Here is a 56,532-nt window from a genome sequence, read left to right as displayed (position 1 = left end):
CACAACGCCGGTCTCGACTCGATTTTCCTCCGCCGAGAGCACTCCGCTGACGTGACGCTGTCGGTCGAGCCGACCGCAGAGATGCCGAATCTCCGGGCGCTCGTCGAACGGGTGACCGAGTGAAGCTGACTGAGAGAGCCCTACTGGCCGTCTCCCGCAGACGATCGAGTCCGGACTCTACGGACGGTAGGTTCATACTGAGGCTGTTCGGGGTGATCGTATGAACCGACGGTCAGTGCTCGGGACGCTCGCGACGGGCTGTGTGATTTCGCTTGCCGGGTGTTCTGGGTCCAGAGTCGACGGTGAGATAGTTTCGAACGACACACCGCTCACTCTCTCACACGACTACGCAACACAGGGGACGCTTTCGGGCACGCGAATCGTTGTCGATGTGACGGCAACGAACGACGGAAACGAGCCAATCACACCGGACGCTCCGGTTCCGGAAGTCGTGTGTCAGTTTCTAGACGGGGACGGCGAGACGCTCCATCGATCTGGTCTCGAATTACCGAGACAGGTCAGTGCTGGGGAATCGATCGATCTAGAATTTACCCTTGCAATCGATGTCGACGACATCGCTCGTTATACACTCCAGAGTGAGTGGGTTACCGAGTGACTCGGGAGACCCAGTTTGTCTGCACGACTGTCGCCTGCCTTGCCGAGGATGGCGAATACTAGTTCGGTAAGACACCGTGGGAGCGACAGGCGTTGTATGTAGCAACAGTGACTAGCTCTTTCTCGTGAAACTCAAGCCGGGAACAGTTCACTACGATCGAGACGAGTCGACCGCTTTGGACGGGAAATCTCAGAATATACCCGTCCTGTGGCACGACAGGCGCTCGTTCAGGCCACGGGGCCTACTGGTCTGTGTCTTCGTCCCGTTCCAGGTCATCGATCGGCCGGGTGAGCCAGTCCTTTTCTGGCGCTTCGAGCAGGTCGAAGAAGTCGTCTTGCAGTTCGGCGTTCGTCGCGACGAGGTCACCTTCCATCAGGTCGATAAGATCCTCGCTCTGGTCGAAATCTGTCACCAGACCGCCCGCTTCCCGGACGAGCAACACCCCGGAGGCGACGTCCACGGCTTTGAGGTCTTTCACCGAGACCGTATCGAACACCCCATCCGCGACGAAGGCGATATCCGGTGCAGCCGCACCGAGCAGCCGTGTTCCCTGCGAGTAGGCGAAGAGGTATCGCCACAGCCCCAGGTAGTCGAAGTCGTCCGCCGTCTCTTTGACGTAGAACCCGACCCCGTTGAACGAATTATCGATCGTTTCGGTTTCGGTGACCGACATCTCGGTCGGCTCCGAATCTTCTGCGACAAGGTCGTACCCGTCGCTCCGGAATTTGTACGCTCCTTCGTCCTGCACGGCGACCCATACCTCGTCGCGAAGCGAGTAGTACGTCACAGCGGCGTGGAGTTCGTCGAGTTCGCCATCCTCCAGTGTCGCGACGGCGAGATTGACGCCGAAGTGGGGAATCCCTTTCACGAAGTTCGTCGTGCCGTCGAGTGGATCGACGATCCAGAGGTAATCGAAATCCCCTTCGAGGTCGCCACCGGTCTCCTCGCCGAAGATGGCGTGGTTTTCGTCTTCGAAGTCGTCTCCCAGTTCATCTTCGATCGTATCGATGATGAGCTCTTCAGCGATCGTGTCGACCTCTGTAAGAAGGTTCTGCGGGTCTTTCTCCTCGGCTTCTCCGATCCGTCCGAAATAGTTCTGGTGGAGTTGTGCCGCTTTTGCCGTAGCCAAGGTGGCAATACTGAGATACCGGTCTTCGATCGGGAGTTGTGCGTCGAGGTCTTCGATTTCGACCTGCCCCGCTCCAGCCTCTCCGTCACTGAGTTGCCCGAGGACGTTCGTGGTTCCGAAGGCACTGGCGCTGCCGACTGCAACACCCGTCGCCCCAGCCATTTTCAGAAACTGTCGTCGCGCTCTGTCTCTAACACCGTTCTCCGAGGGAGCGTTGGTATCGTCTTTCGACATTGCATTGAAATTACAACAGGGTTTACTCAAATACCTATTCTAATTTATATAATTTTTAATTGTTTAGAGTAGAAAACTACTGTCAGATTTATTTAAATTGAGATAGCCGTAACTGTACTTAGTATATAGTTACTAAAAGGAATTAATAATGCATAAAAGTTCTAAGACGATCAGCAGAGTGCCGAGATTTGAAAGATGTGCCGGGATACGAGCGATAAGTAAAGCAATGGTCGTCGGTCGGTTTTCATGCTGGTGGCTATAAATTCGTGAAAATAGTCGACCCCGCGGAGGTGAGGCGAGCATCGCGAGACGATCCTCGTCAACAGTTCTGTTGACGGCGGGTCGAAATGCTTCAGTTCCGGATGGCTACCAGTATCAAGTGACACCCTGTGTCAATATTACGCCACGTGGCCCACGACTGCATAGAAGGGATCAGTTCCCGGTTGGTCGACCACACGCTCTGTCCGTTCGAAACCGCCAGCGTCGAAATACCGCTCGACGAGTGTCGCGCGCTCGTCCATCGACGCCGTGCGCCAGGCATGGATCGCTTTCGTCGGGAACATCCGGTTCGTGAAACTGACTACGGCGATTCCGTCTGGCGCAAGTATCCTGGCGAACTCGCTGAATATCTCGGCTGGATACTGGAGATACTGTACTGACAGCGCACAGCAGACGGCGTCGACGCTTTCGTCAGCGAGGGGAACTGATTGATCGCTGTTGAAATCCTGGAGAAAGTACTCGTCTAGCCGGTCGTTCGTCGCTAGTTCAGCCTCGTTGAGCCCGTGGCCGACGACCCGCTCGAACGAGAGCGGCGGGAGAAAAGAAACCCAGCTGCTCATCGCATCGAAGACGCGGTCACCCGGCGCAAGGACCGACATGTACAGCTCCGTGAGTCTTGCTATAAACGCATCGTCTGCGTGGGTGACAAATCGTGGACTGTCGTAGAAGATGCTGTCGTCTCCATCGTCGATTTTCTGTCGGTCTCGTTCGGAAAGTACCACACTTTTCCAACGGGTTCGATGATAAAGAACCCGGCGGGGCTGGCACAAAACGGCTTTGTCCGCTCACCCCAATCTGATGGTATGACCGCTGACGGACCGTCTCGGGAGTTTGCCGACCGTCTCGAAACAGCAGTCGGGGAGAGTCTCGCCGGGACTGTCGAGTGGACTCTGTACGAAACCGACGACGGGTACCGACTGTCACTCCCCGACCGACAGGTACTGATTACTTCTCGTGACGGTCCAGCCGACAGTCTCTGCTGGACGAGTGCGCTTCACTCGGATGGGAAAATCGTGAGCAAGTTCGGACCGTACGAAGCGATCGAGGCTCTTCTCGAACAGGTCAAAATCATCGTCACGACCGATGTACAGTACACTGTCTGCTGTGACGGGTGATCTGACCCTCCGGGACAGGGCTGTCGAGGCTAGTCTCTGTCGGCCCCCGAAACGTGGTCGTACTCGGCGGCGACGGGATAGTTCCAGCCTCGGCCGAGTGCCTTCTGTGTAATGCGCAGTGGTGGTGGCGTCTGTCGCCGTTTGAACTCGGCACCGACGACCCGACCCAGTGTCTCGGTGACGAGAGGACGCTCGTACTGGTCCCGGAGTTCCGTTCTGTCCTGGCAGCCTTCGATATACGACTCCAGAAGGGGGTCGAGTGTTTCGTATGGTGGGAGATCGTCGGCATCGGTCTGACCCTCGCTGAGTTCGGCAGTGGGCGCTTTCTCGACAACGGCCGGTGGAATGACCGGGTTCGTCTGCGTGTCAGCGGGCGGGTCGTGGTTGAACGAATCGGCCAGGTCGTAAACGAGTCCCTTGTAACAATCGCCGAGCGGGGCCAGCGCCCCGACAGTGTCACCGTATAACGTACAGTAGCCGACTGCGGCCTCGCTTTTGTTGTCGGGCGTCAGTACCAACGCCCCACGTTCGTTGGCGAGTCCCATCAACACGTCACCGCGAACCCGGGCCTGGACGTTCTCCAGTGCGACCCCGGTCAGCGGTTGTGCATACTCTCTGAGTGCGTCACAGAGTGTCTCGACAGCCGTTCCGACAGGAACCACGTCGAAGGAGATACCGAGGTTCGTCGCGACAGCGCGGGCGTCCTCGATGCTCTGCCGACTGGTGACGGTACTCGGGAGGGAGACGCCGTAGACGTGTTCGGCGCCGAGGGCGTCGGCCGCCAGCGCCGCAGCGACCGAGGAGTCGATGCCACCCGAGAGTCCGATCACCGCCTCGTCGAACCCGGTCTTCGCGAAATAATCACTGATTCCGAGTCGAAGAGCGTTTCGGGCCTGTCGCGTTCGCTCACTTTCGAACCTCGGAACCGAACTGCTCCCCGCTCCGGAAAGGGGAACCTCGACGACGGCCGTCTCGGCTTCGAACCCAGCCAGTCTGTCGAGAATCGAACCGTTAGCAGCGACGAACGAGTGGCCATCGAAGACGAGTTCGTCGTTGCCGCCGACCTGATTCGCGAACACGACTGGACAGTCGGTGCTGCCAGCGTGGGCCAGGAAGCGTTGCTCTCGCCGGGCAGGTTTGTCGAGACTGAACGGACTCGCCGAGAGCGTGAGAACGAGATCGGCACCAGCGCTGGCCGTCTCCAGCAGTGGATTGATCTCGTGGCGACGGGTTCCGGTGACGACGGTGTTGTGCCAGGCATCCTCACAGATCGTCAACCCGACGCCGACACCGTCCACATCCACGACCACCGGTTCGGTACCCGGCCGGAAGTAGCGGTGTTCGTCGAAAACGTCGTAGGTCGGCAGCAGTCGTTTGTGATAGGTCGCGTCCCGACAGCCATCACGGAGCAACACTGCCGAGTTGTGGACAGGCGGTCCCGTGTCGTGCTCCGTACGGAGAGCTGTGCCGACGACCAGTGGCGGGCCGTCTGCAGTCACCTCCGAGAGCGTCTCGAGTGCTGCCTCCTGCGAGTCGAGAAGCCCCCGCCTGTGGAGCAGATCCCTCGGGGGATATCCGACCAGTGAGAGCTCTGGTGCGACGACGATGTCCGGATCTGCTTCGAGAAGTGTATCGTACTCATTGGCGATCCGTGCCGTGTTCCCGCTGCTATCGCCGACGACTGGATCGTGCTGTATAATGCCAATGCTGAGACTCCGTCTCATTTGGGATACCTACTCTTAGGGCCGTACGATTATAAGAACTGATGTAAATAGGCCATATATGGGAACGAATGCGGATTGTTTCTGAGAAAGTGAATGCGTTCGTCTAATCCATAGGGACTTCATGTGGAGGTGATAAATGTCCGCCTCATCAGAGAGAGTCATTTCGCCGAGGAGTGGTGATACTGCCGGCTGTACAAAACTGACAAATTTCGCCACTCCGGGGTGGCGCATATCTTTCCGAATGGACAGCCGGCAGTATGAGATCACCGCTCACAGTCTACCGCTGTCGGTCAGCCAGAGAAGCGAAAACACGACAACCGTGGCGGCGATACCGATGGCAGCCCTGACGTCGACAGAGACCACCGAACACGGCACCACATGGAAGCAAAGTGACGTGAACGGCCACCAACCAGCCTTCGAGGGTGAACGTATATTGCCGTTTACCCAGTAGTAAGTATATGCCGCCAGGGATGGAAGATCAACCAGAGTTATCCAGGAATGGCCAGAGACCCGATATAGAACGTGCAAAAACCTACACCGAAGGGGGCACTGCCATCGAAGTCGACGGGCTCGAACTCGTGTACTCAGACGGTACTGCCGCCATCCAGGGTGTAGATATGACCGTTCCTGAAGGGGAATTTTTCGGCTTCCTCGGGCCAAACGGCGCGGGGAAGACGACGGCGATCAAAGTGTTTGCGACCCTGCTGTCACCGACCAGCGGCACTGTCCGGGTCAACGGCTTCGACGTTCGCTCCGAGTCCCGGAAGATCCGGCAGACGATCGGCTACATGGCCCAGGAGACGAGTATCGATCCCGAACTCACCGCCGAGGAAAACATCAAGTTCGCCTGTGAAGCGTACGGTGTTCCGCGCGGGGAGCGAGCAGAGCGTGTGTCCGAACTGCTCGACCTCGTCGATCTCGTCGACGTCGCAGACAAAGGAGCCGAGGAGTTCTCCGGTGGCATGAAAAAACGCCTCGACGCCGCGACGGCGCTGGTGCACCGCCCGCCACTGGTCTTTCTCGACGAACCGACGACCGGCCTCGATCCGAAGGCTCGCAACCGGCTGTGGGAGTACTTCCGGCGCATCAACGATCTCGGGACGACGATCTTTCTGACCACCCAGTATCTCGAAGAAGCCGACCAGCTCTGTGATCGACTGGCGGTCATTCTCGACGGGCAGATTGTCGCGGAAGGAAGCCCTGCCGATCTCAAACGCGAGGTCGGAGGTGAAGTCCTCGACGTGGAGTTGGAGGGCGGCCCTGAAGTTCGAGCGGAAGCCGCGACGATTGCACGGGAGTTCGACGCATTTTCCGACGCAAAAGTCGTCGAAACAGAGGAAGGCATCAGTGTAACAGCACAGACAGCGCGCCAGTACGGGACAGATCTGATGGTCGCGTTCCGTGATGCAGAGCTAACGGTGACCGGGTTCAATATCCGGACACCGACGCTCGACGACGTCTTCCTCGCTATTACCGGGGAAGAGCTCGAAACAGAGCAGATGGAGACTGACCAGACGGGGGTGTCAGAATGAGCACACCGGGTGCCGACGAGGGCGCAATCAAAACGGAGGATAGCCGCTCGGGGAACTCTTTTTTCGGGGATGCGTGGGTGAACTTCAAACGGTGGAATCTCAAAGCAGTCCGAAACCCGTTCGTTCTGGTCGTCTCACTGGTACAGCCGATCATCTTTCTCGTGCTCTTCACAGAGGTATTCGGAAACGTGGCCGGCGGTGCAGTCAATCAGGGCATCCCTGGCATCAATTACGAGACGTACCTGGTGCCAGCGATCACGATTCAGGTCGCACTCGCCGCAGCAATCACATCCGGTATCGGACTGGTGAACGACATCGAGAACGGGATGTTCGAGAAAGTCCTCGTCACACCGATGAACCGCACTGCCATCTTCGTGGGGAAGACTGCTGCAGAGTTGTTCCGGATCGCTATCCAGATTGCGATCATCCTCGTGCTCGGTCTCTTCCTCGGGGCCGAGATCGTCACCGGCTTCGTCGGTGCGATCGGAATTATCGCCGTTGGAATCCTGTTCTCACTTTGGTTTGTCGCCTTTTCCAACACACTGGCGATTCTCACGAGAGATCAGGAATCGACGATCATCGGCGCGAACCTGTTACAGTTCCCGTTGCTTTTCCTTTCGAGTGCGTTTCTGCCGCTAGCGGCGCTCCCGGGCTGGATTCAGACGTTCGCCCGCATCAACCCCGTGACGTACGGGGTCGATGCCGCACGGTCGCTGATGGTCGATCAGGACGTAATGACAGTGATCGAAGTCTCCTGGTTCGGTGGGACACTCGATGGTGTGGTTCCGGGCGTGATCGTGCTGATCGGACTCGATCTTCTCTTTGGCGGAATTGCAGTATATCTGCTCTCCCGTGCATCGAGTTCAGATGTCAAATAGGAAATTCCGGAGAGGAGCGATCAGGCGAACCACGAACTAGCGGCCTCCAGCTACCACGACAGAGTCTCACAACTACCGCTGGGGTGAACTACCCCTGCCTACTCGCCGACTTCGGCGGCTCCTTGAGGCAGGGGCTTCCTGTTTCAACGACGCGCTTTGGAGACACCTCATCGGATGTTTCCTCACTGTCCCCAGGGAGTGCAGTCTCCACAGGCGTTGATTCGGCCATGCCCTGACCTACTGTCTGCATAGTTGCTTCAACTCCAAGTTTCTCCAACCCCAGACGTTTGATTTCTAAGGCTGCATTGTAGTCCCTGTCAGCTTCGAACCCACATGATGGACAAGAGTGTTCACGCACCCAGAGAGGTTTCTCTGTCTCACACCCACATTGTGAGCAGCGTTTCGTCGTGCCTTCCGGTGGCACGTCGATAACGTAACAGCCGTTTTTCTTCCCGTGGCGTTTGAATGCCTGAATCGTTTGCCGCCACGACATCGACGCGACGTTCCGACTGTTCCCATCATCTTCTGTCATCGCTTTCACGTCCAGGTCTTCGAGGAACACTACGTCATACCGAGTGGTGTATTCGTGGGCGAGTTTCTCCCGGTAGTCTTCACGACGGTTCTGCAACCGGTCGTATGCCTGAGCGAGTTTCTGCCGGGCTTTCTCCCAGTTGTTCGAGCCGTATGCTTTCCGGGAGAGATCCCGGTGTCGGCGTTCGATTCGGTCGCGGTCACACTGCTCGTCAAGTGATTCGAACGAGCGACCGTCTGATAGTGTTTGTTGCGGTAATTTTCGTGACCACGTTACAAATATCGGTGTTTCACGCCATGTAACCGATGTCTTGTTACACTACGGCGGTAAAGACTCGCAACAAACACTATGAGTCGTGAATGAACTTCGTGATGCCGAGATCAATCCCGACTGTATCTGCCGGGTCAATATCCTCGACAGCCGGTTCGTCCGGGTATTCCGGGTCGTACTCGACGACGATGCTTACGGACCAGGCACCGGTTTTCTCTTTCTTCAGGATGACTTGTGTGATGTCTCCGTCCTCGGGGAGTGGGCGGTGATAGTTGAGGTGGAAGTCACCGATTTTAGAGAAGTTCACAATCGCGTGGCCAGTCCGGTCCGTGTTATGATCCACGTCAAAACCGGACTGGTTATACACGATGCTGCGGAACTCTCGCGGTGGTTTCCATTTCAACCGCCCAACGTTGTAGCCTCGGGTTTGGAGTGATTCAAGGACGCTTTCGCTTTGTTTGATGCGTCGGATGGCCATTTGCAGACACTTGGAATACACGTTTTTCCATTCCGACCAGCGTTGTTTCCACCCAGTTACCCCGGTGAGTTTGTTCTGCATCTCCGTATACGATGGCTTGTCGTGATCGGGGCGGGGGCGGTATTCTTGCGTGAGAGCGTGGTTGTACACTTCCCGGCACGTCTGAATATCGTCCCATGCATCCGTGGCTATCTCGGCGTCTTCCGGCGTTGCAGCGTACTTGAACGTCTCCTCAACCACTGTTGATTTGTTAGGTTATTCGTCACTTGAACGTTCGGAAAGTCACGGAGTGTACGGCTGTATCCCCGCCCTACTCGCTCCCTTTGGTCGCTCCTTGAGGACGGGGACTTAGCCTGTAAGAGTTAAATTGGGCAGGCGCTCTATCTACTGCTATTCGAACAATGACAGGGCAGAATTCTGGAATACTTCCAGCGGAGACCCACATCGGCCGGACAGCGCTTCTCGTTTCGAACCTGGACAGCATGACAGATTTTTATCGGACTGTCGTCGGACTCGATGTCGTTCGCGATAGCGGGAGCGAATCTGCACTCGGGGTCGACGACCGACCACTTCTGATACTTCAGAGTGGCCCGGAGGAAGAACCGAACAGCCGCTCCGGGACGGGACTCTTTCACAACGCATTCAGAGTACCCACTCGTGGTGCACTCGGAGACGCGCTGGGTCGGATACGCGAACACTGGCAACTCGACGGTGCATCCGATCACCGGGTCAGTGAAGCGCTCTATTTCACCGATCCGGAGGGGAACGGAATCGAGATCTATCGTGACTTTCCCCGCGAAGAGTGGCCGATGAGCGACGATGGTATGGTCGAGATGACGACCGAGCCACTGGATCTCGAATCCATCGTGGATGCAGCCACGGGGGCGTCCGAGGCACCCCCGGAGACTGATATCGGGCACATTCATCTCGAAGTGTCTTCTCTGGACGCGTTCAGGGAGTTCTACATCGAACAGCTCGGTTTCGAACTGCAGGCGACGATGACCGACGCCCTGTTCGTTTCTGCTGGGGGATACCACCACCATATCGGCGCGAATACGTGGCACAACAGAACGAGCCCACTGGAAGGTCGTGGTCTCTCGTGGTTCGAAGTAGTCTTGCCAGACTCCGACGTGCTGACCGCGGTCGAACAGCGGTTGCAAGCCTCTGACAGCCCAATCTCGAAGACGGAACACACGCTCACAGTGAACGATCCCGATACCAACGAGATCCGGCTCACAGTAGAAACGGAGAGCTAATCAATATTCTTGACACCGCCGAAACAGAAGAGATTGGCCTCCCCTATGGCTGCAAGAACGGTACCTGTGGAACCTGTGTCGGACGACTGCTGGAGGGTGATCTAGAGTTCGAGCGCCCTCAGCGAGCACTGAAGGCTCGACATCGAGCGGATGGCTACGTCCTGACCTGCATCGGAACGCCGGTGACTGACTGTTGGCTTGCGGTCGGAGCACACCACCAGGCCGAGATGATGTCGACACCCTGGAAGTGAACCGAATCAGGTGAGGCGATTTTCGAGAGTCAGGATTCGAAGAATCGGTCGGGTTTCACCCGGGAGAGTCGCATCGCGTTCCCTGTCACGCCGAGGCTCATCCCCATATCCCCGACCACGACCGCCACCGCGACGCTGACGTATCCGAGCGGGACGCCGACGGCGAGCAGTGCCTTTACCGCGAGACTCGCCCAGATGTTCTGTCGAATGACGCCATTCGCTCGGTTGGACATCGCGTAGAGGTACGGGAGTTTCCCGATGTCGTCACCCATCAGCGCAATATCAGCAGTTTCGAGCGCCGTATCAGTTCCTGCAGCACCCATCGCGATGCCGACGTCGGCGGTCGCCAGCGCCGGCGCATCGTTGATCCCATCGCCAACCATCGCGACGTCACCGTACTCCGCCTGCAACGACTCGACAGCGTCAACTTTCTCGTCGGGCAACAGTTCGGCACGGTACTCGTCGACGCCCACGCGCTCGGCGATTGCACGTGCTGTCCCCTCGTTGTCGCCAGTCAGCATCACCACGTGTTCGACCCCAAGATCGTGGAGTCGCTCGACTGCCTGAGCAGCCGTCGGTCGAACCTCGTCAGCAATCGCGACGATACCAACCAGTTCTGTGTCCGTTCCGACGAGAACCACAGTCTTCCCATCGTCTTCGAACCGCGAGATCGCCTCGGAGTCGATGTCGGCACAGTCCTCTCTCTCGCAGCTGTCCGATTCGAACCCCGTAATCAGACCACCGTCAGTTCGAAGATGGGCGTGGGAGAGATCGAAGCCGAGTTCCTCGAAGAGAGCTGGTTTCCCTGCGTAGTAGGTTTCGCCATCGACATCGGCACGGATTCCCTTTCCCGTGAGACTCTCGAATCTGTCGACGGCAGGAATGTCGTCGATCTCCGATCTTTCGGTCCGTTCCAGTATCGCCTCGGCGATTGGATGTTCGCTTCGCTGTTCGAGTGCCGCGGCGTGACGGAGTACGTCCGTTTCACTGGCCCTGCCGAGTGGGACGACATCGGTGACTGCGAGTTTACCCTTGGTGAGCGTGCCAGTCTTGTCGAGTGCGATCGCGTCGACCGCACCCATCGCTTCGAGGTAGTTGCCACCCTTGATGAGGACGCCGTTTTTCGCAGCACTCGTGATTCCCGAGACCACGGAGACTGGGGTACTGATGACGAATGCACACGGGCACGCGATGACGAGCAGCGTCAGCCCACGGATGAACCAGGTCTGCCAGCTCCCGGCGAAAGTGTGGGTGAGACCGGCGACGCCGACAGTCACTGGATCGGTGATGAACAACGGCGGGAGCGCAGCCGTCAGAATCGCCAGCACGACGACGACTGGCGTGTAGTAGCCAGCGAACCGGTCGACAAATTTCTCCTTGTCGGTCTTTTTCTCCTGTGCGCCCTGCACCATCTCGATGATCTGCGAGAGCGTCGACTCCGAGGCCGTCGCATCCGTCTCGAATTCGAGGTAGCCTTCCTCGTTGATGCTCCCGGCGAACACCTCGTCACCAGCAGTTTTGTCGACGGGAACACTCTCACCTGTGATCGGCGACTCGTCGACCGCGCTCGTCCCGTCCACGACTGTCCCGTCAAGCGGGATCTTTTCGCCCGGACGGACGAGGACTGTTTCGCCAACCTCGACGGCCTCCGCTGGTACTGTTACCTCCTCGCCATCACGGCGAACAGTCGCTTCGTCGGGCGAGAGTTCCATCAGTTCGCGCAAAGAGTCCCGTGCCTTGTCCATCGCGTAGTCTTCGAGCAACTCGGCGATACTGAAGAGAACAGCGAGCGTCGCAGCCTCGACGAAATAGCCGATCGCAGTGGCGGCGATGATCGCCGTCCCCATCAGGAGATCGATGTCCAGGCTGAGATTCTTCGCGGAGTAGTAGCCGCCGCGGACGACAGGATAGCCGCTGGTGACGGTTGCGACGATGAAGAGGACGTCCGCAAGGTGGATGGGTAACTCCAGAACAGTCGCCACGATGGGGTTCTGGCCGGTAAGCAGAAACTCGAACAGAAGACCGAGGACCACGAATACCGCACCGATCCAGGTTTTGATGGCTCTCGGACTCGTCCAGATCTCGGTTGGCGGAGCCATCGACACCTCCGTTCCGGTCGATTCTCCCGAACCCCCACCGGCGTTGCTGACTTCGTAGCCCGCGTTCTCGATCGCGCCAACAATCTCGCCTTCTGTCAGTCGACCCCTATCGTAGGTGACTGTCGCTGTACCAGTCGTTGGCTGTAGATTCCTGTCGAACACTCCATCCAGCCGGCCCAGGCTCTTGCCGACCTTCTGCGCACAGGATGGACAGTCCATCTCGGGGACAGTCAGGCGGACGGTCGACTCTCCCGTGCCATCCACGGGCGAACTGCCCGGCGCATCTGTTTCGGTGCTCATTATGTAGAACGAAGGGTGCCAGTTCGATAAGTCTTAATTGGAGCCTCTGCGACGATAGTCGGTATATCTTTACTGGGCCATCCTGTAAAAACGGCATGGGTCGTCCCAGTGTCGGGTTTTTCACTGCGGGACCTCGCTCCAGGGAGCAAGAGCTCGCTGTGGAATGGCTCCAGGAGCGATCCCGGGTCGATTCGGTCAGCGTCAGGTCACTCGAAGATGATCAATTACTGCTGGAGGTTGGAGCAGCCGAGCAACTTCCGGTCGAGATACTGTGGTGGCATCGGGGCGAACCACTTACTGACGAGAACGCGCTGGCGATCGTCGCGACGAAGCTCGACGAATTTCTCGAATCGGGAGGGGATCTGCTGCTGACCGGCACAGCGATGGCAGCGGTTGCCGACCTCTCTATCGAGTCCGTCCCCCCGACAGTTGTTGGTCCAGACCCGGTGATCGAACCGACAGGACTCCTCTGGCGATCCGCGTACGACGACCATCCGATTCCGGCCGAGTTCGAATCACTCCGACTCCCACTCTGTGCCGACGGCGAAATCTACTCGACGCGGTACGAGGAACTGCTCCCAGAGCAGGGCGAAATCCTCGCTTCGACAGTTCGTGGCAACGAGGACTACCCCCACGAAATGACTGCGGTCTCCTGGAGCGAGGATGGCGGGACGGTGCTGGGAATTGGGACCGGTATCGTGTTCGGGGACGTCGGTCCCGAGCAGATAGCTGAAAACCGGAACAGGGTACTCTCGGCAGCGTTTTCAGCACTCGCCGGCGGCTACGACCACCCCAGTCGGCCGATGGATGCAACTGAACTCTCGACGATGCGCACCGAGCGAGTGACAGATCACAACCGCCCAGGCTACCACATTACGCCACCCGGCAACTGGCTGAACGATCCGAACGGACTCATCGCGTGGGACGGTCAGTATCACGTCTTCTATCAGTACAACCCCGGTGGTCCGTTCCACAACGCGATTCACTGGGGACACGTCGTCAGCGACGATCTGGTCACCTGGCGTGACCAACCAGTCGCGCTCACGCCGTCGCCAGACGGACCGGACAGGGACGGCTGCTGGTCGGGCTGTGCGGTCAAGGACGATGGCACTGCTCGCATCGTCTACACCGGTGGCCGGGACCGCGATCAGCTCCCCTGTCTCGCCACGGCAAAGTCGGACTCGCTACGCCAGTGGAACAAATACGAAGAGAACCCGATAATTTCCGAGGTTCCACGCGAACTCGACATTACCGAGACAGAACACTGGGCCGCAGAGTTCCGGGATCACTGCATCTGGCAGGAAGGCGACACCTGGTATCAGCTCATCGGCAGCGGGATTCAGGGCCGGGGTGGCGCAGTGTTACTGTATACAGCCGAAACGCTACAGGACTGGGAGTACGAGGGTACGTTCCTGGTCGAGGATGAGCCCTCCTCTGATGCGATCTGGGAGTGTCCCGAACTGCTCGATCTCGGCGAAAAGCAGTTGCTCCACGTCTCGAACTACGAGGACGTCGTCTATTTCGTCGGCGAGGTTCAGGATGGAAGATTCCAAGTCGACCACCGCGGGGTCCTCGACCACGGTGCGTTTTACGCCCCGCAGTCGATGGATCTCGGCGATCGGTCGGTCACCATTGGCTGGCTGCCGGAAGCCCGCGATGGCAACGCCCAGTGGGATGCTGGCTGGTCGGGCGCGCTCTCGCTCCCGCGAGAGCTGACGCTCGGACCCGACGGGCAACTTCGACAGCACGTCGCTGAGGAAGTGAGGCAGCTCCGGACATCCAAGCTATCCGTTCCAGAGGCAGTGACACTCGATTCCGACTCGCACCGTTTCGAGGTCGGTGGGCCTCAGCTAGAGCTGCAGTTTACGCTGGAACTCGGGGATGCAACTGCCTGTGAACTTGCTGTTCTCGAATCGTCGGACCAATCTGAACGAACGCTAATCAGGTACACGCAGGATGGCGAACTTCTCGTCGACCGGACGACAGCCAGCCACGACGAACAGAGTACGACAGAGACCCAGCGAATGGACGTTCCCCACACCGAGGATGGAGTGTCTATCCGCGCGTTCGTCGATCGCTCTGTCATCGAACTGTATGTGAACGAGCGAGAATGTCTTACGAGTCGTCTCTATCCAACTGATGCCGATGCGTCGGGCCTCTCGTTTATTACCCACGAAGGTGAGGCTAGTATTCGATCGGTTTCAGCCTGGGAACTGAGGGATGGGTTCTGAAGCTTAGCGATAATACTCTGATCGACCCGATGAATCGTCTGTCTGAGAGTCGTCTTCGATATTGAGCACGAGATCGGTGGGCGGCCACTCATCTGGCAGGGCAGGCAGTTCGTCCTCGGGTGACGGGAGATGCCAGTGGTCGAGAAGCCCACGGATTCGTGATTTTGTACCTTCGAGAGAGAGTCGTAGCGTCGGACCCAGCGTGCCACCAAACCGCCGTTTTTGTTCGTCCTCCGGTAGATCACCGATATCATCCAGAGAGGCGCCGCCGAACTCGTGATAGTTCAGAAAACTCTGGACGAGGAGTTCGTCACCATGACTGAATGCCATCCACGAATAGGACTGATAGGGGCGGTTCGCAGGGTTCGTGACGACGAGTCCGGAGTCGTTCAACGGGCGGTACTCTCCGTGCAATGAGTCGGCCACGAAGCCATAAAGTGCGTCGAATCCGTCGAGCCCCGGTGCAAACGTATGAACGTGACTGGAACAGAAGAGGTAGTACTGCCCGTGTGAGTGCAGTATGTGGGGGCGTTCGAGTTCCTGATTGACACAGACAGCGTCGAAAAGCGGTGGTTCGAATTCCCACTCCAGCAGATCCCCTGTGGGAGAGTGTGCAATTCCGATACAGCCGTTGAACGCCTGTCGCTGTGGGTCACCGTCACACCGATCACTCCCCTCTGGGACTGGCGTGTTGGCCTCGAAGAGGAGGGATAGCTCACCAGTTTCCGGATCCTGAAACGGCCAGGGGTCCCGAAAGGTGTAGATCATCCCCCGGGACTGGTCCTGTGTTTCGTAGTACTGGCCGTCAGGTTCGAGAAGAATCTCGTGTGACCAGGGGCCAGCGATCTCGATCGACTCCGCAGACGTGGTGACGGTCCCTCCGTGCCCCACCGCGATCCGCTGGCTGTAATCGAGTTCCTCGCCACGTTCGTCACCCGCAGCTGTGTAGAAGACGAATAGCTCACCGTCGTCGTACACAGCAGAGCCAGCCCACTGTCGCTGTCCGAGGGCCGTACCGTCGAACACAGTGCCGCCAAGCTCCCAGTCCCGGCCGTTCCGGGAGTAAAAGTATCGGAGTGTAGCGACATCGTGGCGTTTCCCGGGCAAGAGGTCGGCCGACGAGGTGAGTGAGATCAGTACCTGCCAGCCGTCGATCGTGACAACCTCGCCGTGTCGGTCACGGATCTGCCAGGTGTCCCACTGGTGAACAGCTGCGGCTGGGTCGCTTTCCGGCGGTTCGAACGCAGGTGTCACAGTCTCGACGGTTCTGGTCAGGCGGTCCGCACTTTCGGTCGACCACGTCGGTACCTGAGCGTCCCCCTCCGAACGATCACTGGTCATATTCATCGTACCGTGGCAATCCTTAAATCTTTTACAATGGGTATTGTTATTAAATTCGAGACAGCTACGCCGCCCCTGAAGCCAAGAGACTACGTACCAAATCCAAAATAACATGTCGAGTGAGACCAAGTCTAGTTATAGAAAACAAACGTACGAATGAACAGAAATGAGTTAATCACAATTCTCGAAGATGCAGGTCTCTCTCCGTATCAGGCAGATGCATATGTAACAATCCTGAAAATGGGTGCAGCGCCGGCAACAGAGATTGTCAAAGCGAGCGATGTACCGGACCCCCGGATCTACGACGTGCTCCGTGATCTCGAAAATCTCGGCTACGTCGAGCTCTACGAACAGGACTCACTGCACGCACGCCCACATAGTGTCGACGAGGTACTCGACGATCTCGAATCGCGTGCGAGCCGATTTTCTGAGGCGGCCCAGGAGATCGAACACCGCTGGGAGGAGCCCGCGATGCAGGATAGTACTGTGAGTATCGTCAAGCGGTTCGAGACGGTACTGAACAAAGCAGATACGTTCATCCGGAGCGCACAGAACCAGGTGTTACTATCGGTCGACATCGAGAGTTACGAGCGACTCCGGCCGGCGTTGCAGGTCGCGAAAGAAAACGGTGCAAATGTACATATCTCACTGTCGACGAACAGGGGCGATCACAAGCGGGATCTCCCATCTCCCGAAGAGCTGGTCGACGTTTCGACGGCGGTTCGGTTCCGAAAACTTCCCTCGCCGTTTATGGCAATTGTCGACCGGACGAAAGCCTGTTTCGTCCCACATCCGGACTCGGCCAACCTCTACGGCATTCTGGTCAACGACCGTACGCACACCTACATTTTCCACTGGTTTTTCCTCACGACACAGTGGGATATCTGGGAGTCTCACTACGACGAATCGACCGATACGATCGTCGGAGATTACATAGATATTCGATACTGTATCCAGGCGATCCGCCCCGTACTCGACCGGGGAGACACTGTTCGAGTCCGAATCAGCGGGTTCGATACGAACTCCGGATCCGTGCGGACGATAGAGGGGACCGTATCCGAGATCCTCGTGGTCGGTTCGGAGCACCCACCCACCGATCACATTGCGACGTACGGTGGGCAGATCGGAATGGTCGTCGAAACTGAAACCGGTCCGGTCGAGGTTGGCGGCTGGGGGGCCATGATAGAGGATATCGAAGCACACACCGTCTCGGTGTTGTCCGTCGAAAAGTGAGTCACTGTAATCGCTGTGAACACTCACGGCAGTGCGTTGCATTCGGAACGTTCTGTGCCCCACACTGCTCGCATCGGTTCTCTGGCACATTCGAGAGGTTCCCCAGAAAATCGACTGGTGCTGGCCGGGGTTGTTCGGCGACCCCCTGTGCGGCGAGCGAATCGACGAGCCTGTCGTCTTTCAGAAATTCGAGCAAGTGCAGGAGGCCGAAAAAGAGCACTGTCGGGCCGAGTATCGCAACTGCCGCAACGAGTACTCGGTAGACCAGCAGTTGGGTCGAGATGTCGGCCATGTATAGCATTCGCTTTCGAACGGTTTCAGCGTATCGCAGCCATCACCGAACTTTACTCCTTGGACCCGATCTGTCAGACCAGTTAGTCGAAATCTCCTTGTAGTTGGAAAAGAGTGAGTGTTGCATGGATGAATCGACAACAACAGGTGTTGTACCCGAGGAGCGGTCGTGGTGGAAAGAGGCGGTTTTCTACCAGATTTACCCCCGGAGTTTCAACGATAGCGACGGTGATGGCATCGGGGACATCCAGGGGATCATCGAGAAAGTCCCACATCTAGACGATCTCGGCGTCGATGCCGTCTGGTTGAACCCCGTCTACGAGTCCCCACAGGCGGATATCGGCTACGACATCTCGGATTATCGGGCGATCAACCCCGAGTACGGATCGATGGAAGCGTGGGACGAACTGCTATCGACGCTTCACGACCACGATATCCGGCTGATCATGGATCTCGTCGTCAACCACACCTCCGAAGAGCACAACTGGTTCAAACAGTCACGAACCGAGACCGGCAAATACGCCGATTACTACTACTGGCAATCCTCCGAAAGGGGGTACCCGAACAACTGGGAGTCACACTTCGACACGCCGGCCTGGAGCTTCGACGAAACCCGCGAGGAGTACTATCTCCACCTCTTCGCCTCGGAGCAGCCAGACCTCAACTGGACGAATCCCGACGTCCGCGAGGAGGTGTTCGATATCGTCGACTGGTGGCTCGACCGTGGGATCGACGGCTTTCGGATGGACGTTATCAACGTCATATCGAAAGCTGCGGGCCTGCCGGACGGGGATCCGGACAGCGACCACATTGGAGCGGAGCATTTCGTCAACGGCCCCGAGATGCACGACTATCTCAACGAGCTGAACGAACAGGGGTTCGGATCGTACAGAGACGAGATGGTGGCAGTCGGCGAGTGTGCACAGATCGATCCCGAGACAGCGATCGACGTGACAGGCCGCAAATCCGGCGCGATCGATATCACGATCTATTTCGAGCACATGGAGATGGATCGTGAGGATGGCTGGGAGTACCGGGAGTGGGAGCTCCCCGAACTCAAATCGATCATGTCCAAATGGCAGGATGCTGTCGAAAAGGGGACCTGGATCTGTCTGTACCACAGCAATCACGACCAGCCTCGCGGAATCTCACGTTTCGGGGATCCCGAAGCGTACCGGTACGAATCGGCCACGATGCTCGCTACGTGGTTGCACGGCCACAAGGGCAGCCCATTCGTCTACCAGGGCGAGGAGATCGGCATGAGTAATGTCACGTTCGAATCACCGGACGCCCTCGACGACGTCTGGGCCGAAAATCACTGGGAAAACGAGCAGAAAGCAGGCAAGGAGTTCGAGGAAGTTCGCCCGGATTTCGAACGGTTCGGCAGAGATAACGCCCGAACGCCGGTACAGTGGTCGGACGACGACCACGCTGGCTTCTCCACGGCACGACCGTGGCTGGATGTCGGCGATGATTACGCGTCCCTGTCAGAACCATCATCATCCAGGCGACAAGCGCCATCGCTGTGACATCGACGAACGTTGTTGCGGGATACAACGAGATACCAAACAGCGCTGGAAGTGAGAAAACGGATATCTCGGCATATATCCGCGTGATATCGTGGAGAAACACACCGAACCAGTTTTTTTCCACCCGTGTGAGATGGCCGTACCCGTACCAGGTTCGGCGTTTCCGGCTCTCGGCTGCAGCCGTCTCCCGCCCCGGATGTCTGGTCCGTGGACTCATAGTACTCGTTCGGTATATGCAAAAAAGTATGTTACGCGCTGGTACGGCCAGCGTGGCTACTCGAGGAGCGCTTCGACAGATTCCCGACCGACAGATGCACTCATCGCACCTTCACTCGTCGTCGTTACTGCAGCGGCAGCGTTCCCGAACGCCAGTGTTTCATCGAGTGATCGCCCATCGGCGAGGCCTCGTAACAGTCCAGCAGCGAAGGCGTCGCCAGCGCCGGTGGTGTCGACGACTTCGACGTCGAACCCATCGTGTTCGGCCGTTGCCGGACCCCACGGTGCCTTTCTCGTCGCTTTGCCAACAGCACCGTCGGATCCGAGGGTTAGAATAGCAGTGTGAGGACCCATATCGAGAACTGCGTCGAGGAGTTCGTCGGGCGAGCCCTCGATCCCTGCTTCAGAGAGATCCTCCGGGGTGGCCTTGACGACACTCGCTCGTGCACAGCCCTTTTCGAGTGCCTCGTCGAACCCATCGGGCCACAGTTCCGGGCGCGCGTTCGGATCGAAAAACGTCTGACAGTCGTACTGTCGGGCTCGCGTCGCGAGATCCAGCATCGCTCTGCGGGCGGGCTCGTCAGTAAGACAGACCCCACCGAAGGCAACCCATGACATCTCTTCGAGTATCTCGTCGGGGACTGTTTTGGGTTCGAATCGTGTATCAGCTGTCCCTTCCCGATAAAACGTAAAGCCCCGGTCGGCATCCTCGTCGTGAGCGACGAACGCCAGGGCCGTCTTCGCCACTTCGTCGGTTATCACGAACTTCCCGGGAATCCCGTGTTTTTCGAGCGTCCCTGCGAGATACCGACCGAACGGATCGTCACCAAGGCGTGTCCAAAGCAGTGGCGCAGGCCCGAGCCCGGCGAGTCGGACTGCGACGTTGGCCGGGGCACCCCCCGCTCGTCGCCGAAACTGCTCAACAGTCTCCAGCGGTCCCGGACGGTCCGGAATGAAATCGACCAGGCACTCACCTGCTACGAGGATATCTGACTGCATATAACCGTCTACAGTGTCGATCCGATTAAAATACCCCCAATTGAGCCTGATTACTCGGGTTAGTAAACATATATGCAAGCCCACACCTCTCTGAATCCCTACAATTATTTTCTTTAAATTAGATCCGGAAGATAGCATACCAATAACAATCCCACGATAGCTATTTGATAGGCCATGGGAATAGTCGAATCTCTCGTCGTGTTCGTAGTCAGCTTGCTCATCGGGGCGCTCGGAATATATATCGGTGCACGAGTAGTTACCGGTCGTGACGATTATAGCTATGCTATCGTTACAGCCCTGATTGCATCGATAGTCTGGGTGATTGTCGCGTTTTTTTTCGGCTGGATTCCACTTCTCGGGCCGGTGCTGGCTCTCCTGGCGTACGTGGCGATTATCAACATGCGGTATCCCGGTGACTGGCTGAGAGCTATCGGAATTGCGCTCGTCGCCTGGCTGTCATCGATTGCAGTCCTCTACGTACTCGCAGTTATCGGTGTGACGTCCTTCGACGCTGTCGGAGTTCCTGGCGTCTAACTGTTCTCTTCCAGAGTGGATTCGATCGAGAACTCACTGACTCGAGGCGGTACGGGTGAGTGAACTACCGTTTTGGCCGTAACGAGGGGTCGTTTGGGAGTTCAATTATCGCTCAGTCAGCGCTCAGACCGTCGAAATACAGCTCCGAATCTTCCTCTGGCGATTGGACAGTGAGGTAGGAGACACCGATGGTCAACAAAAGCCCCAGTAACATACAGTATATCGAAATTCCCCATCCGAAATACGTGGCTCTGAACAGTGAGACACCGCCGATTGTCACTTCGGGAAGAAGATTGAACCCGAGATAGCCGATTTGAGAGACCAGTAGCCCAGTGACGATCCCCTGGCGTGTCGTTTGCCGCCAGTAGAGTGCGACGAGGACTGGGAGCGCTAACTGTGCGAATCCACCGAAGGCCAGATCACCGATATCGACGAGGAGTGATCCGACAGTGTCCGCCCCAAACGCACCGATCTCCTCGACCCAGATACTTGCACCGAGTGCCAGAAATGCGAATACAGCGACTCCGATACGTCCGAGGAGATCCTCTCGGTTTTGAGAGATGGAACTGTCGATGATGGGACGATAAATATCTCTCGTGAAGTACGAAGAGCCAGAGAGGAGCATCGAATCGGAAGAGGACATCATCGCGGCGACAGCCCCTGCGATGACGAGTGCTGCGAACCAGCCGGGTGCAAACTCGTTGAGGACCACTGGCAAAATAGATTGTCCAGCGGCGATGTCAGCTTCGAGTCCGAGGCCACGCGCCCAGGTACCGAGCAAGAATGCAGGAACGAACAGGAGTACCACGAGAATGGGCCACAGTGCGAACGAGCGTTTGAGCACGGTTTCCGAAGCTGCCGCGAAGAATCGCTGATTGACCTGTGGAAACATCGCAACTCCGAACGCGATCGAGATCGCAAATGTCAGCATCCGTTGTGGTGTGTACCACTCCCCGCCGAGCGCGAGAAAGCCAGGTGCATCCGTCTCTAGACCGGCATTGATAGTCGAAATGCCGCCGTCCACAGAGGCGAGTACCCACAGCAGCGCGGCCCAGACCATCACCAGCATGAACGCACCCTGGAGCGTGTCGGTCCAGGCGATGCCACGCATCCCCGCCAAGACCACATAGATGACCATGAAGACGGTGATGAGCGTTGCACCGAACCAGAACGGAACGGCGCCATCAGTCAGTGAGATGAGTGCACCGCCGGCCCCGATCTGTTGGAGCATAATGTACGGAAATAACCAGAACAACGATATTCCAGCCACCAGCGCACGTAGTCCCCGTGAGCCGAATCGGTCACCGAGCATCTCACCAAGTGTGAGGTAGCCGTGGCGTTGCCCGAGCAGCCACTGTTTGTATCCGACGAGATACCAGAGGAGTGCGAAAATGACACCGTCCATCAATCCCATTACGAGAATCCACTCCGGTCCGAACGCGTAAGCCGTGTCTGGACCACCAAAGAACGTAAATGCCGAAAGCAACGTCGCGAACACTGTAAAGAGCAACACGACGGTGCCGAACGTTCGACTTGCGAGATAGAAGTCTTCCGCAGTCCGCTCCGTTACTCGATACGCAACCAGTCCAACACCCAACGCGATGAAGAGATACGCGACGATGATCCCGATCTGTAGTGTTGCAGTCATAATTGTCCCCTCTTCATTATTGACCCCCCTGTGTGGCCTCGGCACTGTCGCGATCAGTTATCCAGATTCCCCACGCTCTCGTTGTGAACAGCCAGAACGTAACTGCTGTCACGACCATCCAGCCGATGTGCCACCAGAGCCAGATCGGTAGTCCCAGAACAACACGGTCGATCCCCCACAAGAACCACGGAATCGCAAACACCGTTAGAGCGACCAGTATCACAGTCCAGCCATACTTTTCGACCGTTGGCACTGTCGCGGTCATCTGAGGAAGTTTCAGACTGACAAAATTTAAAGATTTTGTTCAACGATCCACCTAATCGAAGAGAGATGTTCTTCAGTCTGGGGATACCAAGTATCCACAGTATTTCGGAGGTGGAGAGGAAGTAAGTAAGAATTATACGTTAGTACTAAGTACTAACATTCGTGTGAACACCATCAAAAGTTCGGGCACAGAAGGGTTAGCTTTGCAGATAACGCGTTCTGCTCGGTCAGCAAATCTCGTCGAAGAAGATTCTGATGGGACACCGACCTACAGGGCGGATGTTCTCGTCTACGCATTCGATCACCTGCTTGTTGTGGTTGATGCAGACAGAGTACAGACTGAAAATCGAGCAGAGTTAGTAGCCGGGGCTGCGCGGGATTCGGATAGCATTTACAGAGCCATGGAGTCATCTATCCAGATTGCAGGAAATGGGTATCAACTGCAGCTTCCACCGGGGCGCGACGCAGGATTTTCAGAGGGTGATCGTGCCCCCTGTCAGACAGCTGCCGGTATGATCGTGGTTTCGAAACAGGATGGAACTTCTGCCGGAGCGAACGCTGCGCGTCTCGGCCGTGCTCTCGTCTCGATTCGAACCGATCAGGTTAGTTAATTATTAACGATCAGTCCATAGTGGTATATATTTCAACCCCACCCCCACTTTTTCATACCAAAATGAGGCTCCGTCTCACAGATACCCCACCCCCCACTTTTTCATACCAGAGTGACGCTGCGTCTCACAGATAATCCACCCCCACATTTTCATACCAGATCTGTACAGGTTACCACGAACACCCCACCCCCACTTTTTCATATCAATGACCTCAACTTCTCTATCGTACTACCCCCACTTTTTCATACCAGTTTTCCCGTCAGGCAAATCGGTTACACCACCCCCACTATTTCATATCAAATCTACAGATGGGCAAGGGGAGTGCCTCGGGGTCAAGCCCAGAGGTACTTCACACAGAGATACCCACCCCCACTTTTTCATACCAGAGCAGAAGAATTAGCGTATCAGAACGGGAGAGTCAGCGTGTCAGAACGGGAGAATCAGATATCCAAAAACGCAGGGGTTGATCGGCTCGGACGTGGGATTAATCGAAACTATCGAAATCAGTCTGGGTATTTGTGTCACCCGATGAGCTCTGTTGTTTGAATTCGGTTATCAGTTCATCGGGGAGCAGACTCCCGCCCTCGCCGGTCGGTTCTTCATCACCGAGTATCTGGAAAATCATATTGTAATCGACCTTATCGAGAGAGTATTCGAACCCGGATTCTCCCGGGCCTTGGTACGCATCACGTCGGTCGAGCAATCCGAGCTGAGACATTTTTTTCAGGTAATCCGCAACACGCCGAGGAACGTTGGAGTTATCTAGCGTACTCTGGGAGTATTTTTTATAGGTGGGATACATCTCACCTCGTGCGATCGGTGTTTCCTCCCGGAGGTCGTGATACATTATTGCAGCAAGAACGATCTTTTCCTGTTGGCTGAGATCGTTCGTTACCTCGTAGACACGGTCACGCTCTTTTTCTTCGTGGGCCTGACGAACGTGCTCTTCGGTAACGCGTGTACTCTCGTCTTTTTTTGTTTTCATGCCGGATTTGTGCAAGAGATCGATCGCGTATCGCGCATCCCCGCCCTGTTTTCGACCGAACGCGGATGCGAGTGGTATGATATCTCCATCGTACGCTTCCGATTTGAAAGCTTTCTCGGCGCGCTGGCTGAGAATCTCCTGCAGTTGGTCGATATCGTACTTTTTGAACGTTATCTCTTTCAATCGGAGTGACGAATCAGTCTTCGACTGGATACTTTCCTTGTACCCCACATCGTTGCTGATCCCGATAACAGACGGCAGTATATCGTCGACACGACTGTTCGTGCGACTCCGTGGAATTTCGTACAACAACTCGTCCCGTGTGCCAATGCGGTCAACTTCATCGAGAATGACGGTAACGTAATCCGTCACCTCTTCAGGTGGTCGAATATCGAACTCGCTGTGTAACTTTTCCAGGATTTCTGTCCGTTTGTCCGAAGAGACGGATGGATCATCACCAGGTGAAACGAGTTCTGAAGCGGAGACAGTAACATCAAGAGTTGTCTCCTGCAGAGCAGTTTCGATCTGTGATCGATACTCGGTATGCCGGTATGTCAGTAGATCAAAAATATCGAACAGGATATCGTAGACCCGTTCCTTTGGAAGTCCAGAACTCGGTATTTGATTACGGGCAAGGTTGATCTCCTCGTGGAGATAGTCGTACTCTGGATTCTCGAGATACGAGTTCGCAATGGCGATAGCTGCCTGGTACGAACTACTCAGTGATTCGCAGTTCTGGTAAACGAAAGTCGCGTGAACGTCGTCGTACCGTTCGAGTGCTTGCTCAAGTTCCCGTTGTTTGTATTTGATCGAGACTGTCTTCCCGGTTCCACTGATCCCGTAGATAAAGGCGTTGACCGGCTGTTCGTTATCGACGATCTGCTGGAGAACCTCACTGATCTGTTCTAACTCCTCATCACGCCCCAGAACTTCCTCTGGAATGAAATCCTCCGCGAGAACCTGCGAATTTTCGAAGGGCGAGTTTTCAGTTCTCGTAAACGTCATCTACCTTTGTCTCTCGGACCATTGTTACTTAAACCCCGTTGTTTCATACCTTTCATACCACCCTCCACTTTTTCATACCAATCTGTGTGGTGTAGTAGCTAATCGATTCACGCTCACCAGTTCAGCGAGATACGATCGGATTTGACTGGCAACACCCTCCCCCCACTTTTTCATACCAAACGAGCTTCGAAACAGACGGAGATGAAAGGAGGAGGTGGTAGATCGGCCAACGAATCGGCCAATGAAACAGACCCCGTATATAAATACAGAGTGGATCTCAAAGACGTATTCCAAAAGACAGTTAGAGACTTGCTCTACAGGGGGATATGATCCAATAGCTACCACTAACTACTACTAGCTATTGCCTGTTACCCTAGATATATAATAAAGTTTCAAAAGCCTCAGAGGATATGACTATAGAATATAGATTATTCCTAGTTACGATATGTCTGAGCTGCTCTTTCGTGTTTTTCCTGAACGATGATTATGTAGTTTCACTGTGCCGGATTTGGCACATTCTGAATCAATCGCACTCTCTATTCTTTTGCGTTCTGTGCCCCCACCCTCGTTTGGGGTGATTGGTATGAAAAAGTGGGGGGACAGTGGTGGTGATCATAATGAATGTCTGTTACAGTTCCTTCGATAACTCTCAAATGCCTTTTTTCGTTTCCAGACACTCTCTGAACCGGATTTTCGGTATCCAAAAGTCGTTGTTAGCCCGAATCATTAAGTAGATAGCGACAAATGTTGCCAAATGTAATGACTGATTTAGGTGGTTTCCACGATCATATCGGTCGGGTGGACCTGAGCGACGGCTCCGTGAACTACGAGGGCATTGACGACGAAGACGCACGAAAGTACATCGGAGCCCGTGGACTCGGGGTAAAGTACGTGTTCGAAAATGGTCCGAACGTGGATCCGCTGGGTCCGGACAATCTCATCGCCTTCATGAATGGGCCATTGACAGGCTCACAGGTGACGATGAGTGGCCGGATCGCTGTCTGTACGAAATCCCCACTCGCCGGGCAGGTCACTGACTCACACCACGGTGGCTGGTCCGGTGCACGCCTGAAGTGGGCTGGTTTCGATGGGCTGTTGTTCGAAGGCAAAGCTGAGGACCCTGTGTATGCCTACGTCGAAGACGGTGAGGTCGAACTGCGTGACGCCTCACATCTCTGGGGGAAGGATGTTCACGAGACACGGGACACCATCGAGCAGGAACTCGAAGGCAAGTACGGAAAGAACCTCTCGATAATGGCGATCGGGCCGGGCGGTGAAAATGAAGTCAGCTACGCCTGTATCATCAACGAAGACGACAGAGCCTCGGGTCGTGGCGGCACTGGCGCTGTGATGGGGTCGAAAAACCTCAAGGCCGTCGTCGTCAAGGCGAAGACCGATATGCCCAAGCCCGCAGACCAGGAGACGTTCCGCGAGGGTCACAAGCAGGCGATGCAGCTCATCCAGGAGTCCGACGTGACCGCACCAAACGAGGGCGGACTCTCGATGTACGGGACGAACGTCCTGATGAACGTCACCGAGGAAATGGACGGGCTCCCGGCGAAAAACGGACAATACTCCTCGACGAGTTCGATGCGAGACTCCAAAGGAGTCGATATCGACGCCGAGCATGTTTCGGGTGAGACTGTTCGCGAGAACATCCTTGTCAACGAGCCGACCTGTCACTCCTGTCCGGTGGCCTGCAAGAAGGAAGTCGAGATCCAGGCGATGCACAAAGGTGAGGAGATGAACGTCCAGATGGAGTCGTTCGAGTACGAGTCTGCCTGGGCACTCGGTCCCAACTCCGGACACACAGATCTCGATGACTCCGTCATCATGGTCGATCGTTGTAACCAACTGGGTATCGACACGATCGACGCTGGGAACGTGATGGCGATGGCGATGGAGATGACCGAGGAAGGCAAGTTCGACGACCTCGGCGATGGTATCGACTGGGGTGACTCAGAAGAGATGATCGAGATGCTCGGCCGGATCGCCCACCGTGAGGACGAACTTGCCGACGAACTCGCCAACGGCCCCAAATACCTCGAAGAGGAATTCGACGCCGAAGACAACTCGCTGGCAGTCAAAGGCCAGACGATGGCTGCGTACGATCCACGCTGTATGAAGGGGATGGCGATCGGCTACGCCACCTCCAACCGTGGTGCCTGTCACCTTCGCGGGTACACGCCCGCCGCAGAGATCCTCGGCATTCCGGAGCAGGTCGACCCACACGAAGAAGAAGGCAAAGGCGAACTCTGTGTGACCTTCCAGAACCTGCACGCGATCAGCGACTCCTTCGACATCTGCAAGTTCAACGCTTTCGCAGAGGGTATCGAGGAGTACGTTCTCCAGTACAACGGGATGACTGGCCGCGACGTCACCGAAGACGAACTGATCGAAGCCGGCGAGCGAATCTACACGCTCGAACGGTACTTCAATAACCTCGCAGGCTTCGACGGCGAGGACGACTCGCTGCCTGGTCGGTTCGTCGAAGGCCACGAGGATGCGATCCCTGCCCAGGGTGGCTCGGAGGGTCAGCTCGCCGATCTGGATATGCTGAAAGAAGAGTACTACGACGTTCGGGGCTGGGTCGACGGTGTCGTCCCGGACGATCGACTCGACGAACTCGGGATCGACATCGGCCCGGGAACCGGCGTTTCCAGCGGCGATTCGGCTGCACCGGCAGACGACTAAGACGATCACATTCACATTTCAGTATGACTGACGACTTCGAGTTTCAGATAGAGTCTCGGCTAACTAGCCACGGCGTGTACGTCGACCAAGTCACAGAAACAGAGGCCGGATTCGAAATCACCTACGAGTCGGTCACTGTCGATTCCGAGGAGGTCATTCCCCACCGCGAGGTCGGCCGTGTAATCAACGTCTTTCGTGATCTCCACGACGACGACTGGGAAGGAGCTGATATCTCGGCAGTCGTTACAGATTTCGATGGCAACGAATACGGTGAGTGGATGGTCGAACAGGAGTGGTTTGATTCTCTCCACAACGGCGATCTCACAGAAACCGAGTTCTCCCAGAAGGTCATCGAGACGATCGAATACGTAGAGGAGTGATGCCCTCACTCTGCCAGTTTGGATTTCATAACGACTGGCGTGCGGATCGATAGTGCGGTCTCGAACTCCTCTTTACGATTTAATCGGCGACCGTCTCGAGTAAACTGTGCTTCGTGTGTCCGGCGGACGGCGTCGATTTCGCGTTGATCGAGGTCTAGCTCGTCCCCAACCTGTTCCCAGTGATCCGTGTCGACGAGATGGTACACATTTTCATCTGCATCGATTCGTTCGTAGTTCCGTTCGTATCTCTCGCGGTGGGCCCGCAGATGTGGCTGCACTTCTGCGAGTAGTTCTGACAACCGTTCGAGTGTAACACTGGCTTGCGCACCTGCGAGCAATACGATCTGTCCTTCGATCGGGTGTCGAGACATCGATCCCTCTGATTAGCCACCAGCCCGGATCGCTTTCTGTGAAAACTGATCTACAATCGGATCGAGTATCTCGTCCGATTCGGATTCGAAGACGACAGTCACTTCGGTGAGTTTCATCGTCGGTCCGATCGAAACAGTTTCTTCTGATAGTTTGGCAATCCAGTCACCACCCGTCACTGTTCGGTCTCCGGTCTGCTCACCGCCGACGCTTTCGAGGTACCCGATCGCTGCTCTGGCAGAAATCCCCCGATAACTGCGTTCACGTTCGACCATCTCAATTTATACTACTATCCGAGACAGGAAACCATTGTGGATAATTCTCATGGTATTTATCCTTTCCCTGGTCTGATGCCATCGTCGAATATGCGGTGGTGTCGTTCACGACTAATACGGTCGCTCAGATCCTGATGGTCGTGTATCTGGTGGAGGACAGCTGCGTGAAGATCACGCCAGGCCATGGCGTAGATTGGAGACTGTCCCCATGCACGCAACTCGACGACGTACTCGTCGTACCGTTCCCACCGATCTTCGAACCGTTCGATTATATCGACGATGGCGGAGACCATCTCGTCGTCGACATTCAGCGCGGTGTTGAGGTCCTGTTCCCAGCCACCCATCGCTTTTTGCATATCCTGTTTCGTTGCGTCGCTGTCTGCAGGGAGCGAATCGACGATCTGTTTCGGCATTTTGAGTGTGATATCCTGCACATTCGAAACCATGGTGGCGAGCAAATAAATCGATGGGGGTGATGTTGGTAGTGTCTCGGTTGAAACACGGTGCCAGTGTGCGAAACGCTGGAGCTACTTTACCAGGTCTCTGTTTCGGGTGACTGATCGTGATTACTGCGAGTCTTTACCGCCGTGCAGGCACAGATCTCAGTCGACAATACCTGGAATCACGTGGGGTGTCGGGACGGCAAAAAAGGAGCCACTGCTACTGAGATGTCGTGTCAGTCTCGGAGGTATCGAGCAGTGAGCGTGCCCGCTGAACGTAGCTATTTCCGTCCCAACTTCGAGCAGAGCTGATCTCTTCGAGAAGGGTGAGTGCGTCGTCGGCTCGTAACTGTTCGGTTCGAACGAACACGGAGAGCAGCGTCGGCGTCGTCACCAGCCGCGTATCCGCCAGTGAGGCGTGAATCAGCCCGATGCGGTTGAATTCGTCACAGAGAAAGCGTTCGACATCGCGTTCATTTGCGAGTGTGACTGCTGCGTTTTCACCGTCGTCGAGCGGGAACTCGGTATCGAGATCGACGGCATGAATTTCCACGGAATCAGTTCGGTCGAGGACGCTGGTCGCTGCTTGCCCATGCTCGCCATCGCACGAGGCCATCTCCTGGAGTTCCGTAACCACTTCCGCTGGAACCACTACATCGTAGCTACGCAGACAAAGCGAGAGCACATTGGGATGAGAGTCTGCGACAATGCCGAGACTCACTAGTGCGGAGGTATCTGCGACCAGTGTGATCTATCCTTCGGCGACTTCTTCGACGAAGTCTTCGTCGAGTTGCTGTTTCAGCACACGCAGGTTGGCAGCGTCTTCCGCCCCGACGAGTGTTTTGAGCTGTTCGTAGCTGATTTCGTCGTCGTAGTAGGCGGCTGCGATTTCTTGAACGAGTGTGTCGTCGTGGTCGACATCCTGGAGATACTCCCGGAGTGCAGTCACGAGAATATCCGTCCGATCTTCGCCGAAGACTGCAGCCAGTGCATCGGTCCGATCGATGAGCCGATTCGGAGCCCGAAACTGTACGCGTTTCTTATCGCCACTCATTATGTGTACGATGTGAGCCAGCCCAATTAGTCGTTGGTGTGTGTACAGTGTGAGCTAGGCAGAATATATAGCACACAGTAGCGGTCATAGGAAGGACTATTTTATCGTAGGATGATGCTTTGCTCATGAGTGCCAGACCACTGAAATTCGGGTTTGTGTGTGTTCAGAATGCAGGGCGGAGCCAGATGTCCGCAGCATTCGCACGACGGGAACGCGAACAGCGAGGACTCGAAGACGCGGTGGAGATCCTGACTGGCGGTACCCATCCCGCCGACGAAGTGCATCCAGAGGTCGTCGAGGCGATGGACGAACTCGGTATCGACATATCTGATCGCGTCCCACAATCAGTCACCGACGAACAACTCAACAGCTGTACTGTCGTCACGACGATGGGCTGTTCGACGCTGGAACTGGACGCCGACGTGGACGTCCGCGACTGGGCGCTAGACGACCCACACGGGCAGTCCGTCGAAGACGTTCGTGCGATTCGGGACGACATCGAACAGCGCGTCTCCGACCTCTTCGACGAGTTTACTGAACAGAAGTAGTCCAGGGGGACTCACAGTTTCCGCGAGCCGTCGAGTGCGACGAGGAGTGCATTCGCCTGTGGCGTCGTGCGATACTTTCGCCACTTCCCATCTTTTCGGCGTGTGACCAGCCCCGCTTCAGTAAGCTGTGACAGCGCGTGACTGATCGCGCTATCACTGACGTCGACCAATGGCGCGAATTCACAGACACACAACTCCTCCCCAGCAGTATGCAGGATACGAACGATCCTGTACCGGGTTTCGTTTCCCAGCGCCGAAAGCAGGTCGACATCGCCGGTGAGTTCCGATTCATCCATCGTCGCATCGAGTTCTTCGAGTTCGGCCAGTCGCTGGTCGATATCCTCGTCGGTACATCCCCCACACTCGTCGTCGAGATACCGACGTAACCGGTCTGTCGCTGACATAGAGAATAGTTGAGCAGGCGATGAATTAAATTTTGTTGAATGGCTCTCTATCTGTGTCTCGAAACTAAAAAATACAATTTAGTGTTCTCTCATCTATACTCCTCCACGAATACACAATACTGGCCGGGAACTCTGTCTGTACACGGTCCAAAAATACACCGGGAGATGTTCTGTCAGCAGATGTTAGCAGCCGAATACCGTCGGTTGGTTCGTAAGACTGCTTTGGAGAACCTAAACCATTGACTCGAGGTACCGATCGCTACTTGATCGAAGGTTTTATGATTATAACTGAATACTCTCTCAAATGAAGTCACACAAAACAGATCATTTCATGCGTTACAATCCGCAGCGAAAAGCCAACACAGTTGAACAAAACATAGATACGATCCATGACTGAACTCAAACTGTACGAAGAAGCGATGTGTTGTTCCACAGGTGTCTGTGGCCCCGACCCCGACGACGAACTCGTCGAAGTCAGTGCTGCACTCGATCAACTCGAAGAGGCCTACGACGATGTCGAAATTTCGCGTGCCAACATGCAGCACAATATCGACGAGTTCCTCGAAACCCAGCATATCTACGATCTGGTCGAGGAGAACGGGCCGTCGATTCTCCCGATCACCGTCGTCGACGGGGAGATCGTCGCCAAATCCGAGTATCTCGACTACGACGAACTCGAAGCAACGCTCGACGAGCACACCCAGCCACAGGAAGCCTGATCAATGTCAAACGCAGACACGCCAGCCCGAGACGTGATCGAGCCGAACAGTGACGAGACAGAATTCGTCTTTTTCAGCGGGAAAGGCGGCGTCGGCAAAAGTACCGTCAGCTGTGCCACGGCGACCTGGCTCGCCGACAACGACTACGAGACCCTGCTGGTCACGACTGACCCCGCACCGAATCTCTCCGATATTTTCGAACAGGAGATCGGCCACGAGGTCACCGCGATCGACGACATCGACAACCTCTCGGCGATCGAAATCGATCCCGACACTGCAGCCGAGGAGTACCGTCAGGAGACCATCGAGCCGATGCGTGAACTACTCGACGACGAGCAGATCCAGGCTGTCGAAGAACAGCTCAACAGCCCGTGTGTCGAAGAGATCGCTGCCTTCGACAACTTCGTCGACTTCATGGACAGTCCGGAGTACGACGTCGTCGTCTTCGACACTGCGCCGACCGGCCACACGATCCGGCTGATGGAGCTGCCCTCGGACTGGAACGCCGAACTCGAAAAAGGTGGCTCGACCTGTATCGGTCCAGCTGCCTCCATGGAAGACAGGAAGAAAGACTACGAGCGAGCGATCGACACACTTCAGGACGGCGAGAAGACCTCCTTCGCGTTCGTCGGCAAGCCCGAGGAGTCGTCGATCGACGAGATCGAACGGAGTGCGTCCGATCTCGCAGAGCTCGGTATCGAGTCCCAGATGGTCGTCGTCAACGGGTATCTCCCCGACACTGTCTGCGAGGATCCCTTCTTCGAGGGGAAACGCGACGACGAACAGGCAGTCATCGATCGTGTCGCGGAACAATTCGACGCGGAAGCGATGGCGACCTATCCACTTCAGCCAGGTGAGATTGCCGGACTGGATCTCCTCTCCGATGTCGGCGGTGTCATCTACGACGGCAAAGAGGCGACCGTCGACGTTGGCTCCGCCGCCGAAGTCGATACCGATCAGGAGATCGACTTCGACTCGCTGACCGACCCCGACGCAGTCGCGGAACAGCTTCGCCCCGGTGACGATACCCGATATCTCTTCTTCACTGGGAAAGGCGGCGTCGGGAAGAGTACAATCGCCGCAACCTCGGCGACAAAACTCGCAGAGAGCGGCTACGAGACACTCGTAGTCACGACAGATCCGGCAGCCCATCTCGAAGACATCTTCGGCGAACCCGTCGGCCACGAACCGAAGTCGGTCAGTCAGGAGAACCTCGACGCTGCTCGGATCGACCAGGAGAAAGCCCTCGAAGAGTACCGCGAGCAGGTCCTCACCCACGTCCGTGAGATGTACGAGGACAAAGAGGATACCCAGATCGATGTCGAGGCGGCGATTGCGAACGTCGAGGAAGAACTCGAATCGCCGTGTGCCGAGGAGATGGCGGCGCTCGAAAAGTTCGTCAGCTACTTCGAGGAAGACGGCTACGACGTCGTCGTCTTCGACACCGCGCCGACCGGCCACACGCTTCGACTGCTCGAACTGCCGTCGGACTGGAAAGGGTTCATGGACCTCGGGTCGCTGACGAAAGGTGCGGCACCTGCGAAAGGCGACCAGTACGACGAGGTCATCGAGACGATGCAAAACCCCGAGAAGAGTTCGTTTGCCTTCGTCATGTATCCCGAGTACACACCGATGATGGAGGCCTACCGCGCAGCCGAGGATCTCAACGACCAGGTCGGCATCGAGACATCCTTCGTCGTCGCGAACTACCTCCTGCCGGAGGAGTACGGCGACAATGCCTTCTTCGCGAACCGACGCGCCCAGCAACAGCAGTACCTCGGTGAAATCAAAGATCGGTTCGACGTACCGATGATGCTCGCACCGCTTCGCCAGGACGAACCGGTCGGACTGGCCGAACTGCAGGCGTTCGGGGAGGAGATTACCGGTCTCTCCGATGCGCTGGCCGAACAGAAGCAACCGGTGACCCAATCATGAGCACACAACAATCCACCGAAGAAGCAATCGACGAGAAGCTGAAGGACTTCCTCGAGACACTCGAGGAGTCCGAGACCTACCAGCAGTTCGTCGAGGCGAACGAACGGCTCGAAAACGACGAGGAGGCGATGGCGCTACTCGAAGAGTTCCAGCAGAAACAACAGCAGATGCAACAGAGTTTCGACCAGTCCATCATGCAGGAGCTCCGGGAACTCAAAGAAGAGATGGCCGAAAACGAGACGATTCAGCATCACCAGGCCGCACAACAGGCCTTCGTCGAACTCCTGCAGGAGACTGACGACGCCATCAGTGAGCAGATCGGGAAACAGTTCGCCCAGTCAACCGGGGGTGGGTGCTGTTGAGCCCCACTGACCAGGACGTGATCGAGGCCGCCGAAGCCCTCGGCGAGGCACTCGCAGACGCACAGGAAGAGACGATCTCTTCCGAGTTCGACTCGATCCTCACGCAGTGTACCGATGCGATCAGTCAGCGCACGGGAATCGACTACGAGAGCGCCTGTGGCGTGAGCGAGAGCTGTTAACCACAGATCTTCTCTTTCCTTCGTGAGACACGGTGTCATTCGGTCCCGGGCAATGATCGCTCGACCACGCTCGGGAGCGGGTCGTCAGGGTCGCTGGTGTGCCTGGGCAGACCTACGTCGTCTCGGCGCTGGAGTTCCTGGGCCCATTGTTGCTAACGCCACGAACATATTCGCACAAAATAATTTACTGTGGGTAGTAGATCTGTTACTATGGCGAACGCGAACAACCTTCCGCGGAAGAGAGATTCCGAAGGGCCAGTAGAGGATTCCCCAGCAGGTCACAAAACGATCGCCGAGAGAGAGACGACGACAGTCGAGGTGCGGTGTACTGGTCACGTTCGAACCGAGATCGGGGTAGGAAAACTGTTCTACGAGTTCGAGGGAGAGACGCTTCGCGAGTTTCTGCAAGCTTTTTTCGAGGAGTACGACGTGAGTGATATGCTGATCGCCGAAACCGAAGCGGAGGCTACCACCGAGGGGTGGGCACCCGAGATGGGGGAACTACCCGGCGAAAACTACGCAAAAAACCCCGAAGGGGAGCAGACCCGCTGTTACGCACGCGTCGTCGTCAACGGTGTCTTCAACGAGCACCTCGATGGGTTAGACACCGTCCTGGAAGAAGACGACCGTGTCGCACTAATCTACCCGTTCATTTACTGCTGTTGACGCTCACAGGATCCACTACCCTCCAGCCACTGGTGGAAACACACTCAGTGTGGTCCCATCTTCCACGTCTGTCTCTAACCCGTCGATATGAGTGATATCTTTGCCGTCTTTCATGATAGTGAGAAAGTCCCGCAGAGTGCCGTCGTCGTCGAACAGTTCCATATCGGGATACTCCTCCGACAGCGATCTGAGGACATCTCCCACGTTTTCTGCATTCTCGTACTCTCGGCTGATCGTTTTCTGGCCCACCGATTCCCGAAAGTTGGCAAAAAAACGCATATCCAGTTCCATATCGAACTGGACGGTCGCACAGGGTATAAAACTGATACCTCTGCTCCCTAATATAATGTTCGTATATTTATTTATACTGATAGCTGCAGTGCGTAAATCCGCTGTTAGAACTGAACAAATCGCTGCAAAAATGCATGACAGCTTATGTAATTATTTATCAGTATTGTCCCCTAGTTATAAGTCACTTTGATTGAAAGGAGTATATTGCTATGCAGGCAGTACGACTCCACGAATTCAAAGAACCACTAACTGTCGAAGAGATCGACCGGCCCGAACCCGAACCAGACGGTGCGATTGCGGAAGTTGTCGGCTGTGGGGTGTGTCGGTCAGACTGGCACTGCTGGCAGGGGGACTGGGACTGGTTTGGCTACCGGCCGGACCCGCCACACACGCTGGGTCACGAACCGACTGGACGGATTGTCGAAGTCGGTGAGGAGGTTGAACACATCGAAGAAGGCCAGGAGATAGCCATTCCGTTCAATTTCGCCTGTGGGACCTGCGACCACTGCCGTAACGGCCGGGAGAATATCTGTGAGAACCACATTGGTCTCGGGTTCATGAACGAGGCGCCGGGTGCGTTCGCCGAGGAGGTTCACATTCCGAATGCCGATATCAATGCCGTTCCACTCCCGGACAGCATCGATGCCGAAGCTGCAGCGGGCTGTGGCTGTCGGTTCATGACTTCGTTCCACGCGATGGCACACCGTGCACCAGTCAGCGCTGGTGACGACGTCGTTATCCATGGCTGTGGTGGGATCGGGCTCTCCGCTGTTCACATCGCGAACGCCCTGGGGGGCAACGTCATCGGTGTCGATCTGATGGACGAGAAACTCGATTTTGCGAAAGAACTCGGGGCTGTCGAGACGGTCAACGCCAGGGACGTCGACGACCCTGCTGCCGAGGTCAGAGACATCACAAACGGTGGTGCTGACGTCTCGGCGGATGCACTCGGTATCGAGACAACCTGTCAGAACGCAGTGAACTCACTCAAGAAGGGTGGCACCCACGTTCAGATCGGTCTGACGACGGCCGAAGAGGAAGGGATGGTTCCGCTTCCGACCGACGAGTTCGTCGCTAAAGAGATTGATTTCAAGGGATCACTGGGCCTCCAGCCCTCCCGGTACTCGGAAATGCTGGATATGATCGAAAGCAGCAAACTCGATCCGAGTGCACTCGTCGACGATAAGATCGATATCCACCAGATCCCCGATGAACTGGAAGCTATGACCGAATTCAACACGGTCGGTATTCCCATCTGTAACGATTTCAGTAGCTGACGGATCCAAACGCAACAATCGGGGACGCCGCTAATTTTTACTCCGACCGTTTCAGTCTCTCGCGGCGGGCTTCGAACTCTTCGTCAGTGAGATCCCCACGAGCGTACGCCGTTCGGAGTTCCTCCATCGCGGAGTCTTGCGTTGTCTGCGTTTCGCTCATACGCCGGAGGACGAGGTAGCCACCGCCGAGGAGGATGAGGAGGAAGATGAGTGGGACCAGCATCCCGACGAACGCCCACCACCCTCCAGTATTGCCGTATCCCATCATCCCACCGTACCCCATCATCCCGCCGAATCCCATTCCCATCGTGAGCAACGGGAGGACGATGATCGCCCCGATGATCAGGAGGACGATGGTTGTGGTATCGAGCTGGTTCGATGAAGACACCGAAGATCAGGCCTCCGACATGGATTCCTGCTCGTCGCCGACGGCCGAGAGAACACGCTCGAATCGTTCGGTGACCTCGGTCGCGATGGAGTCGAGCGCATCGTTGTCTGCGATGCCGAGCAATTGCTGTGGATCGACGGCACTCACAACCATATCGCCGTCGTCGGTTTCGTAGACGATGACGTTACACGGGAGGAGTGCACCGAGTTCGATCTCTTCGGTCAGCCCCTCGTATGCCACCGGGGGATTGCATGCACCGAGAATGCGGTACTGGCGGAATTCTTCGCCGAGTTTCTCCTCGAGCGTCGCCTGGATGTCGATATCACAGAGGACGCCGAATCCTTCGTCTTCGAGCGCTGCGATCGTCGTGTCGACGACGTCGTCGAACTCCCCTGTTACTGATACTTGTATTGTATAGTCCATAATATGAAATACTCTTCCCACGGGGTTAAGGATTGGGTGCCGCAACGGCGGGCGTTCGGAGTTTATCGGCTGGAACAGCAACTATTCCGGTCATCCGGAGCGTTCGAGCTGTTTTCGCCGTCGATCAAATTCCTCGTCCGAGAGCTCACCACGGGCGTAGCGCTCACGGAGAACCGATAGCGACTGCTCCTCGTTCCCACCGGAGCCCCGGTTGAGGAGCACATAGACGATGTAGAGTGCGACGGCGATGAGAAGCCCCATCCAGAGGAGTCCCCACAGCCCCATCGCTCCGCCGAAGAGACCCCAGCCGCCGCCAGTCATGCCGCCGCCAGTCATGCCGCCGCCGTAGCTCCCACCACCGTTGGCAGCAGCCGTTCCAGTCGCTGCGACCAGCAGCGCAACCGCGAGTATCGTGAATCGACGAGCAGTGCGTCCGATCTGTTGTGTGAGTTGTGTCATTGGTTCGAGTTGGTGAATCGCGGTGGTCAGTTGGAGCGATCGAAACAGTCAGGGCTGTCAGCAGTGGCCCTGTCCGTACATCCCGCGGTCGTAGTCGTCGTCGGCTCTGTCGTGGTAGTCTTCGTCGGCTCTGTCGTGGAATTTCTCGTCGGCTCTGTCGTGGTAGTCGTCGTCAGCTCTGTCGTGGAATTTCTCGTCGGCCATCGCCTGGGCCATCTCGTCGACGGTCACACCCATGTGCGACTCCATCCACTCGACGCTACCAGGTCCCATGTGTTCGGTCATCTGCGCCTCCATCCAAGTGGCCCATTCATCTGCGGTGGCATTCTCCGTAGGTGCGTCATCAGCGGTCGTTGCGTCGCCGTGTGCGCTGACAACGGGCACGATGAACGCGAGTCCGACAATCGCAAGCGCTACGAGCAGCCATCGTCCGAGGTTTTGGTTGGTCATTGTCTTTCGCCTCGGTTACTCGTAGCACTGCTCGGGAGTTATCGACCTGGGTGTGAATCGGGATAGGAGAACGTTCGAGAACGTTTATAGGCAGATCTAAACGTCCCTCAGCGAAGGGACCGTTCCTCCGGCCCGAACTCGATGGGCTGGCACTCCACCCTTCTCCCTTGGCAGAATCACGACTACACGGCTGCTAGTATGAACGATCCGAAACCGAGTCACTCGACATATGTCACGACACGTGCCATCCCTGCATCGAGATGGTACAGATTGTGACAGTGGAACAACCACCGGCCGGGATTGTCGGTGTAGAAGTCGATCGTCACCTGCCCTCGATGTCCCGGAACGATAACTGTGTCTTTGATCGCGTTGCCGACCTGGAAGAAGTGGCCATGAAGATGCATCGGGTGAACGACTGGACTTAGATTGCTCATCCGAATCCGGACGTGCTCTCCGGCCCGAACCTGGAGCGGATCGGCGTCCGGATAGGCCTGCCCGTCTATCGTCCACGTGTAGGACCGAGCTCTGCCACGGGAGAGCGTCAGATCGAACGTTCGATCCGGGTCTCCACTCACACCGTCGAGCGAGGCGATCGATCGCAAGTCTCCGTACCGCAGCTGGTTACTGGCTGGTGACGGGCGCTGTGGGCTCACTCCGCCCGCTGACTCGTACTCGACGATCGCCCTGGCTGGGGGTTCGGTTCCATCGAGCGCATCCGCTCGAAGGGCCCATGTGCCCGGGTTTGTAGCCTCAACTACGGCGTCGTAGCGCTCACCGGCTCCGAAGACGAACGAGTCCACGTCGACGGGGTCGACAGGTCGACCATCGGCGTGGGTCACCGTCATTTCGTGGCCTGCGATCCGGACACCGAAGACTGTCGCGCTGCCGGCGTTGACGAACCGGAAGCGAATCCGTTCGCCCTCCCTTACCTCGAACGTCTGGGGATTCTCAGGGAGTCGACCGTTGATCAGGAGCCCCTCGTAGGGCGGCCGAACGTCACCCATCATCCCGCCTCTTCCCCCTATTCCGCCCCCCATTCTTCCGTCCGAAGGAAGCTCCGGCTCTCCAGGGAGGTAATCATCGACGATCACGACGTATTCGCGGTCGTACTCGACGTGCGGGTCACGTTCTTCGACGATCAGTGGGCCGAGCAATCCACGGTCGAGCTGGAGCCCGACGTGACTGTGGTAAAAATACGTTCCGGCGGGTTCGGCACGGTACGTGTACGTGAACGTATCGCCGGAATCGACCGGGTCCTGCGTTACGCCCGGCACTCCATCCACCGGATTTGGGACGGGAACTCCGTGCCAGTGAATCGTCGTCTCCGCCTGGAGTTCGTTGGCCAATTCGACGCTGAGTACGTCTCCTTCTTGAACGCGTAGCTCCGGCCCTGGGAATTGATTCTCGTACATCCAGTTTGATGTCGACGTATCGGCTGCAGGACGAATGGTCCCGGACGCCGCGGTGAGGCTGACGGATGTATCTGGCTCGGCCGTGACTGTCGAGCGCGGCGGCACCTCCTGTCCCCCACTGTCGTCGGTGCCCGGCAGCTGATCGGAACAGCCCGCGAGCGCGCCGAGAGTGGTCGCCCCCGTCAGCTGGAGCAGTTTGCGACGCGAGAAGCCTGTGGATCGCATATCCATTATATTGGCAGCCTGCACGTATAGCCCTCGTGGTGATGGTAGGATTACACGACCGCGCCTGTCCCGTATCCAGTGCCGAAAAAGACGTTCTGGGAGGGTCTGGACTCGTGGGGGGTCCTCTAGTTCGTCTGTTCCTGTTGTAAGTCGTCGCTCGGATAGATACGGTATGTCCGCCCCTGGCGCTCGCGGTACAGGAGGCCTCGCTTCTCGAGAGTGCTCACCGTCTGACTTACCTTGCTTTTCGAGAAGTCAGAGCGATCCCTGAGTTCGATCTGAGTGATGCCGGGCGAGGAGAGGACCGGTTCGAGGACACGCCGTTCGTCCTCCGGCAAGAGGTCCAGAACGCGTGCCTGTGGCTGGCCCTCTGGATTGATATCACCCGTTGATTTGGTGTCCTCTGCCGATGCGTCGACACTCTCCGGATCAGCCGAATCCGCCACTTCAGTCTGTGAACGGTCGGGTACGTCTGTGCTACTGAGGTCGTCCCGGATCACGAGATATCCCCCACCAATGACAGCCGAGACGAGGATGGTTCCGAGGACGTACCAGAGCGGATTCGTTCCGTGGGTCGCTCCCATCGATGTCCCCATCATCGGTCCCATCTGATCGAAGGCCTGCTGTTGCTGGTACGCTTGCCAACTGAGCACACTGCCGACTACGAGGACGACAGCGATCACACCACCGACGACTGTATCGGCTTGCTTTCGATTCATCTTCCCCACCTCGATCCCACAGGAAGCTTGCCCATACATGAGAGTTTGTGAGACATCACTGTACCAGTTTTGATTCCTGGAATAAACCCCAAAAAATATTACAGTTATTTCTACTTGCCCCGAGTCACTCACTACCGATTCGCATAACTTCTTACTGCTCTCTGCGATACATATGACTACTAATGTCACAAACGCCCGTACATCTAGAACCACCGTGAGGATCTCGTGGAACTCACGCTCGATTTGCTGGCAGTCGAGTCGGTGAATCCACCCGGAGAGACGACCGAGATCATCACAGAGATCGAACCGCTGTCTGTCGATAGTGAGCGATTCGTTGTCGACCCACTAAAACCGAATCTTGTAGTGCGAGTTCCTGGCGAAGCAGATACAACACTTCTGTACAATGGTCATCTGGATACCGTCCCGTTCGATACTGACGACTGGTCGTACGATCCACTCGGGGAGCGGATAGATGAGCGTCTCTACGGGCGGGGTGCAACAGATATGAAAGGATCCCTCGCTGCGATGCTGTTCGTTATCAACGCGTACGCCGAGACCGAGACCACCCACCGATCGATCTATCGTTTGCGTTCGTGAGTGACGAGGAAGTCGGAGGTGATGCAAGATTACCTGCCCTTCTGGAAGGCAACAAACTCGCCGCCGATGCGTGTGTCATCGGGGAACCAACGTGTGAAGAGGGCCGACACTCTGTGACGGTGGCCGACCGTGGAAGTATCTGGCTGACCCTCGAAGCAACTGGTGATGCAGCACACGGATCGCGGCCAGTGTTGGGCGAGAATGTGATCGACCGGCTGTACAGGGCAATAGAAACACTCCGCAACCGTTTCGGCACACGCAAACTCGATCTCGATTCGACAGTGCAACCAATACTGGACGAGTCAGTTGCGTTCTATGCACCGATGATGGGCGAAACAGAGGCTCGTTCACTGTTTACATCCCCATCGATCAACCTGGGAACGATCGAAGGTGGAGAAGCGATCAACAGTGTTCCCCAGACTGCCCGTGCAGAGATCGATATCAGGCTGACTGCAGGGGTAGAAACGTCGGAGATGCTCGCAGAGATCCGGGACTGTCTCACAGACTGTGTGGGCATCACGATCACGAACGTGTCCTGGAGTGTCGGAACTGTCGAACCGATCGATAGCCCGCTCGTCGAGGCAGTGGCGTCCACCGCCGAGGAGCTGACGGGTGAGCGTGTGTTCCGACGAAGTGCGACAGGTGGTGGTGATACAAAAAATTTGAGAAATGCCGGGATTCCGATGGTCGAATTTGCGTTTGGAACCGATACCGTCCATGCTGTTGACGAGTACATCACGACCCAGGCACTCGTCGATAACTCGGTCCTGTACAGCAGTTTACCACAGGCCCCACTGGAATAACTGCTCGCATCCCTCACCAGAACGTAGTGGCGTTTCAGCCCTGCAAGGATGTCAATTTCCGTGTCTTCACGTTAGTGAATTCGGCCATCGTGGGTGCGCTGTTCGTTTGGCCTCGTTGAAATACTCCGGAGCTGATCGGAACTGGGTGCTGCATGCAGAGGATGTATGCAGCCGTCAGCTACCGTTGATTTCACACTGTTTTTTGTTATCTAACTGCTCAGCAAGGATGTTGAACGCATCTCGAAAAAATCCCGTTGATTCCCATCGATATGCAATAAGCCCAGCGTTGAAGTGTGTTGTTTCCGACATTAAACTGATGACGGAATTAACGTTCCATGGACTAGATATTGGACGAGTCGAGCCAGACGACGACCTCGTCGACCGAATCGTCGAAACGACGGCTGAAGAGTATCCCCTGGCAGACGGTGACGTCGTCGTCGTCACCGCGAAGGTCGTATCGTTCGCCGAGAACCGGCTTGTCGAAGCCAACGAGGTCGAAGTTACCGACCGCGACCACCGAGTGGCCGATATCACCGGCATCGATCCGCGGGAAGTGGCCGTCATCTACGATGAAAGCGAGGTCATCGGTGCGATCCCGATCGCAGCGGTCGGCGAAGACCTGCTGTTGGAACACGCTGTCGACCCCGAGGCGGCGCAGCAAGCACTCGATGACGTCCCAGCGATGCTCGTGACCGAGCGTAACGGGAGACTCTGTACGAACGCGGGTGTCGATTGGTCAAACAGTCCGGAGGGGATGATGACGTTGCTGCCGGAAGCGCCCGATGAGAGTGCCCGCCGCCTCCGTGAGGGAATCGAGGAACAGACAGGCGCAGATGTGGCTGTCGTCTTGGCCGACTCGGAAATTGCCGGCCCAGGTTCGATGGATCTGGCGATCGGCTGCTCAGGGATCGAAGCCATCGATAGCAACTTTGGACAAACAGACCTGTATGGTCGACCGAAGGTTGGCGGCGTTGACCTCGTCGCAGACGAACTCACTGCCGGATCGGCACTGCTGTTCGGACAGGCGGACGAACAGATCCCCGTTACGGTCGTCCGTGGACTTGAGTACGAAGATGGAGAGGGTGTGCCGAATTCAGGCGGTGTCGTCCGCCGCGGAATTCGAAAGAGTATACAGTTAACTGCTCGCCTGAAGGCCCGCGAATGGTTCTGACAGCAACTCTCGGATTTAACTCTTACAGAGTGTGTCATAGAACCGTTCTCATCGTGGGCGTATCTCACGTTTTGGACTGTCTCATCGCTTCTCGTTGGTAAATAGCGTCTCATAAACCGGTTCACAGAAGATTTACAGACGGTTCCACACGAACGCCATGGGGCTTGACCCCGAGGCGATTTACCACGAATCAAAAGCGGGATGCCGCGGTAAACTGATGCTACTGTACTTCAGTTTTGGAAGCGTTGTTGAGGAGGTGCACAGCGACGGACCCAAGCACAAGGAGAAATCCGATCAGCACAGCAACAGCGGGGACAACTGTGTTCCAGAGACCTCCAAACACCGTAATCTCGAACACTGAAAACACATCCTGCCCAAGCATCAGTGCGCGAATGGCATCGACACCGTAGGTTATCGGATTCACGATAGCGAGGGTCTGAATCCAGTTCGGCAGCACGTCCAAGGGCACGAAGGCACTAGAGATAAACAGCAGCGGGAATGTCAGTAGGTTCGCAATCATGATCGTGGCCTCACGATCACGTGTCACAAGCGCAACGATGTTCGAGTACGCCATGAAGACGCCAGCGAAGATGACCGTGACCGCGATGATACCCAGCATCCCGGCCAGGCCGGTTTGGATGTAACTCCCGATAGATCCACCAGTCTTCATCCACAGGAGGCCAAAACCAAGCGCGAGGATCACGAGCGTCTGAATGATGATGCGAACAAGCTCTGACAAGAGTTTCCCGACGAACATGGCGCCTCGCCCCATCGGTGAGATGAGCGTCTTGTCGAACATTCCTGTCTCCATGTCGTCGACGAGTCCGATACCCGAGACAGCGGCCGCAGCGAGTGCAGATTGGATCATAATTGCGGGCGTGAGGTAGGTCACGTAGTGAATATTCCCACCAACTGCCTGTGTCAGTGCGCCAGCAGCGACAGCGCCCAGTACCTCTGCCATCAGAACGAAGAAAATGACGGGCTGGACCAGCGACGTAAACGTGACGTAGGGATTGCGCGATGTTTTGACCAGCCAGCGCTTGAAGCTGATACGAAGGTCAACAACGGCATTATTTCCTGACGATTTTTGCGTGACGGATCGTTCGGAAACTTCGTCGCCCTCGATTTCGGGACTCATCGGGGCACCTCCTGGGTAGCTGCACGGGTACTGTCTATCTCGCTCTCTACAGCAGCACTCTCGTCGTCACCAGTCAGCGAGAGAAAGATGTCGTCAAGTGTTGGAGAGTCGACATCGAAGGCACTGATTGCCACATCTGCGTCAGTAAGTACCTCGAAAACGCTTGTCGCTGCTCTCGTGACATCGGGGGCGTGAACAGCGAGGCCAGACGGGGTAGATTCGACAGTCGCGTCATCGAGTGTTTGGACAGCACGGACGGCCTCAATGACACGGCGTTTTTGCCGGTCAGTTGGCTGCTCGAAGGCGACAGTAAGCGTATCTCTTCCGACAGTATCTTTCAGCGATTCGGGTGTTCCCTCGGCGATAATCTGGCCGTCTTCGAGCACGGCTACCCGATCACAGAGTCGGTCGGCTTCTTCGAGATACTGTGTCGTCAGGAACACGGTCGTTCCACGGCTGTTGATCTTCTCGAAGTAGTCCCAGACCCGGAGGCGTGCCTCGGGGTCCAAGCCAGTGGTCGGTTCGTCGAGAAACACCACTGGCGGACGGTGCACGAGAACGGTCGCAGTGTCGAGACGCTTCTGCATCCCGCCAGAGAAAGTCTCCGCTCGCTTGTCTGCGACGTCGTGTAAGTCCACGAGATCAAGCAGGGTTTCGATGCGCTCGTTCCGTTCGTCACTCGGAACACCGTACATCTCACACGCGATGCGGAGATTCTCGCGGGGCGTGAGTTCAAGATCGATACTGGTCTCCTGTGCCATGTAGCCGATGGACTCACGGACGGCCTGGGGCTCGGTCGTCGTGTCGTAGCCGTTGATACTGACTGACCCTTCGGTGGGATACAGCAGCGTCACCAGCGTCCGGATCGTGGTCGTCTTGCCGGCCCCGTTGGGGCCGAGAAAGCCGAGGAACTCGCCCTCAGCAACGTCGAGACTGACGCCGCGGACGGCTTCGGTCCCATCGTCGTAGGTGACGTGGACGTTGTCTGCATCGATAGCGAGATCATTCTCTTGAGTCGGTACTGTGCGATTGGTCCGAGGTGATGACTGTTGTACTGCCATCTGCAAGTTACCCGTCATATCGGCTATCGGGTAGGCTATTCTCGAATTTGTGAGGCCGTTTAAGTATCTTGGTAGCCAGTCTCAGTCGGGTAGTGGTGGCCACGTGGTTGCCACCGTCTCCTCAATGAGTTGGGTCTGGGCACGGCGTAACCGTTCGGACACCGATGACGCGGAGATATCCAACTGTGTAGCAACGTCTTCCAGCGAGGCGCTCCGTGGAATGTCGAAATAACCCAGTTCGTAAGCCGTCCGGAGTGCCTCCTGCTGGCGGTCGGTCAGCCCATCCCCGGGTGGCTCGGCGTCACCCGCTTTGGTGAGTCGGTGCAGGTGGAAGCCGCTGTTTCGCTGCCAGAATTCCCGGAATTCGTGGAACGCTTCACGGTGGGCAAACCAGCCTGACTGGCGCCACCCCATCGGCAGCACCTCGATGCGTTCGATGATGGCATCTGTCGTTGCAAGTGCCTCCAGTCCGGACAAGTCGTCGATATGTGCGCCGAGATGCTCTTCTAGCGACCGTCCCGGAATAATCTGGTAGCGGCGCGTCTCGCCTGCCTCACCGAGCACGGTGTACTCGCCGACGACAGGGAGGTCGTCGAACGTCTCCTCAACCGTCGTTCGGTTACCGTCGGTCACCGAGAGGACAAACAGCGGGAGTTCGTCGTGGTTGAACTGGAGCGTGAGTACCAGTGTCGCGTCCGGAAGCGTCCGGGCAACGGGAACGAACGGAAGCTGTTCGCAGGTGATATCGAACTCGGCGACGAGTGCCATAGCTGTTTGATACAAGATAACAGTCAAAGGTATATTGGTTTGTGATCTCCAGACCCTTCTCGACGAGGTAGCCCATCAATTCAACTGATGCGGTAGCGCGGAGTCACCTTCCTCACCGAACGAGGGGTGCGAGTGATACTGCCGGCAGTACGAGTAGCACAACCTCCGCGAATTTGAGAACGGACGCGCCGGACTCCAACAGACCGGGACGCGAAGCGCACACCGAACGCTTGAAGAATCGAGTGGGTGCGACCTTCGCTACGTCCGTAATGTGCTTCATCGGGCGTCAAACGCCATCGTCGCGGAAGCGCTCCGATACGAGTGCGACGTGATCGCGTTCGAGGACCGAACCCATATCCGCAACCGAACAGGCGCGTCGTGGGGTCACAAGTGGGCGTTCCGAACACTCTCCGAGCAGGTGGAGTACAAAGCCGAATCGGTCGGTGTCTCGGTGAAACAAGTTGGATCGGCGTACACATCCAAGCGGTGTGCCGAGTGTGGATTTACGGCGGACGAGAATCGCCCGATTCGCAACGACTTCCGGTGTTTGAACTACGGGTCGAAAGCGAATGCGGATTACAACGCGGGGAAGAACATCGGATTGCGGTATGTCCGTCGGGGCCAACAGTCGCCTCGGCGGACGGGCAACAGTCAGCTTGCCCTAAAGTCTGGAACACTGAAGCCGAAGGGCGGGTTTACCGCCCACCCGGATAGGTTCGAGACCGAGTTCATAGACGAGCACCGCCCTCCACGAACGAACCCGTCAGGGTAAGTGAAGTCGGGTTGGGTAGTTGACTCGGGGACACAGTCCACTCCGTATCGATCAATCACGACCCCTGTTCACTGCGAGTGCACCGTGCTACGTATGCGCGTTCTATTCGTCGCTCGACTCGTGATAGTTTCCGTAGATGATTCAGGGGAACGACCGATACAGAGCGGGAGTGCATCACTGGTTTCTGTCAGTAATTACTGCTGTCCCCCACAACTCGGAATTAAATAATTAAATAAGCTGTCGAGATTTACTGGTATACTCTAACCTTGACAAAGCTATCGGCAATAATCTATAGCCTGCCGTATCAAACTTTGATACTGCTACAAAACTCCTATCACTAACGAAATAAAATTATGGTTAGACGATGGAACAGGGAGAGATTCAGGTACTACATATAGATGATGATCCCGAGTTCACAGCCCTGAGTGAAACATTGCTTGAACGCGAGGCCGATCAACTCAGTGTTGAGACAGCCACCAGTGCCGATGACGGTCTTACTATTATAAATGACTACCAACCGGATTGTGTCGTCTCGGACTACAATATGCCCGGCATGGATGGTCTAGAATTTTTGCAGGCTGTCCGAGAAGCGTATCCGAATCTCCCCTTTATTCTCTTTACCGGCCAGGGCAGCGAAGCCGTCGCCAGTGATGCGATCGCCGCGGGCGTAACGGACTATCTTCAAAAGGGATCGGGTTCCGAACGGTACCAACTCCTGGCCAACCGGATTCGTAATGCGGTCCATGCACGACACGAAGCGCGCCGAGCCGACAGACAGGAACAACTGATGCGTCTCACAGAGTTCGCCGGCGACACCGGCGGGTTTGAATTCGACAGAGAGAACGATACTGTCCTGCTGACCGCTGGCACCCGACGACTCATCGGCCGTCCCGACAAATTCGAATATCCACTCGGAGAAGCCATAGAACTGTTCCACCCGGACGACCGCGAAAATATCAAACAAACACTCACAGAGGCGTTCGAAACCGGCGAAGACGTACACGACATATGGCGACTGCAAACGAAGAATGGCGACGAACGTTTTATCGACATAACAATCACTTCGGTCGTCGAAAACGGGGAAGTAACGAAGCTCCGCGGAGCCGGAAACGACATCACCGACCGCAAGCACCTGCAAACGGAACTGGAAGAGTACAAGACAATCATCGACACGCTCACCGACGCGGTGTACGTGCTTGATGAGGGGGGACAGTTCACCTACGTCAACGACCAATTCGTCGAAATGGTGGGCTACGACCGGGAGACGATTCTCGGAAACACGCCATCGCTGATCAAAAACGAGGAGGCAGTCGAACAAGCAGAACACCAGTTAGGACGAGTGCTGTCCAGTGACGGCCCACACAGAGTCACGTTCGAAGTGACGATTCAACCCCACGACGGTGATCCAATCATCTGTGAAGATCACATGGGCGTCCTACCCTACGAGGGAGACAGTTTCGAGGGGTCCGTTGGGACGCTCCGAGATATTACCCACATCAAAGAGCGTGAACAGGAATTAATGCGAGCCCGGCAAATCATTCAAAATTCAACCGATGTCGCAACCATCATTGCTCCTGATGGAACGATCACGTATGTCAGTCCGACTGTTGAACGGGTGCTAGGATATAAACCGACAGAATTGATTGGCAACAGTGGGTTTGCGTATCAGCCACCGGAAACCAGCGAGGCTGTTGCCGATGCCATCGAACATGTTCTCGAAAATCCTGATGAGACTCAGACGGTACGGACTCGGTTCCGACGGGCTGATGAGTCCTGGTGCTGGATCGAGTCCACACTGCGAAATCATTTGGACGAAGATCGGATCGAAGGCATTCTCGTGAGCAGCCGAGATGTTACCAAGCGTAAAGAGTACGAACAGCGCATCGAAGAGCAGCGTGACAACCTAGAAATAGTAAATCAGGTGGTTCGTCATGATATCCGTAACGACCTCCAACTGGTGACCGCGTATGCCGACTTGCTTGCCGAGCACACTGAGCAGGGGAGTGACAGGCACGAATATGTCGAGACGATTCAGGAGAGTGCGGGCCAGGCTGTGGAACTGACGAGGACAGCACGAGAAATAACCGACGTGATGTTAACGAGCGAGGACAACCAAGAGCAGGTACCCCTTCGGAGTTCGTTCACAACTGAGCTGGATGAGGTCCAAGGAGCGTACTCAGAGGCTATCATTACTATTGAAGGGGATATTCCTGCAGTGGACGTACTGGCCGACGAGATGCTTGGGTCGGTCTTTCGGAACCTACTGACAAACGCGATCCAGCACAATGACAAACCGGTACCAGAGGTAACTGTTGGCGTGGAAGTTCGTACCGACACCGTTCAACTATGTGTTGCCGATAATGGTCCGGGTGTGCCCGACAAACAGGAGGTAGATATCTTCGGGAGGGGTAAAAAAGGACTCAACAGCAAGGGAACAGGTATTGGTCTGTATCTAGTGCAAACGCTTGTCGAGAGTTACGACGGCGATGTACGGGTCACAGACAACGATCCCGAAGGAACGATCTTCATCGTTCAATTGCCTATAGCTACGTAACTCCGCTGCGAGTGGATTATGGTACATTCCCGCCCCGTATTTAGCACACAAGACGAAACCTATCACGTTCTGAGAATTTCACCAGAGCCGTTCGTTTGTATTGGGGATGCTACATTCCAATCGTACGCCAGCTAATTGAATATTGTATTGTACGCAAAATACGAATGCTCGGTGTTTTCAATTCAGTCTGATTTTGTACCATTTCCAGCGGTTTGTACGCAATATCCGGGTACAGCGGCGATTTAGTATTGTATAGTATTTGATCTACTATACAAACTCTTTTATCCGTCCACACGGTAGGTTTGGTATCAGATGAACACCGGAAATGGTCCCACATCATTCTCGGAATCGGCACTGTCCGCACTTCCCCGCCGCTGGGCGGTCTCTTCCTCGGTGCATTCACAAAAAGAGAGTGACACAGTCGATCACAAGCTTGTGAGACAATCCTGGACTAGTCATCGCCACAAGCTCTCATAATGGAACCATCAGTCGTTGGTCTGTTCCTCCTCGCAGGACTCGCAAGTCTGTTTATGGCGTGGGTTATCGGTGCTGGATCGAGCGGCGCGACCCCGTTCGCGCCAGCTGTGGGCGCCAACGCGATCTCGACGATGCAGGCAGCCTTCGTTGTCGGTCTCTTCGGTTTCGCGGGCGCAGTTGTGCAAGGAGCGAACGTCTCCGAGGCTGTCGGTCGAGGTCTGATCGGCGGTGGCAGTCTGCCGGCGGTGGGCGTCATTATCGTGTTGTTTATCGGTGCTGGCCTGATGGCGATCGGAATCAAAACCGGGTATCCGATCGCGACGGCGTTCACCGTGACTGGGTCGGTGATCGGCGTCGGTCTGGCTCTTGGAGGAACCCCAGTCTGGCCGAAATATATCCAGATCAGCACAGTATGGGTGCTGACGCCGATCGTTGGGGGCGGCATTGCATACAGTATCGCGACGGTTTTGCCCCGGGCCGATGTTCCAGAACGGTACAGTATTCCGCTGCTAGCAGGGGTCGTCGGTGCCGTACTCGCAAACGTCGAGTTTGCGTATCTTGGGCCGGGGAAAACAGCAGGATCGCTCACTGGACTCGTTCAGCGAACAGTTGACCTGGGGGGTGTTGCGATCACCCTCACAATCTCACTGTTCGTCGCGGGTGGGATTGCAGCCGTCGTCGCGTGGGATATCCGTCGTGATATGTCTGCTGGATTGCGACACGTTCTTCTCGCGCTCGGTTCACTTGTGGCGTTCTCTGCTGGTGGGAGTCAGGTCGGACTCGCTGTCGGACCGCTGCTCCCGCTGCTCGACGACGTTGGAATGATACCAGTAATCGCTGTTCTGTTCGGCGGTGGCCTCGGCATCCTCGCTGGATCGTGGACGGCCGCACCCCGGATGATCAAGTCGCTGGCGCAGGATTACTCGTCGCTTGGCCCGCGTAGATCTATTGCCGCGCTGGTCCCATCCTTTCTGATTGCACAGGTTGCTGTCCTGCTCGGTGTCCCCGTCTCGTTCAACGAGATCGTGGTCAGCGCGATCATCGGGAGCGGGGCCGCAGTCGGTGGGAGTGAGGCTGTCAGCGCTCGAAAAATCGGAGTCACTCTCTGTGCCTGGGTTTGCTCGTTCGGTATCGCGTTTGTCCTTGGATACGGGACGGCCCTCTTTTTGTAGTGCAATCTATATTGTAAAATATCCACAATATTACCGAGGCTCTTCCCTGAATCCAGAACCGTTCGTCTATGGGATATGCCCATTGCCGGAACCGGTCGAAACGAAATCTGAACAGGCATACTAAATAGTCATACTAAACAGTTATACTATATAGTTATACTACCAGCTGTTCATTCGGAAAGATATGGGCCATCCCGGGGTAGCGAAATTTGTCAGTTTTCTACAGCCGGCAGTATTAGAGATCGTGACGCGCCCACGCCGTTCGTCGAGGGGGCTTCCTGCTGTACCGACTGATCGTGATTACTGCGAGTCCGTGAGATAGGGCTGTCTGGAAGGTAGGCACGAAAATAACCGCACTAATCACTATGAAACGAACCCCTGGGGCGAGGCCTGACAGAAGAGGTTCCAACCGACCTACTCGTCGAGATCCGGCTCGAATTCGCCCTGTTTGATCCCCCGTCTGACGGGATCGTGTTCGACCTCTGTCGGTGGTGGGGCAGTGACGAGTACTGCCTCAAGGCGCTCCCCATCTGCTCGAACTCCCCGCTTTTTTCCGGCTGGGACTGTCACGACCGACCCTGCCGCTACCCGGTGGTCTGTCTCACCATCTCTGACGATCCCCTGCCCCGATTGAATTACGATCGTCACATCACTATCCGGGGCGTGCACAGGGATGAACTGTCCCGGTTCGAAGTAGCCACAGACTGTTTTCGAATTTTCCGTTCGAGCGATCTCTTTGGCTGTGAATTTCTCCCCGTTGTACTGTCGCTGGGCATCAATCGTTGTTTCCGGCATAGGTAACCGTTCGTACGCAGCTCCAATTCGGTTTGTCCCGAATATGTTTGCGACGAATCGTAAATGGCTGCGACGGGTAATTCACTGTATGGCCTCCGCTGACGAGCACGATCACGACGGACAATCCCAGATCGAGTACCACCATAACTCCTGGTCGATCAATCTCGAAAAATCACAGTACGCCGACGAAGCAACCCGTGCGGTCCGGGATGGAATCGACGCGGTCGAACACACCGCTCCAGGCTACCACGTCAATCTGGTCACCCACGGGGAGCTGGGATACCCCGAGACGTTTCTGTTCGATGCACTCGACGAGTACGACGGCCAGCCGATCGAGTTGGAGTGCATCAAACAATGTGGCTGTGGCGGCCACGTCACCAGGGTACACATCCAGTGATAGCGAGCGAGCCACAGGTTTTTGCCGATCTCACTGGTAGCTATTGTATGGGAGATCGAACCTGTTACCGGGAGTACTGTCCGGACTGTGACGCACAGGTCACCATCGTCGACGAGGAGTGTCCGGACTGTGGTCGCCGACTGCAAACAGAGTGACCGGTAGCTTCGGAGAGCGGATCCCGGTTTGACAAGGTACAAATCCCACCTCTGCTGACAGTAACGCATGTCAGAACGGGACACAAGGACTGTCGCCATCGCCTGCCAGGGTGGGGGCAGTCATACTGCGTTCACGGCGGGTGTATTACGGGAAATTCTCGAAAGCAGTCCACCAGAATATACGATTACTTCCCTGAGTGGGACGTCCGGTGGCGCGATCTGTGCGACGATCGTCTGGGACGGGTTGCGCCGCGGTGAGCCGGACCGTGCACTGGATCGGCTCGAAAGTTTCTGGGCGGACATCGCTGCAAGCTCCCCACTCGAACGGTACTCAAATACGCTCTCTGTCTGGAGTAGCCGACTAACAGAAGAGTTTACGACCGGGACGTTCAACGTAAGCCCGTATCTAAATCCATTCACGTCGGCGTTCGTGCGGGAGTTTCGGGACACGATCGACCAGCACATCCAGTTCGAAGATCCTGTCCCGGTTGCGCCACCGCATCTCTTCATCGGCTCCGTCAACGTCGAATCCGGTTCCTTCGTAGTCTTTACCGACAACGAAAATGGATCCACACCGCTGAAAATTCGCGACGATCAGACAGACGAGACCGCTCCACTCCAGGATGGGGTGAAAGCGCTGCTCGCATCTGCAGCGATTCCACAGCTCTTTCGAGCCGTCGAAATCGAGGGAGTGACTGGTGAGCGCGAGGGCCACTGGGACGGCCAGTTCTCGCAAAATCCGCCGATTCGGCAGTTTACGATGCCGGACGAGGTCGACGACAAGCCAGACGAGATCTGGATCGTTCGGCTCTTTCCACGAGAGACCGCCGACATACCCACTTCACTCGGTGATATTGTCGACCGACGGACCGAACTATCCGGGAATCTCTCCCTGCAACAGGAGATACATATGATCGAATCGATCAACGATCTGATTGCCGAGGGAGTCATCGACGACGAGGCGTACAAACATATCGAACTGAAAGAGATCGAACTCGGAATCGACCAGGACCGACACTCGAAACTGAACACCGATCCCAGCTTTCTGCAGATGTTGATGGACCGCGGGACGGCAGCTGCGAGTGATTTCTGGACTACCGACGGCGTCAGAAACGAGTCTGATTGATTTCGAAAAGCTGGTGCTGTTGAAACCCACAGAATCTCCTCCGTTTTGGCGGGTATACTGAACAGAGAGTGTGGATCTAGCCTCACTCCTGCTTGTCGGAGGCACTCATAGTGTTTGTTGCGGTAATTTTTGTGACCACGTCAGAGATATCGGCGTTTCACGCCGTGTGACCGATATCTTGTTGCACCGTCGCGGTAAAGACTCGCAACAAACACTATCAGAGTTCTTCGCTGACGTGTTCCCAGACCGCGCACCAGTCTTCGACTGCAATGAACCCCTCGACCTTCGCACAGGCACCCCACATGTCACCGTTTGTATCTGGAATGAACTCGGCACAGTTCCCACAGGACTGCCCTGGGGGTGCCACACCTTCCGCAATCGCGTCCACCGATTCCATCAGGTTCACCTCTTCGTGGCTGAAGAGGTCGTCGGGATCACGCTCCTCCCCACCAATTGAACTCGCAGTCCGGTACTCCTCGGGCACCTCGGCCGTTGCCAGTTCCTCTTCGGACATCCCTTCGGGAACTTCCGGTTCGGGCAACTCTTCGTAGATGGTACACCAGTCTGCGCCGTCGATGTAGCCTTCGACCTCCACGCAGGCACCGAACTCGTCGCCGTTTTTGTCCGGGATGTAGTCGGCACAGTTCGCGCAGCACGTTCCCGGGGTATGCCCTTCGTTCTCCCGGGCTTCTTCGTATTCGGAGAAGCTGACAGCAGATTTCGTGCGCAACTCATCAGGATTGCGCTGTTCGTTTCCTAGCGAAGTTGCAGACACGTACACCTCGGGTACGGGGCCGCGTTCGAACTCATCCGCCGTAACTCCTTCCGGGCGTTCCTCGTCGTCGTCTCCGGATTCTGTCGGTTCGCTTTCGTCATCGGTGTCGCCGGTGCACCCGCTCAATGCAGCCAGGCCCACAGTCGCGACGAGGTAGTTCCGCCGACTCCACATGTCGTAGTTCGATGCTGAATCAGCCCACGATTTCCCCTCCATCATACTTGTAGTTCTATATTAATAATGCTTAATCGTGAGGAATATTCTCGAAGAGTGGGAACGCGCCGATCCAGAACTGTTCGCACTCGGAGGGCTCACTCCGGAGAGGTGCTGTATCTCTTGGGCGGCCCGAATAACGTACAAAGTAAAGTAGCTTTGTTCCGCACGTTGCGCCATGAACGATCAGGAAATCGATGACGTGGATCGAGCAATTCTGTACGCCCTACAGGAGGATGCCCGGAATTTGTCCTCGGGTGAAATCGCGGAACGAACCGGAACATCTGACAGCACTGTCCGCAAGCGTATCCAGCGACTCGAATCGGACGGAATAATAAAGGGGTACAGTGCAGAGATCGATTTCCAGCGGTCGGGCTACCCCCTTCGAATGCTGTTGTTCTGCACCGCGTCCATCCACGAACGCGGTGACATGATACCGGAGATTCTCGAGATCGACGGCGTCGTCTCTGTCCAGGAACTGGTTACAGGTGACAAGAATCTCCTCGTAACGGCCGTCGGTGAGACGGACAGCGACATCACACCCGTCGCACAGGAACTCATCGATATGGGACTCACGGTCGCAGACGAAGTGCTCGTGCGGAGTCACGAGACGAAACCATTCGGAACCCTGGATCCCGATATCCATTCCGAGAACGGGAACTAGAGTACCGCGGTTTCATTATCTTTCACTCCCCAGAGGCGGCGGTCTGTTGATCCCCTGGTCCGGCTCGAGAGCCTTCTGTCGTCGCTGTCTCCGCAGAGAGACGACCTGATATTCACGCTTCCGGACTCATAACCATCATGTTCTATAATCTTATTTATTCGAACGATTTGGTAGTATAGACAGATTTAATAGGCAGACTGTTCGTACATCTGGGTGAAGACGACCGATACCGCTGCTCACTCGACGGAGAACGTCGCTGCAGTGGTCGGTCGTAGTCGGATCAAACGATGACGGGACAACAACAGGCACCGACTGTAGGACAGCTGCCAACTCCAGCGAGTTCGGAATCACGTGTACCGACGTTGCTGACACGGATTGTGTGGGCACTCTTCGTTGTGAGTCTCGGCGTGGCGGCCATATTTGGCTGGCGTGGCGACGGCTGGGAACTGACGGGACTGCTCGCAGTCGATGGATTGACTGTCGTGATGTGGGTAACAGTCACCTTCTTCAGCGGGATCGTCCACAGCTATTCGCGGCGGTACATGGCTGGTAACCGGACGATCGATCGGTTCTTCGGACGCGTGTTTGCGTTCACGCTGATCGTAATGGTGCTCGTCGCCGCCGACCACATCGCCCTGTTCGGGG

General features: G+C 56.2%; 57 protein-coding genes and 2 pseudogenes (2 of these 59 only partly in view). 29 read left to right on the top strand and 30 right to left on the bottom strand.

Annotated elements, in window-relative coordinates; translation table 11 throughout:
- Both EOW68_RS18695 and EOW68_RS11210 read left to right on the top strand, forming a co-directional pair.
- On the top strand, window positions 1-123 hold the end of the coding sequence (locus EOW68_RS18695) for an HAD family hydrolase (RefSeq protein WP_431358884.1). The gene continues 174 nt to the left of window position 1, outside the view; 123 of the gene's 297 nt are visible here — the last part of the coding sequence; its start codon lies off the left edge, out of view; it ends in the stop codon at window positions 121-123.
- A 97-nt stretch (window positions 124-220) separates the two neighbouring features.
- The gene (locus EOW68_RS11210; protein ID WP_431358878.1) at window positions 221-616 is read left to right on the top strand and encodes a hypothetical protein; all 396 of its coding nucleotides are present in this window, start codon (window positions 221-223) and stop codon (window positions 614-616) included.
- Between the two features lie 241 nt (window positions 617-857).
- On the opposite strand, the gene EOW68_RS11205 is transcribed toward EOW68_RS11210, so the two are convergent.
- A complete protein-coding gene (locus tag EOW68_RS11205) occupies window positions 858-1,979 on the bottom strand; it encodes an inositol monophosphatase family protein (protein WP_128225276.1) in 1,122 nt (373 codons plus the stop codon).
- Window positions 1,980-2,377: 398 nt separating this feature from the next.
- Complete coding sequence (locus EOW68_RS11200; RefSeq protein ID WP_128225246.1) at window positions 2,378-2,980, bottom strand: class I SAM-dependent methyltransferase; 603 nt, start codon at window positions 2,978-2,980, stop codon at window positions 2,378-2,380.
- An 81-nt stretch (window positions 2,981-3,061) separates the two neighbouring features.
- Here EOW68_RS11200 and EOW68_RS11195 point away from each other — a divergent pair, with 81 nt between their 5' ends.
- Window positions 3,062-3,373, top strand: coding sequence for a hypothetical protein (locus EOW68_RS11195; protein WP_128225245.1), 312 nt, complete (start codon window positions 3,062-3,064; stop codon window positions 3,371-3,373).
- 29 nt (window positions 3,374-3,402) lie between these two features.
- On the opposite strand, the gene EOW68_RS11190 is transcribed toward EOW68_RS11195, so the two are convergent.
- Window positions 3,403-5,097, bottom strand: coding sequence for an NAD+ synthase (locus EOW68_RS11190; RefSeq protein ID WP_128225244.1), 1,695 nt, complete (start codon window positions 5,095-5,097; stop codon window positions 3,403-3,405).
- A gap of 470 nt (window positions 5,098-5,567) precedes the next feature.
- On the opposite strand from EOW68_RS11190, the gene EOW68_RS11185 reads away from it, so the two are divergent.
- Window positions 5,568-6,629 carry an ABC transporter ATP-binding protein gene (locus EOW68_RS11185; protein WP_128225243.1) on the top strand — a complete coding sequence of 354 codons (1,062 nt, stop codon included), beginning with the start codon at window positions 5,568-5,570 and terminating at the stop codon, window positions 6,627-6,629.
- Entirely contained in the window at window positions 6,626-7,507 is an 882-nt protein-coding gene (locus tag EOW68_RS11180; protein ID WP_128225242.1) for an ABC transporter permease, read from the top strand. The genes EOW68_RS11185 and EOW68_RS11180 overlap by 4 nt, the downstream gene beginning before the upstream one ends.
- 88 nt (window positions 7,508-7,595) lie before the next feature.
- Here the strand turns inward: EOW68_RS11180 and EOW68_RS11175 are convergent, their stop codons facing one another.
- Both EOW68_RS11175 and EOW68_RS11170 read right to left on the bottom strand, forming a co-directional pair.
- Complete coding sequence (locus tag EOW68_RS11175; RefSeq protein WP_128225241.1) at window positions 7,596-8,321, bottom strand: RNA-guided endonuclease InsQ/TnpB family protein; 726 nt, start codon at window positions 8,319-8,321, stop codon at window positions 7,596-7,598.
- Between the two features lie 64 nt (window positions 8,322-8,385).
- Complete coding sequence (locus EOW68_RS11170) at window positions 8,386-9,027, bottom strand: RNA-guided endonuclease InsQ/TnpB family protein (RefSeq protein WP_431358877.1); 642 nt, start codon at window positions 9,025-9,027, stop codon at window positions 8,386-8,388.
- Between the two features lie 161 nt (window positions 9,028-9,188).
- Between EOW68_RS11170 and EOW68_RS11165 the strand changes: the two genes are divergently transcribed.
- Both EOW68_RS11165 and EOW68_RS11160 read left to right on the top strand, forming a co-directional pair.
- Window positions 9,189-10,043, top strand: a complete 855-nt coding sequence (locus EOW68_RS11165) for a VOC family protein (protein ID WP_128225240.1) — start codon at window positions 9,189-9,191, stop codon at window positions 10,041-10,043.
- A complete protein-coding gene (locus EOW68_RS11160) occupies window positions 10,043-10,294 on the top strand; it encodes a 2Fe-2S iron-sulfur cluster-binding protein (protein ID WP_128225275.1) in 252 nt (83 codons plus the stop codon). Before EOW68_RS11165 ends, EOW68_RS11160 begins: the two co-directional genes overlap by 1 nt.
- 29 nt (window positions 10,295-10,323) lie before the next feature.
- Here EOW68_RS11160 and EOW68_RS11155 read toward each other — a convergent pair whose 3' ends face one another.
- Complete coding sequence (locus EOW68_RS11155; protein WP_128225239.1) at window positions 10,324-12,693, bottom strand: heavy metal translocating P-type ATPase; 2,370 nt, start codon at window positions 12,691-12,693, stop codon at window positions 10,324-10,326.
- A gap of 95 nt (window positions 12,694-12,788) precedes the next feature.
- Between EOW68_RS11155 and EOW68_RS11150 the strand changes: the two genes are divergently transcribed.
- A complete protein-coding gene (locus EOW68_RS11150; RefSeq protein ID WP_128225238.1) occupies window positions 12,789-14,924 on the top strand; it encodes a glycoside hydrolase family 32 protein in 2,136 nt (711 codons plus the stop codon).
- A 3-nt stretch (window positions 14,925-14,927) separates the two neighbouring features.
- On the opposite strand, the gene EOW68_RS11145 is transcribed toward EOW68_RS11150, so the two are convergent.
- The gene (locus tag EOW68_RS11145) at window positions 14,928-16,265 is read right to left on the bottom strand and encodes a glycoside hydrolase family 68 protein (protein ID WP_128225237.1); all 1,338 of its coding nucleotides are present in this window, start codon (window positions 16,263-16,265) and stop codon (window positions 14,928-14,930) included.
- 156 nt (window positions 16,266-16,421) lie between these two features.
- Between EOW68_RS11145 and EOW68_RS11140 the strand changes: the two genes are divergently transcribed.
- Window positions 16,422-17,498 (top strand): TrmB family transcriptional regulator, encoded by a 1,077-nt coding sequence (locus EOW68_RS11140; protein WP_128225236.1) that lies wholly within the window; start codon window positions 16,422-16,424, stop codon window positions 17,496-17,498.
- A gap of 1 nt (window position 17,499) precedes the next feature.
- On the opposite strand, the gene EOW68_RS11135 is transcribed toward EOW68_RS11140, so the two are convergent.
- Window positions 17,500-17,790 carry a hypothetical protein gene (locus EOW68_RS11135; RefSeq protein WP_128225235.1) on the bottom strand — a complete coding sequence of 97 codons (291 nt, stop codon included), beginning with the start codon at window positions 17,788-17,790 and terminating at the stop codon, window positions 17,500-17,502.
- 124 nt (window positions 17,791-17,914) lie between these two features.
- On the opposite strand from EOW68_RS11135, the gene EOW68_RS11130 reads away from it, so the two are divergent.
- The gene (locus tag EOW68_RS11130) at window positions 17,915-19,318 is read left to right on the top strand and encodes an alpha-glucosidase (protein ID WP_128225234.1); all 1,404 of its coding nucleotides are present in this window, start codon (window positions 17,915-17,917) and stop codon (window positions 19,316-19,318) included.
- A gap of 273 nt (window positions 19,319-19,591) precedes the next feature.
- Here the strand turns inward: EOW68_RS11130 and EOW68_RS11125 are convergent, their stop codons facing one another.
- The gene (locus EOW68_RS11125; protein WP_128225233.1) at window positions 19,592-20,533 is read right to left on the bottom strand and encodes a carbohydrate kinase family protein; all 942 of its coding nucleotides are present in this window, start codon (window positions 20,531-20,533) and stop codon (window positions 19,592-19,594) included.
- Between the two features lie 174 nt (window positions 20,534-20,707).
- On the opposite strand from EOW68_RS11125, the gene EOW68_RS11120 reads away from it, so the two are divergent.
- Window positions 20,708-21,067, top strand: a complete 360-nt coding sequence (locus EOW68_RS11120) for a hypothetical protein (RefSeq protein ID WP_431358876.1) — start codon at window positions 20,708-20,710, stop codon at window positions 21,065-21,067.
- A 112-nt stretch (window positions 21,068-21,179) separates the two neighbouring features.
- On the opposite strand, the gene EOW68_RS11115 is transcribed toward EOW68_RS11120, so the two are convergent.
- The 3 genes from EOW68_RS11115 to EOW68_RS11100 form a co-directional block, all read right to left on the bottom strand.
- Window positions 21,180-22,715, bottom strand: coding sequence for a sodium:solute symporter family protein (locus EOW68_RS11115; RefSeq protein WP_128225232.1), 1,536 nt, complete (start codon window positions 22,713-22,715; stop codon window positions 21,180-21,182).
- Window positions 22,716-22,731: 16 nt separating this feature from the next.
- Window positions 22,732-22,980 carry a DUF3311 domain-containing protein gene (locus EOW68_RS11110; RefSeq protein WP_128225231.1) on the bottom strand — a complete coding sequence of 83 codons (249 nt, stop codon included), beginning with the start codon at window positions 22,978-22,980 and terminating at the stop codon, window positions 22,732-22,734.
- Window positions 22,981-24,074: 1,094 nt separating this feature from the next.
- Window positions 24,075-25,580, bottom strand: a complete 1,506-nt coding sequence (locus EOW68_RS11100; protein ID WP_128225229.1) for a Cdc6/Cdc18 family protein — start codon at window positions 25,578-25,580, stop codon at window positions 24,075-24,077.
- Window positions 25,581-26,339: 759 nt separating this feature from the next.
- Between EOW68_RS11100 and EOW68_RS11095 the strand changes: the two genes are divergently transcribed.
- Together EOW68_RS11095 and EOW68_RS11090 are read left to right on the top strand one after the other, a co-directional pair.
- The gene (locus tag EOW68_RS11095; RefSeq protein WP_128225228.1) at window positions 26,340-28,274 is read left to right on the top strand and encodes an aldehyde ferredoxin oxidoreductase family protein; all 1,935 of its coding nucleotides are present in this window, start codon (window positions 26,340-26,342) and stop codon (window positions 28,272-28,274) included.
- Window positions 28,275-28,297: 23 nt separating this feature from the next.
- Window positions 28,298-28,654 carry a DUF8159 domain-containing protein gene (locus EOW68_RS11090; protein ID WP_128225227.1) on the top strand — a complete coding sequence of 119 codons (357 nt, stop codon included), beginning with the start codon at window positions 28,298-28,300 and terminating at the stop codon, window positions 28,652-28,654.
- Between the two features lie 5 nt (window positions 28,655-28,659).
- Here EOW68_RS11090 and EOW68_RS11085 read toward each other — a convergent pair whose 3' ends face one another.
- From EOW68_RS11085 to EOW68_RS11065, 5 genes are all read right to left on the bottom strand, one after another.
- Window positions 28,660-29,025, bottom strand: a complete 366-nt coding sequence (locus tag EOW68_RS11085; protein ID WP_128225226.1) for a DUF8048 family protein — start codon at window positions 29,023-29,025, stop codon at window positions 28,660-28,662.
- A gap of 12 nt (window positions 29,026-29,037) precedes the next feature.
- Entirely contained in the window at window positions 29,038-29,298 is a 261-nt protein-coding gene (locus tag EOW68_RS11080; RefSeq protein ID WP_128225225.1) for a MoaD-like domain-containing protein, read from the bottom strand.
- Window positions 29,299-29,354: 56 nt separating this feature from the next.
- The gene (locus tag EOW68_RS11075) at window positions 29,355-29,732 is read right to left on the bottom strand and encodes a DUF7971 family protein (RefSeq protein ID WP_128225224.1); all 378 of its coding nucleotides are present in this window, start codon (window positions 29,730-29,732) and stop codon (window positions 29,355-29,357) included.
- A 226-nt stretch (window positions 29,733-29,958) separates the two neighbouring features.
- A complete protein-coding gene (locus EOW68_RS11070) occupies window positions 29,959-30,459 on the bottom strand; it encodes a hypothetical protein (RefSeq protein ID WP_431358875.1) in 501 nt (166 codons plus the stop codon).
- Window positions 30,460-30,489: 30 nt separating this feature from the next.
- Window positions 30,490-30,792 carry a hypothetical protein gene (locus EOW68_RS11065; RefSeq protein ID WP_128225222.1) on the bottom strand — a complete coding sequence of 101 codons (303 nt, stop codon included), beginning with the start codon at window positions 30,790-30,792 and terminating at the stop codon, window positions 30,490-30,492.
- Window positions 30,793-30,917: 125 nt separating this feature from the next.
- On the opposite strand from EOW68_RS11065, the gene EOW68_RS11060 reads away from it, so the two are divergent.
- Complete coding sequence (locus EOW68_RS11060) at window positions 30,918-31,340, top strand: arsenate-mycothiol transferase ArsC (protein ID WP_128225221.1); 423 nt, start codon at window positions 30,918-30,920, stop codon at window positions 31,338-31,340.
- A gap of 11 nt (window positions 31,341-31,351) precedes the next feature.
- Here the strand turns inward: EOW68_RS11060 and EOW68_RS11055 are convergent, their stop codons facing one another.
- The gene (locus tag EOW68_RS11055; RefSeq protein ID WP_128225220.1) at window positions 31,352-31,744 is read right to left on the bottom strand and encodes an ArsR/SmtB family transcription factor; all 393 of its coding nucleotides are present in this window, start codon (window positions 31,742-31,744) and stop codon (window positions 31,352-31,354) included.
- A 389-nt stretch (window positions 31,745-32,133) separates the two neighbouring features.
- On the opposite strand from EOW68_RS11055, the gene arsD reads away from it, so the two are divergent.
- The 5 genes from arsD (at window position 32,134) to EOW68_RS11030 (ending at window position 35,605) form a co-directional block, all read left to right on the top strand.
- Window positions 32,134-32,463 carry an arsenite efflux transporter metallochaperone ArsD gene (gene arsD, locus EOW68_RS11050; RefSeq protein ID WP_128225219.1) on the top strand — a complete coding sequence of 110 codons (330 nt, stop codon included), beginning with the start codon at window positions 32,134-32,136 and terminating at the stop codon, window positions 32,461-32,463.
- A gap of 3 nt (window positions 32,464-32,466) precedes the next feature.
- Window positions 32,467-34,398 carry an arsenical pump-driving ATPase gene (arsA, locus tag EOW68_RS11045; protein ID WP_128225218.1) on the top strand — a complete coding sequence of 644 codons (1,932 nt, stop codon included), beginning with the start codon at window positions 32,467-32,469 and terminating at the stop codon, window positions 34,396-34,398.
- A complete protein-coding gene (gene hcsL / locus EOW68_RS11040; RefSeq protein ID WP_128225217.1) occupies window positions 34,395-34,760 on the top strand; it encodes a halo-CC-star protein HcsL in 366 nt (121 codons plus the stop codon). The genes arsA and hcsL overlap by 4 nt, the downstream gene beginning before the upstream one ends.
- Window positions 34,757-34,939, top strand: a complete 183-nt coding sequence (hcsS, locus tag EOW68_RS11035) for a halo-CC-star protein HcsS (RefSeq protein WP_128225216.1) — start codon at window positions 34,757-34,759, stop codon at window positions 34,937-34,939. Before hcsL ends, hcsS begins: the two co-directional genes overlap by 4 nt.
- A gap of 210 nt (window positions 34,940-35,149) precedes the next feature.
- Window positions 35,150-35,605 (top strand): pterin cluster protein, encoded by a 456-nt coding sequence (locus EOW68_RS11030; RefSeq protein ID WP_431358874.1) that lies wholly within the window; start codon window positions 35,150-35,152, stop codon window positions 35,603-35,605.
- A gap of 15 nt (window positions 35,606-35,620) precedes the next feature.
- Here EOW68_RS11030 and EOW68_RS11025 read toward each other — a convergent pair whose 3' ends face one another.
- On the bottom strand, window positions 35,621-35,896 hold the full coding sequence (locus EOW68_RS11025) for a ubiquitin-like small modifier protein 1 (protein ID WP_128225215.1): 276 nt from the start codon (window positions 35,894-35,896) through the stop codon (window positions 35,621-35,623).
- A gap of 209 nt (window positions 35,897-36,105) precedes the next feature.
- On the opposite strand from EOW68_RS11025, the gene EOW68_RS11020 reads away from it, so the two are divergent.
- On the top strand, window positions 36,106-37,173 hold the full coding sequence (locus tag EOW68_RS11020; RefSeq protein WP_128225214.1) for a zinc-dependent alcohol dehydrogenase family protein: 1,068 nt from the start codon (window positions 36,106-36,108) through the stop codon (window positions 37,171-37,173).
- 37 nt (window positions 37,174-37,210) lie between these two features.
- Here the strand turns inward: EOW68_RS11020 and EOW68_RS11015 are convergent, their stop codons facing one another.
- From EOW68_RS11015 to EOW68_RS10990, 6 genes are all read right to left on the bottom strand, one after another.
- Window positions 37,211-37,561 carry an SHOCT domain-containing protein gene (locus EOW68_RS11015; RefSeq protein WP_128225213.1) on the bottom strand — a complete coding sequence of 117 codons (351 nt, stop codon included), beginning with the start codon at window positions 37,559-37,561 and terminating at the stop codon, window positions 37,211-37,213.
- A gap of 6 nt (window positions 37,562-37,567) precedes the next feature.
- The gene (locus tag EOW68_RS11010) at window positions 37,568-37,984 is read right to left on the bottom strand and encodes a DUF302 domain-containing protein (RefSeq protein ID WP_128225212.1); all 417 of its coding nucleotides are present in this window, start codon (window positions 37,982-37,984) and stop codon (window positions 37,568-37,570) included.
- A 90-nt stretch (window positions 37,985-38,074) separates the two neighbouring features.
- Entirely contained in the window at window positions 38,075-38,443 is a 369-nt protein-coding gene (locus tag EOW68_RS11005; protein WP_128225211.1) for an SHOCT domain-containing protein, read from the bottom strand.
- Window positions 38,444-38,500: 57 nt separating this feature from the next.
- Window positions 38,501-38,893 carry a hypothetical protein gene (locus EOW68_RS18690; protein ID WP_431358873.1) on the bottom strand — a complete coding sequence of 131 codons (393 nt, stop codon included), beginning with the start codon at window positions 38,891-38,893 and terminating at the stop codon, window positions 38,501-38,503.
- Between the two features lie 218 nt (window positions 38,894-39,111).
- Window positions 39,112-40,530 carry a multicopper oxidase family protein gene (locus tag EOW68_RS10995; RefSeq protein ID WP_128225210.1) on the bottom strand — a complete coding sequence of 473 codons (1,419 nt, stop codon included), beginning with the start codon at window positions 40,528-40,530 and terminating at the stop codon, window positions 39,112-39,114.
- Window positions 40,531-40,655: 125 nt separating this feature from the next.
- Complete coding sequence (locus tag EOW68_RS10990) at window positions 40,656-41,249, bottom strand: helix-turn-helix transcriptional regulator (protein ID WP_128225209.1); 594 nt, start codon at window positions 41,247-41,249, stop codon at window positions 40,656-40,658.
- Between the two features lie 225 nt (window positions 41,250-41,474).
- On the opposite strand from EOW68_RS10990, the pseudogene EOW68_RS10985 reads away from it, so the two are divergent.
- Together EOW68_RS10985 and EOW68_RS10980 are read left to right on the top strand one after the other, a co-directional pair.
- Window positions 41,475-42,649: pseudogene (locus tag EOW68_RS10985) on the top strand (M20 family metallopeptidase).
- A 316-nt stretch (window positions 42,650-42,965) separates the two neighbouring features.
- Window positions 42,966-43,820: a coenzyme F420-0:L-glutamate ligase gene (locus EOW68_RS10980; protein ID WP_431358872.1), complete on the top strand. Its 855-nt coding sequence runs from the start codon at window positions 42,966-42,968 to the stop codon at window positions 43,818-43,820.
- Window positions 43,821-44,040: 220 nt separating this feature from the next.
- On the opposite strand, the gene EOW68_RS10975 is transcribed toward EOW68_RS10980, so the two are convergent.
- From EOW68_RS10975 to EOW68_RS10965, 3 genes are all read right to left on the bottom strand, one after another.
- Window positions 44,041-44,958 (bottom strand): ABC transporter permease, encoded by a 918-nt coding sequence (locus EOW68_RS10975; protein WP_128225208.1) that lies wholly within the window; start codon window positions 44,956-44,958, stop codon window positions 44,041-44,043.
- Window positions 44,955-46,019, bottom strand: a complete 1,065-nt coding sequence (locus EOW68_RS10970) for an ATP-binding cassette domain-containing protein (protein ID WP_128225207.1) — start codon at window positions 46,017-46,019, stop codon at window positions 44,955-44,957. The genes EOW68_RS10975 and EOW68_RS10970 overlap by 4 nt, the downstream gene beginning before the upstream one ends.
- Before the next feature lie 81 nt (window positions 46,020-46,100).
- Window positions 46,101-46,787, bottom strand: a complete 687-nt coding sequence (locus EOW68_RS10965) for a helix-turn-helix domain-containing protein (protein ID WP_128225206.1) — start codon at window positions 46,785-46,787, stop codon at window positions 46,101-46,103.
- A 157-nt stretch (window positions 46,788-46,944) separates the two neighbouring features.
- Between EOW68_RS10965 and EOW68_RS10960 the strand changes: the two are divergent.
- The 3 genes and pseudogenes from EOW68_RS10960 to EOW68_RS10950 form a co-directional block, all read left to right on the top strand.
- Window positions 46,945-47,559: pseudogene (locus EOW68_RS10960) on the top strand (zinc ribbon domain-containing protein); the annotation flags it as partial.
- Window positions 47,560-47,923: 364 nt separating this feature from the next.
- On the top strand, window positions 47,924-50,113 hold the full coding sequence (locus EOW68_RS10955; RefSeq protein ID WP_128225205.1) for a PAS domain S-box protein: 2,190 nt from the start codon (window positions 47,924-47,926) through the stop codon (window positions 50,111-50,113).
- 476 nt (window positions 50,114-50,589) lie between these two features.
- Window positions 50,590-51,762, top strand: a complete 1,173-nt coding sequence (locus tag EOW68_RS10950; RefSeq protein ID WP_128225204.1) for an inorganic phosphate transporter — start codon at window positions 50,590-50,592, stop codon at window positions 51,760-51,762.
- 414 nt (window positions 51,763-52,176) lie between these two features.
- On the opposite strand, the gene EOW68_RS10945 is transcribed toward EOW68_RS10950, so the two are convergent.
- Window positions 52,177-52,557: a cupin domain-containing protein gene (locus EOW68_RS10945; RefSeq protein ID WP_128225203.1), complete on the bottom strand. Its 381-nt coding sequence runs from the start codon at window positions 52,555-52,557 to the stop codon at window positions 52,177-52,179.
- 88 nt (window positions 52,558-52,645) lie between these two features.
- Here EOW68_RS10945 and EOW68_RS10940 point away from each other — a divergent pair, with 88 nt between their 5' ends.
- Entirely contained in the window at window positions 52,646-52,954 is a 309-nt protein-coding gene (locus EOW68_RS10940; RefSeq protein WP_128225202.1) for a CGCGG family putative rSAM-modified RiPP protein, read from the top strand.
- A 222-nt stretch (window positions 52,955-53,176) separates the two neighbouring features.
- A complete protein-coding gene (locus EOW68_RS10935; protein ID WP_128225201.1) occupies window positions 53,177-54,235 on the top strand; it encodes a patatin-like phospholipase family protein in 1,059 nt (352 codons plus the stop codon).
- Between the two features lie 217 nt (window positions 54,236-54,452).
- Here EOW68_RS10935 and EOW68_RS10930 read toward each other — a convergent pair whose 3' ends face one another.
- Entirely contained in the window at window positions 54,453-55,229 is a 777-nt protein-coding gene (locus EOW68_RS10930) for a high-potential iron-sulfur protein (RefSeq protein WP_128225200.1), read from the bottom strand.
- A gap of 172 nt (window positions 55,230-55,401) precedes the next feature.
- Between EOW68_RS10930 and EOW68_RS10925 the strand changes: the two genes are divergently transcribed.
- Both EOW68_RS10925 and EOW68_RS10920 read left to right on the top strand, forming a co-directional pair.
- The gene (locus EOW68_RS10925; protein ID WP_128225199.1) at window positions 55,402-55,887 is read left to right on the top strand and encodes an Lrp/AsnC family transcriptional regulator; all 486 of its coding nucleotides are present in this window, start codon (window positions 55,402-55,404) and stop codon (window positions 55,885-55,887) included.
- A 287-nt stretch (window positions 55,888-56,174) separates the two neighbouring features.
- On the top strand, window positions 56,175-56,532 hold the 5' end (the start) of the coding sequence (locus EOW68_RS10920) for a proton-conducting transporter transmembrane domain-containing protein (protein WP_128225198.1). Its footprint extends 1,130 nt past the window's final position; the window shows 358 of its 1,488 coding nt (coding positions 1-358); its start codon is at window positions 56,175-56,177; its stop codon lies off the right edge, out of view.

Source organism: Halovenus amylolytica (genome assembly GCA_004015825.1).
Classification (GTDB): domain Archaea; phylum Halobacteriota; class Halobacteria; order Halobacteriales; family Haloarculaceae; genus Halovenus; species Halovenus amylolytica.
This window is presented reverse-complemented; position numbering and strand designations above follow the sequence as displayed.

Bases quoted from the DNA above. Each gene is read 5' to 3' on its own strand.
- EOW68_RS11210 (WP_431358878.1), top strand. From the start codon at position 221: ATGAACCGACGGTCAGTGCTCGGGACGCTCGCGACGGGCTGTGTGATT.
- EOW68_RS11205 (WP_128225276.1), bottom strand. From the start codon at position 1,979: ATGTCGAAAGACGATACCAACGCTCCCTCGGAGAACGGTGTTAGAGAC.
- EOW68_RS11195 (WP_128225245.1), top strand. From the start codon at position 3,062: ATGACCGCTGACGGACCGTCTCGGGAGTTTGCCGACCGTCTCGAAACA.
- EOW68_RS11190 (WP_128225244.1), bottom strand. From the start codon at position 5,097: ATGAGACGGAGTCTCAGCATTGGCATTATACAGCACGATCCAGTCGTC.
- EOW68_RS11185 (WP_128225243.1), top strand. From the start codon at position 5,568: ATGGAAGATCAACCAGAGTTATCCAGGAATGGCCAGAGACCCGATATA.
- EOW68_RS11180 (WP_128225242.1), top strand. From the start codon at position 6,626: ATGAGCACACCGGGTGCCGACGAGGGCGCAATCAAAACGGAGGATAGC.
- EOW68_RS11165 (WP_128225240.1), top strand. From the start codon at position 9,189: ATGACAGGGCAGAATTCTGGAATACTTCCAGCGGAGACCCACATCGGC.
- EOW68_RS11155 (WP_128225239.1), bottom strand. From the start codon at position 12,693: ATGAGCACCGAAACAGATGCGCCGGGCAGTTCGCCCGTGGATGGCACG.
- EOW68_RS11150 (WP_128225238.1), top strand. From the start codon at position 12,789: ATGGGTCGTCCCAGTGTCGGGTTTTTCACTGCGGGACCTCGCTCCAGG.
- EOW68_RS11145 (WP_128225237.1), bottom strand. From the start codon at position 16,265: ATGACCAGTGATCGTTCGGAGGGGGACGCTCAGGTACCGACGTGGTCG.
- EOW68_RS11140 (WP_128225236.1), top strand. From the start codon at position 16,422: ATGAACAGAAATGAGTTAATCACAATTCTCGAAGATGCAGGTCTCTCT.
- EOW68_RS11135 (WP_128225235.1), bottom strand. From the start codon at position 17,790: ATGGCCGACATCTCGACCCAACTGCTGGTCTACCGAGTACTCGTTGCG.
- EOW68_RS11130 (WP_128225234.1), top strand. From the start codon at position 17,915: ATGGATGAATCGACAACAACAGGTGTTGTACCCGAGGAGCGGTCGTGG.
- EOW68_RS11125 (WP_128225233.1), bottom strand. From the start codon at position 20,533: ATGCAGTCAGATATCCTCGTAGCAGGTGAGTGCCTGGTCGATTTCATT.
- EOW68_RS11120 (WP_431358876.1), top strand. From the start codon at position 20,708: ATGGGAATAGTCGAATCTCTCGTCGTGTTCGTAGTCAGCTTGCTCATC.
- EOW68_RS11115 (WP_128225232.1), bottom strand. From the start codon at position 22,715: ATGACTGCAACACTACAGATCGGGATCATCGTCGCGTATCTCTTCATC.
- EOW68_RS11110 (WP_128225231.1), bottom strand. From the start codon at position 22,980: ATGACCGCGACAGTGCCAACGGTCGAAAAGTATGGCTGGACTGTGATA.
- EOW68_RS11100 (WP_128225229.1), bottom strand. From the start codon at position 25,580: ATGACGTTTACGAGAACTGAAAACTCGCCCTTCGAAAATTCGCAGGTT.
- EOW68_RS11095 (WP_128225228.1), top strand. From the start codon at position 26,340: ATGACTGATTTAGGTGGTTTCCACGATCATATCGGTCGGGTGGACCTG.
- EOW68_RS11090 (WP_128225227.1), top strand. From the start codon at position 28,298: ATGACTGACGACTTCGAGTTTCAGATAGAGTCTCGGCTAACTAGCCAC.
- EOW68_RS11085 (WP_128225226.1), bottom strand. From the start codon at position 29,025: ATGTCTCGACACCCGATCGAAGGACAGATCGTATTGCTCGCAGGTGCG.
- EOW68_RS11080 (WP_128225225.1), bottom strand. From the start codon at position 29,298: ATGGTCGAACGTGAACGCAGTTATCGGGGGATTTCTGCCAGAGCAGCG.
- EOW68_RS11065 (WP_128225222.1), bottom strand. From the start codon at position 30,792: ATGAGTGGCGATAAGAAACGCGTACAGTTTCGGGCTCCGAATCGGCTC.
- EOW68_RS11060 (WP_128225221.1), top strand. From the start codon at position 30,918: ATGAGTGCCAGACCACTGAAATTCGGGTTTGTGTGTGTTCAGAATGCA.
- EOW68_RS11055 (WP_128225220.1), bottom strand. From the start codon at position 31,744: ATGTCAGCGACAGACCGGTTACGTCGGTATCTCGACGACGAGTGTGGG.
- arsD (WP_128225219.1), top strand. From the start codon at position 32,134: ATGACTGAACTCAAACTGTACGAAGAAGCGATGTGTTGTTCCACAGGT.
- arsA (WP_128225218.1), top strand. From the start codon at position 32,467: ATGTCAAACGCAGACACGCCAGCCCGAGACGTGATCGAGCCGAACAGT.
- hcsL (WP_128225217.1), top strand. From the start codon at position 34,395: ATGAGCACACAACAATCCACCGAAGAAGCAATCGACGAGAAGCTGAAG.
- EOW68_RS11030 (WP_431358874.1), top strand. From the start codon at position 35,150: ATGGCGAACGCGAACAACCTTCCGCGGAAGAGAGATTCCGAAGGGCCA.
- EOW68_RS11025 (WP_128225215.1), bottom strand. From the start codon at position 35,896: ATGGAACTGGATATGCGTTTTTTTGCCAACTTTCGGGAATCGGTGGGC.
- EOW68_RS11020 (WP_128225214.1), top strand. From the start codon at position 36,106: ATGCAGGCAGTACGACTCCACGAATTCAAAGAACCACTAACTGTCGAA.
- EOW68_RS11010 (WP_128225212.1), bottom strand. From the start codon at position 37,984: ATGGACTATACAATACAAGTATCAGTAACAGGGGAGTTCGACGACGTC.
- EOW68_RS11005 (WP_128225211.1), bottom strand. From the start codon at position 38,443: ATGACACAACTCACACAACAGATCGGACGCACTGCTCGTCGATTCACG.
- EOW68_RS18690 (WP_431358873.1), bottom strand. From the start codon at position 38,893: ATGACCAACCAAAACCTCGGACGATGGCTGCTCGTAGCGCTTGCGATT.
- EOW68_RS10995 (WP_128225210.1), bottom strand. From the start codon at position 40,530: ATGCGATCCACAGGCTTCTCGCGTCGCAAACTGCTCCAGCTGACGGGG.
- EOW68_RS10990 (WP_128225209.1), bottom strand. From the start codon at position 41,249: ATGAATCGAAAGCAAGCCGATACAGTCGTCGGTGGTGTGATCGCTGTC.
- EOW68_RS10980 (WP_431358872.1), top strand. From the start codon at position 42,966: ATGACGGAATTAACGTTCCATGGACTAGATATTGGACGAGTCGAGCCA.
- EOW68_RS10975 (WP_128225208.1), bottom strand. From the start codon at position 44,958: ATGAGTCCCGAAATCGAGGGCGACGAAGTTTCCGAACGATCCGTCACG.
- EOW68_RS10970 (WP_128225207.1), bottom strand. From the start codon at position 46,019: ATGGCAGTACAACAGTCATCACCTCGGACCAATCGCACAGTACCGACT.
- EOW68_RS10965 (WP_128225206.1), bottom strand. From the start codon at position 46,787: ATGGCACTCGTCGCCGAGTTCGATATCACCTGCGAACAGCTTCCGTTC.
- EOW68_RS10955 (WP_128225205.1), top strand. From the start codon at position 47,924: ATGGAACAGGGAGAGATTCAGGTACTACATATAGATGATGATCCCGAG.
- EOW68_RS10950 (WP_128225204.1), top strand. From the start codon at position 50,590: ATGGAACCATCAGTCGTTGGTCTGTTCCTCCTCGCAGGACTCGCAAGT.
- EOW68_RS10945 (WP_128225203.1), bottom strand. From the start codon at position 52,557: ATGCCGGAAACAACGATTGATGCCCAGCGACAGTACAACGGGGAGAAA.
- EOW68_RS10940 (WP_128225202.1), top strand. From the start codon at position 52,646: ATGGCCTCCGCTGACGAGCACGATCACGACGGACAATCCCAGATCGAG.
- EOW68_RS10935 (WP_128225201.1), top strand. From the start codon at position 53,177: ATGTCAGAACGGGACACAAGGACTGTCGCCATCGCCTGCCAGGGTGGG.
- EOW68_RS10930 (WP_128225200.1), bottom strand. From the start codon at position 55,229: ATGATGGAGGGGAAATCGTGGGCTGATTCAGCATCGAACTACGACATG.
- EOW68_RS10925 (WP_128225199.1), top strand. From the start codon at position 55,402: ATGAACGATCAGGAAATCGATGACGTGGATCGAGCAATTCTGTACGCC.